51 protein-coding genes, 2 rRNA genes and 1 other annotated feature (1 of these 54 running past the window's edge) are annotated in these 57,671 nt (G+C 42.4%); of the genes, 49 read left to right on the plus strand and 4 right to left on the minus strand.

Features of this window, described 5'->3' with window-relative positions:
- From VIHSUH07_RS04275 to VIHSUH07_RS09675, 26 genes are all read left to right on the plus strand, one after another.
- Positions 1–2,870 (plus strand): 23S ribosomal RNA (locus tag VIHSUH07_RS04275); the annotation flags it as partial.
- Between the two features lie 73 nt (positions 2,871–2,943).
- Positions 2,944–3,060: ribosomal RNA gene (gene rrf / locus VIHSUH07_RS04280) — 5S ribosomal RNA — on the plus strand.
- 194 nt (positions 3,061–3,254) lie between these two features.
- Positions 3,255–4,145, plus strand: a complete 891-nt coding sequence (locus VIHSUH07_RS04285) for a pirin family protein (protein ID WP_105084005.1) — start codon at positions 3,255–3,257, stop codon at positions 4,143–4,145.
- 124 nt (positions 4,146–4,269) lie between these two features.
- Positions 4,270–4,632, plus strand: a complete 363-nt coding sequence (locus VIHSUH07_RS04290) for a CGGC domain-containing protein (RefSeq protein ID WP_105084006.1) — start codon at positions 4,270–4,272, stop codon at positions 4,630–4,632.
- Between the two features lie 183 nt (positions 4,633–4,815).
- On the plus strand, positions 4,816–5,949 hold the full coding sequence (locus VIHSUH07_RS04295; protein ID WP_105084007.1) for a M48 family metallopeptidase: 1,134 nt from the start codon (positions 4,816–4,818) through the stop codon (positions 5,947–5,949).
- A gap of 152 nt (positions 5,950–6,101) precedes the next feature.
- Positions 6,102–7,166, plus strand: coding sequence for an ABC transporter substrate-binding protein (locus tag VIHSUH07_RS04300; protein ID WP_105084008.1), 1,065 nt, complete (start codon positions 6,102–6,104; stop codon positions 7,164–7,166).
- 81 nt (positions 7,167–7,247) lie between these two features.
- The gene (locus VIHSUH07_RS04305) at positions 7,248–8,198 is read left to right on the plus strand and encodes an ABC transporter substrate-binding protein (RefSeq protein WP_105084009.1); all 951 of its coding nucleotides are present in this window, start codon (positions 7,248–7,250) and stop codon (positions 8,196–8,198) included.
- A gap of 547 nt (positions 8,199–8,745) precedes the next feature.
- Positions 8,746–9,357, plus strand: a complete 612-nt coding sequence (locus tag VIHSUH07_RS04310) for a MotA/TolQ/ExbB proton channel family protein (RefSeq protein ID WP_105084010.1) — start codon at positions 8,746–8,748, stop codon at positions 9,355–9,357.
- Positions 9,354–9,758 carry an ExbD/TolR family protein gene (locus tag VIHSUH07_RS04315; RefSeq protein WP_105084011.1) on the plus strand — a complete coding sequence of 135 codons (405 nt, stop codon included), beginning with the start codon at positions 9,354–9,356 and terminating at the stop codon, positions 9,756–9,758. Before VIHSUH07_RS04310 ends, VIHSUH07_RS04315 begins: the two co-directional genes overlap by 4 nt.
- A 4-nt stretch (positions 9,759–9,762) precedes the next feature.
- Complete coding sequence (locus VIHSUH07_RS04320) at positions 9,763–10,509, plus strand: TonB family protein (protein ID WP_105084012.1); 747 nt, start codon at positions 9,763–9,765, stop codon at positions 10,507–10,509.
- A 115-nt stretch (positions 10,510–10,624) separates the two neighbouring features.
- The gene (locus VIHSUH07_RS04325; protein ID WP_105084013.1) at positions 10,625–13,039 is read left to right on the plus strand and encodes a TonB-dependent receptor plug domain-containing protein; all 2,415 of its coding nucleotides are present in this window, start codon (positions 10,625–10,627) and stop codon (positions 13,037–13,039) included.
- A complete protein-coding gene (locus VIHSUH07_RS04330; RefSeq protein ID WP_105084014.1) occupies positions 13,039–14,061 on the plus strand; it encodes an ABC transporter substrate-binding protein in 1,023 nt (340 codons plus the stop codon). The genes VIHSUH07_RS04325 and VIHSUH07_RS04330 overlap by 1 nt, the downstream gene beginning before the upstream one ends.
- 12 nt (positions 14,062–14,073) lie before the next feature.
- The gene (locus VIHSUH07_RS04335; protein WP_105084015.1) at positions 14,074–15,120 is read left to right on the plus strand and encodes a FecCD family ABC transporter permease; all 1,047 of its coding nucleotides are present in this window, start codon (positions 14,074–14,076) and stop codon (positions 15,118–15,120) included.
- Positions 15,120–15,881: an ABC transporter ATP-binding protein gene (locus tag VIHSUH07_RS04340; protein WP_105084016.1), complete on the plus strand. Its 762-nt coding sequence runs from the start codon at positions 15,120–15,122 to the stop codon at positions 15,879–15,881. Before VIHSUH07_RS04335 ends, VIHSUH07_RS04340 begins: the two co-directional genes overlap by 1 nt.
- 100 nt (positions 15,882–15,981) lie before the next feature.
- A complete protein-coding gene (locus tag VIHSUH07_RS04345; protein ID WP_105084017.1) occupies positions 15,982–17,925 on the plus strand; it encodes a TonB-dependent receptor in 1,944 nt (647 codons plus the stop codon).
- 133 nt (positions 17,926–18,058) lie between these two features.
- A complete protein-coding gene (locus VIHSUH07_RS04350; protein WP_105084018.1) occupies positions 18,059–20,044 on the plus strand; it encodes a TonB-dependent receptor plug domain-containing protein in 1,986 nt (661 codons plus the stop codon).
- A gap of 42 nt (positions 20,045–20,086) precedes the next feature.
- A complete protein-coding gene (locus tag VIHSUH07_RS04355) occupies positions 20,087–21,040 on the plus strand; it encodes an ABC transporter substrate-binding protein (RefSeq protein ID WP_105084019.1) in 954 nt (317 codons plus the stop codon).
- Positions 21,033–22,070: a FecCD family ABC transporter permease gene (locus VIHSUH07_RS04360; protein ID WP_005380104.1), complete on the plus strand. Its 1,038-nt coding sequence runs from the start codon at positions 21,033–21,035 to the stop codon at positions 22,068–22,070. Before VIHSUH07_RS04355 ends, VIHSUH07_RS04360 begins: the two co-directional genes overlap by 8 nt.
- Positions 22,070–22,915 (plus strand): ABC transporter ATP-binding protein, encoded by an 846-nt coding sequence (locus VIHSUH07_RS04365; protein WP_105084020.1) that lies wholly within the window; start codon positions 22,070–22,072, stop codon positions 22,913–22,915. The genes VIHSUH07_RS04360 and VIHSUH07_RS04365 overlap by 1 nt, the downstream gene beginning before the upstream one ends.
- Before the next feature lie 93 nt (positions 22,916–23,008).
- Positions 23,009–23,938 carry an ATP-binding protein gene (locus tag VIHSUH07_RS04370; RefSeq protein ID WP_105084021.1) on the plus strand — a complete coding sequence of 310 codons (930 nt, stop codon included), beginning with the start codon at positions 23,009–23,011 and terminating at the stop codon, positions 23,936–23,938.
- A 2-nt stretch (positions 23,939–23,940) separates the two neighbouring features.
- A complete protein-coding gene (locus tag VIHSUH07_RS04375) occupies positions 23,941–25,992 on the plus strand; it encodes a VWA domain-containing protein (RefSeq protein WP_105084022.1) in 2,052 nt (683 codons plus the stop codon).
- 3 nt (positions 25,993–25,995) lie between these two features.
- Entirely contained in the window at positions 25,996–29,619 is a 3,624-nt protein-coding gene (gene cobN / locus VIHSUH07_RS04380) for a cobaltochelatase subunit CobN (RefSeq protein WP_105084023.1), read from the plus strand.
- Position 29,620: 1 nt separating this feature from the next.
- On the plus strand, positions 29,621–30,532 hold the full coding sequence (locus VIHSUH07_RS04385; protein WP_105084024.1) for an ABC transporter substrate-binding protein: 912 nt from the start codon (positions 29,621–29,623) through the stop codon (positions 30,530–30,532).
- 29 nt (positions 30,533–30,561) lie between these two features.
- Positions 30,562–32,421, plus strand: a complete 1,860-nt coding sequence (locus VIHSUH07_RS04390) for a TonB-dependent receptor plug domain-containing protein (RefSeq protein WP_105084025.1) — start codon at positions 30,562–30,564, stop codon at positions 32,419–32,421.
- Between the two features lie 166 nt (positions 32,422–32,587).
- Positions 32,588–33,904: a pyridoxal phosphate-dependent aminotransferase gene (locus VIHSUH07_RS04395; protein ID WP_009661752.1), complete on the plus strand. Its 1,317-nt coding sequence runs from the start codon at positions 32,588–32,590 to the stop codon at positions 33,902–33,904.
- Positions 33,905–33,909: 5 nt separating this feature from the next.
- Complete coding sequence (locus VIHSUH07_RS09675) at positions 33,910–34,059, plus strand: hypothetical protein (RefSeq protein WP_005376489.1); 150 nt, start codon at positions 33,910–33,912, stop codon at positions 34,057–34,059.
- Positions 34,060–34,146: 87 nt separating this feature from the next.
- Here VIHSUH07_RS09675 and VIHSUH07_RS04400 read toward each other — a convergent pair whose 3' ends face one another.
- Positions 34,147–34,608 carry an ArsR/SmtB family transcription factor gene (locus VIHSUH07_RS04400; RefSeq protein WP_105084026.1) on the minus strand — a complete coding sequence of 154 codons (462 nt, stop codon included), beginning with the start codon at positions 34,606–34,608 and terminating at the stop codon, positions 34,147–34,149.
- Between the two features lie 671 nt (positions 34,609–35,279).
- Between VIHSUH07_RS04400 and VIHSUH07_RS04405 the strand changes: the two genes are divergently transcribed.
- The 13 genes from VIHSUH07_RS04405 to VIHSUH07_RS04465 all read left to right on the plus strand — a co-directional run bounded on the left by VIHSUH07_RS04405 (position 35,280) and on the right by VIHSUH07_RS04465 (position 47,316).
- The gene (locus tag VIHSUH07_RS04405; RefSeq protein WP_105084027.1) at positions 35,280–36,587 is read left to right on the plus strand and encodes an FAD-dependent oxidoreductase; all 1,308 of its coding nucleotides are present in this window, start codon (positions 35,280–35,282) and stop codon (positions 36,585–36,587) included.
- Complete coding sequence (locus tag VIHSUH07_RS04410) at positions 36,584–36,862, plus strand: ferredoxin family protein (protein ID WP_009661744.1); 279 nt, start codon at positions 36,584–36,586, stop codon at positions 36,860–36,862. Before VIHSUH07_RS04405 ends, VIHSUH07_RS04410 begins: the two co-directional genes overlap by 4 nt.
- A 4-nt stretch (positions 36,863–36,866) precedes the next feature.
- Positions 36,867–37,871, plus strand: coding sequence for an electron transfer flavoprotein subunit beta/FixA family protein (locus tag VIHSUH07_RS04415; protein ID WP_105084028.1), 1,005 nt, complete (start codon positions 36,867–36,869; stop codon positions 37,869–37,871).
- A complete protein-coding gene (locus VIHSUH07_RS04420; protein ID WP_005380054.1) occupies positions 37,871–38,866 on the plus strand; it encodes an electron transfer flavoprotein subunit alpha/FixB family protein in 996 nt (331 codons plus the stop codon). The genes VIHSUH07_RS04415 and VIHSUH07_RS04420 overlap by 1 nt, the downstream gene beginning before the upstream one ends.
- A gap of 260 nt (positions 38,867–39,126) precedes the next feature.
- Complete coding sequence (locus VIHSUH07_RS04425) at positions 39,127–39,903, plus strand: Fic family protein (protein WP_105084029.1); 777 nt, start codon at positions 39,127–39,129, stop codon at positions 39,901–39,903.
- 199 nt (positions 39,904–40,102) lie between these two features.
- Entirely contained in the window at positions 40,103–40,861 is a 759-nt protein-coding gene (locus VIHSUH07_RS04430) for an SDR family NAD(P)-dependent oxidoreductase (protein ID WP_105084030.1), read from the plus strand.
- Between the two features lie 136 nt (positions 40,862–40,997).
- A complete protein-coding gene (locus VIHSUH07_RS04435) occupies positions 40,998–41,600 on the plus strand; it encodes a hypothetical protein (RefSeq protein ID WP_105084031.1) in 603 nt (200 codons plus the stop codon).
- A 46-nt stretch (positions 41,601–41,646) separates the two neighbouring features.
- Positions 41,647–42,240: a hypothetical protein gene (locus VIHSUH07_RS04440; protein WP_105084032.1), complete on the plus strand. Its 594-nt coding sequence runs from the start codon at positions 41,647–41,649 to the stop codon at positions 42,238–42,240.
- Positions 42,241–42,471: 231 nt separating this feature from the next.
- Entirely contained in the window at positions 42,472–43,422 is a 951-nt protein-coding gene (locus VIHSUH07_RS04445) for an ABC transporter permease (RefSeq protein ID WP_105084033.1), read from the plus strand.
- Complete coding sequence (locus tag VIHSUH07_RS04450) at positions 43,415–44,224, plus strand: ABC transporter permease (RefSeq protein WP_105084034.1); 810 nt, start codon at positions 43,415–43,417, stop codon at positions 44,222–44,224. The genes VIHSUH07_RS04445 and VIHSUH07_RS04450 overlap by 8 nt, the downstream gene beginning before the upstream one ends.
- A 66-nt stretch (positions 44,225–44,290) precedes the next feature.
- Positions 44,291–45,814, plus strand: a complete 1,524-nt coding sequence (locus VIHSUH07_RS04455; RefSeq protein WP_105084035.1) for an ABC transporter substrate-binding protein — start codon at positions 44,291–44,293, stop codon at positions 45,812–45,814.
- Complete coding sequence (locus VIHSUH07_RS04460) at positions 45,807–46,574, plus strand: ABC transporter ATP-binding protein (RefSeq protein WP_105084036.1); 768 nt, start codon at positions 45,807–45,809, stop codon at positions 46,572–46,574. The genes VIHSUH07_RS04455 and VIHSUH07_RS04460 overlap by 8 nt, the downstream gene beginning before the upstream one ends.
- A 1-nt stretch (position 46,575) precedes the next feature.
- On the plus strand, positions 46,576–47,316 hold the full coding sequence (locus tag VIHSUH07_RS04465) for an ABC transporter ATP-binding protein (RefSeq protein ID WP_105084037.1): 741 nt from the start codon (positions 46,576–46,578) through the stop codon (positions 47,314–47,316).
- 393 nt (positions 47,317–47,709) lie between these two features.
- On the opposite strand, the gene VIHSUH07_RS04475 is transcribed toward VIHSUH07_RS04465, so the two are convergent.
- Both VIHSUH07_RS04475 and VIHSUH07_RS04480 read right to left on the minus strand, forming a co-directional pair.
- Positions 47,710–48,057, minus strand: coding sequence for a hypothetical protein (locus VIHSUH07_RS04475; protein ID WP_105084038.1), 348 nt, complete (start codon positions 48,055–48,057; stop codon positions 47,710–47,712).
- 170 nt (positions 48,058–48,227) lie between these two features.
- Positions 48,228–48,509, minus strand: a complete 282-nt coding sequence (locus VIHSUH07_RS04480; protein ID WP_105084039.1) for a type II toxin-antitoxin system RelB/DinJ family antitoxin — start codon at positions 48,507–48,509, stop codon at positions 48,228–48,230.
- Between the two features lie 173 nt (positions 48,510–48,682).
- Here VIHSUH07_RS04480 and VIHSUH07_RS04485 point away from each other — a divergent pair, with 173 nt between their 5' ends.
- The 10 genes from VIHSUH07_RS04485 (at position 48,683) to VIHSUH07_RS04525 (ending at position 57,196) form a co-directional block, all read left to right on the plus strand.
- A complete protein-coding gene (locus VIHSUH07_RS04485; RefSeq protein ID WP_105084040.1) occupies positions 48,683–49,315 on the plus strand; it encodes a hypothetical protein in 633 nt (210 codons plus the stop codon).
- A 347-nt stretch (positions 49,316–49,662) separates the two neighbouring features.
- The gene (locus VIHSUH07_RS04490) at positions 49,663–50,070 is read left to right on the plus strand and encodes a hypothetical protein (protein ID WP_105084041.1); all 408 of its coding nucleotides are present in this window, start codon (positions 49,663–49,665) and stop codon (positions 50,068–50,070) included.
- A 132-nt stretch (positions 50,071–50,202) separates the two neighbouring features.
- Positions 50,203–50,406 (plus strand) — a binding site (T-box leader).
- Positions 50,407–50,647: 241 nt separating this feature from the next.
- Positions 50,648–52,189: a 2-isopropylmalate synthase gene (locus VIHSUH07_RS04495; RefSeq protein ID WP_105084042.1), complete on the plus strand. Its 1,542-nt coding sequence runs from the start codon at positions 50,648–50,650 to the stop codon at positions 52,187–52,189.
- Positions 52,190–52,193: 4 nt separating this feature from the next.
- Complete coding sequence (gene leuC, locus VIHSUH07_RS04500; RefSeq protein WP_105084043.1) at positions 52,194–53,453, plus strand: 3-isopropylmalate dehydratase large subunit; 1,260 nt, start codon at positions 52,194–52,196, stop codon at positions 53,451–53,453.
- Position 53,454: 1 nt separating this feature from the next.
- Positions 53,455–53,946 carry a 3-isopropylmalate dehydratase small subunit gene (locus tag VIHSUH07_RS04505; RefSeq protein ID WP_009661705.1) on the plus strand — a complete coding sequence of 164 codons (492 nt, stop codon included), beginning with the start codon at positions 53,455–53,457 and terminating at the stop codon, positions 53,944–53,946.
- A 273-nt stretch (positions 53,947–54,219) separates the two neighbouring features.
- Positions 54,220–55,290 (plus strand): 3-isopropylmalate dehydrogenase, encoded by a 1,071-nt coding sequence (gene leuB / locus VIHSUH07_RS04510; protein WP_005381431.1) that lies wholly within the window; start codon positions 54,220–54,222, stop codon positions 55,288–55,290.
- Between the two features lie 73 nt (positions 55,291–55,363).
- A complete protein-coding gene (locus tag VIHSUH07_RS04515; RefSeq protein ID WP_009661754.1) occupies positions 55,364–55,693 on the plus strand; it encodes a DMT family transporter in 330 nt (109 codons plus the stop codon).
- Between the two features lie 100 nt (positions 55,694–55,793).
- Positions 55,794–56,324 carry a hypothetical protein gene (locus tag VIHSUH07_RS04520; RefSeq protein ID WP_009661809.1) on the plus strand — a complete coding sequence of 177 codons (531 nt, stop codon included), beginning with the start codon at positions 55,794–55,796 and terminating at the stop codon, positions 56,322–56,324.
- Positions 56,325–56,474: 150 nt separating this feature from the next.
- A complete protein-coding gene (locus VIHSUH07_RS09680) occupies positions 56,475–56,651 on the plus strand; it encodes a hypothetical protein (RefSeq protein ID WP_005376470.1) in 177 nt (58 codons plus the stop codon).
- Complete coding sequence (locus VIHSUH07_RS04525; protein ID WP_232500736.1) at positions 56,648–57,196, plus strand: hypothetical protein; 549 nt, start codon at positions 56,648–56,650, stop codon at positions 57,194–57,196. Before VIHSUH07_RS09680 ends, VIHSUH07_RS04525 begins: the two co-directional genes overlap by 4 nt.
- 123 nt (positions 57,197–57,319) lie before the next feature.
- Here the strand turns inward: VIHSUH07_RS04525 and VIHSUH07_RS04530 are convergent, their stop codons facing one another.
- Positions 57,320–57,671, minus strand: the 3' portion of a protein-coding gene (locus VIHSUH07_RS04530; protein ID WP_105084044.1) for a hypothetical protein. 278 nt of this gene lie beyond the right edge of the window; the window shows 352 of its 630 coding nt (coding positions 279–630); its start codon lies off the right edge, out of view — the gene reads right to left on this strand; the stop codon is at positions 57,320–57,322.

The raw sequence follows: 57,671 nt of genomic DNA on the forward strand, positions 1-57,671 counted from the left end.
GGTAAGCTGCGATAAGCTACGGAGAGGTGCAAGCAACCTTTGACCCGTAGATTTCCGAATGGGGGAACCCGGCAGTGGTTATGCACTGTCACCCATACCTTTGAGTATGAGGAGGGCACCTGGGGAACTGAAACATCTAATTACCCAGAGGAAGAGTAATCAAACGAGATTTTCTTAGTAGCGGCGAGCGAACGGGAAAGAGGCCAAACCGGAGCGGGCAACCGCACCGGGGTTGAGGACAGTCATCAAGTGTAAATGAGGTAGAAGAATCGAGTTGGAAAGCTCAGCCGTAGAAGGTGAAAGCCCTGTAATCGAAACCTTGCATACATGGGACTGTATCCAGAGTACCACGAGACACGTGAAACCTTGTGGGAAGCAGGGGGGACCACCCTCCAAGCCAAAATACTGATATCGACCGATAGCGCATAGTACCGTGAGGGAAAGGTGAAAAGAACCCCTGGCGGGGAGTGAAAGAGAACCTGAAACCGTATGTCTACAAACAGTCGAAGTCTGTATATATATCAGGACGACGGCGTGCCTATTGAAGAATGAACCGACGAGTTACTGTTGCTAGCGAGGTTAAGTGGAAAACATGGAGCCGCAGCGAAAGCGAGTCTGAACAGGGCGTTCAGTTAGTGATAGTAGACCCGAAACCGTAGTGATCTATCCATGGCCAGGTTGAAGCACAGGTAAAATTGTGTGGAGGACCGAACTCGTGAGCGTTGAAAAGCTTTGGGATGAGTTGTGGATAGGGGTGAAATGCCAATCGAACACGGAGATAGCTGGTTCTCCCCGAAATAGCTTTAGGGCTAGCCTCGAGGTTGAGAGTATAGGCGGTAGAGCACTGATCGGGCTAGGGGCCATACCGGTTACCGAACCTAGTCAAACTACGAATGGCTATACTTATACTCGGGAGTCAGACAGTGAATGATAAGGTCCATTGTCAAGAGGGAAACAGCCCAGAACACCGACTAAGGTCCCCAATGTCATACTAAGTGGCGAAGGATGTGGAATTTCCAAAACAACCAGGATGTTGGCTTAGAAGCAGCCACCATTTAAAGAGTGCGTAATAGCTCACTGGTCGAGAGACTCTGCGCCGAAAATGTCCGGGGCTAAAGTATGAAACCGAAGTCGTGTCATATACAGCAATGTATATGGGTAGGGGAGCGTTCTCATCGGATTGAAGCAGTACCGTAAGGAGTTGTGGACTGGTGAGAAGTGAGAATGTCGGTATGAGTAGCGAAAAGAATGGTGAGAATCCATTCCACCGAAAGCCTAAGGGTTCCTGAGCAACGATCGTCGTCTCAGGGTAAGTCGGGACCTAAGCCGAGGCGGAAAAGCGTAGGCGATGGACAACAGGTTGAAATTCCTGTACCGGTGTGAATCGTTTGATCGAAGGAGTGACACAGTAAGGTAGGTCAGCACGCGATTGGAAGTGCGTGTTTAAGCATGTAGGTTGAGCTATAGGCAAATCCGTAGCTCTAAAAGCTGAGATGTGATGACGAGCTGTTTACAGCGAAGTGATTGATCCTACACTGTCGAGAAAAGCTTCTAGGTAGAGACACATCGCCCGTACCAAAACCGACACAGGTAGGCGGGGAGAGAATCCTAAGGTGCGCGGGAAAACCCTCGTTAAGGAACTCGGCAAAATGCCTCCGTAACTTCGGGAAAAGGAGGACTCATGTAGTGTGAAGGGCAGTAACGCGTGGAGCATGAATGAGTGGCACAAGAGAGGCGCAAGCGACTGTTTACCACAAACACAGGTGCCTGCTAAAGCGAAAGCTGATGTATAGGTGCTGACACCTGCCCGGTGCTGGAAGGTTAAGAGGAGGGGTTAGACTTCGGTCGAAGCTCTGAATTGAAGCCCCAGTAAACGGCGGCCGTAACTATAACGGTCCTAAGGTAGCGAAATTCCTTGTCGGGTAAGTTCCGACCCGCACGAAAGGTGTAACGACTTGCGCACTGTCTCAACGAGGGACCCGGTGAAATTGAAGTACCTGTGAAGATGCAGGTTACCCGCGACTGGACAGAAAGACCCCATGGAGCTTTACTGCAACCTAAGATTGAACTTAGTTAATGAATGTACAGGATAGGTGGGAGACTTAGAATCTAGGGCGCCAGTCTTAGAGGAGTCGTTGTTGGGATACCACCCTTTGATTAATTGATTTCTAACAGGCCGATTAACAACCGGCTGGACAGTCTTAGGCGGGCAGTTTGACTGGGGCGGTCGCCTCCTAAAGAGTAACGGAGGCGCCCAAAGGTTCCCTCAGAGCGGACGGAAATCGCTCGAAGAGTGTAAAGGCAGAAGGGAGCTTGACTGCGAGACGGACAGGTCGAGCAGGGACGAAAGTCGGGCTTAGTGATCCGGTGGTGCCGAGTGGAAGGGCCATCGCTCAACGGATAAAAGCTACCCTGGGGATAACAGGCTAATCTCTCCCAAGAGTCCATATCGACGGGGAGGTTTGGCACCTCGATGTCGGCTCATCACATCCTGGGGCTGAAGTAGGTCCCAAGGGTTCGGCTGTTCGCCGATTAAAGTGGTACGTGAGCTGGGTTCAGAACGTCGTGAGACAGTTCGGTCCCTATCCATCGCGGGCGCAAGAAACTTGAAGGGGGCTGCTCCTAGTACGAGAGGACCGGAGTGGACGAACCGCTGGTGTACCAATTATCCTGCCAAGGGTACAGTTGGGTAGCTACGTTCGGGACGGATAAACGCTGAAAGCATCTAAGCGTGAAACCAGCCTTGAGATGAGGTTTCTCATAGCATAAGCTAGTAAGATCCCATGTAGACGACATGGTTGATAGGCCAGGTGTGGAAGAGCCGTGAGGTTTGGAGCTGACTGGTACTAATAGATCGAGGGCTTTACTTAATAACAATAAGCGGAAATGTGCAACAAATATATATAACTTCTATGTGGTTTTCAGAGTACAAACTCTGACAGATTCAGTGGCGATAGCTACGAGGGTCCACCTGTTCCCATCTCGAACACAGTAGTTAAGCTCGTAAACGCCGAAAGTACTTGGCTGGAGACGGCCTGGGAGGATAGGAAGTCGCTGATTAAGCTAAAAGGCACACCTTAGGGTGTGTCTTTTTTTGTTGTATGGATTTCTATCCTCCTAGGCTGTCTTTACTAGTCTAATAGCCCACCCCTTGATTTATCGAAAAAATTAGATATAATAGTATTAAGATATATGAGCAACTGTTCATATATAATACAACTATTATGAATCCTGTTCGATTAAGAGGTGATAGAATGAATCCTGTAAGAACAATTGAAAGAATTATTAAAGCTCCTGATATTCATTGGGTAGGCAATGGATTTAGAGCACGTCAGTACTTCCCTGATGGCGATGAGTCACCTATGCTTGATCGTATGTCTCCATTTTTGTTACTCGACTATAACGAGCCATATTATTTTGAGGCTAGTCCTTTTGATACAGGTGTCACTCCACATCCCCATAAAGGCTTTGAAACGGTAACATTTTCTTTTTCCGGCTCCATTAGGCATAAAGATGCAGCTGGTAATAGTGGTGTTATTCACTCTGGTGATGTGCAATGGATGACTGCAGCTAGTGGTGTTTTGCACAAAGAATTTCATGAAAAAGAATATGCAAAGCGGGGACGTTTGTTCCATGCTTTACAATTATGGATAAATCTACCTGAACGTTATAAAAACGATACACCTGCATATCAATATATACCTGCTACCACAATGGGGCGGTATCAATCTCTTGATGAAACAATCGATGCTATCGTTTACACCGGTGCTTTCAGACATATAACAGGTCCTGCTAAATCCCATACACCGATGAATATTTACAAATTAAAACTTCAACCTAATTCATGGATCTCTATTTCTGAGAATATGACTTGGAATACAGGATTCCTTGTGATTAATGGTACAGGTAGTGCCAATGGTGAAAGCATAGAATCTGGAGACTTTGTACTTTTCAACAATGATGGAGAGCGCTTTGAGGTAGAGTCTGGTGATGAAGGTCTTGAAATCTTCGTTCTCGCTGGAGAACCACTCAATGAACCTGTGGTAAAACAAGGGTCATTTGTTATGACAAATAAAACAGAGCTTATCCTCGCTTATGGGGAATACAAAAACGGTAAATTTGGCCGCGAGGAAGATATTATGTAATATAACACCCTGATGTATAATGGCGTACATCAGGGTGTTTCTTGTAAGTAATGTATCTTGAGACACATTGTTTTATATTGATTATGGTATAATTATTGCGTACAATGTTTTGACAGGAGGTTTTATGACTAAGAAAATTGCAGTTCTGGTGAACGAAGACACGATGCAACGTTGTTCTTGCGGTGGTTGTCTTAAGGCATATATGAATAAAGTAGATTCTTTCGAGCGCTATACAGATGAGGATACTGAGCTAGTTGGTTTTACCCATAGCGGTGGCGATTTGGAAAAGAAATTGGCTTCTTTCAAGAAAAATGGTGTTACTACCATTCATCTTTCCACCTGTACGCGTGGTAAGAATGATAATTATGAAAGCATAGCTCGCCAATGCGCGGCAGCTAGGTTTGATGTTGTTGGGTACACTCATGGTGGTGCTGTATCTAAAGATGGTAAGGTAGCTATTGAGCTTGTTGGTGAATCCAATAATTAGGGATCTATTGTTTAAGATGATAAGGTGGCCATTGAACTCGCCGATGAATCGAATTATTAGAAATCTTTGTGTTCCTATGGCGCATTTATGTTGTGAGATAATGAGAGAATAGCACACGTTTATTTTGAGAGATAACGAGAGCATAGAACGCGTTTATTTTGAGAGACAATGAGAGGATCAAATATGAATAAGAAAATTAAATCTTTGATACTAGCCGCCGTGATGGGGCTTTCATTAACAACAGTTGCCGTAGTACCCGCAACGGTAGAGGCTGCTTCTGCGGGGGCTGCACAAACGTTAATTGGTGGTGCAGTGGCGTATGCATATGTATCCACGGCTTTCAATAAAATGGATAATTCTAAGGAAGGCCAAGAACAAAGCTTAGCTCGTGCAAAGAAACAAACTGGCTATTTAGAGGATAGTGCAGCCCAAGCACGGGTGCAACGTATCATGAAGACCTTAGAGGCTTCGCCTAGCGTCAAGCGTTCGTATGTGGTGTACGCAAATCCTAGTGATGATTTCAATGCGTTCGCTACGGTTGGTCGCGTGATGTCTGTTAACAAGGGCGCTTTGGATCTATTAGATGATGATGAACTCGCTTATGTTATGGCTCATGAAATTTCTCATGGCGAGCACAAGGACATTGTCAATGGTCTCAAGAAGCAAGTAGGTTTATCTACAGCGGTGAGCCTTGCTGCTGGCGGTGGCGGTAATGCGGCTATTTTGTCCAATATTGCTGGTAATTACATGGAGAACCAAGTATTCACGATGGGCCAAGAAAAGGCGGCTGACGAATTAGGCTTTAAAATTTTGAGCGAGTCTCCTTACAATGTGGGCGGTGCTGCTGCTTCTATGGCGGTACTTCGTAATAAATATGGTGATTTGTACCGTGAAGGTTTGAACCAAGTATTTAGCCCTAATAATCACCCTAAGACGAGCAGCCGTGTAAAGGACAATATTGATCGCATGTATACGTATTCTGGCAATCACGTTACGGTCGATAATGGCGCGGTATTTGTGAATGGCGTGAATATCTATAGCCCTGCCAATAGCGGCCGTTATACGGGCGAAGAACGAGCTTATTTCATGGCTGGTAAATTGGCGCGCTTGTACCATAATGGTCAAATTCAGCCAGGTGGTGCATCTTATGATGGCCCTACTGTGACCGTGGCAGGTCGTTCTATTGTCACAACTCCTAATGCTGATGTGGCCCTTATGGTAGCGACGAATTTGAATAATTCTTTTGTGAAAGCCGCAGGTCCAGCGAAGGGGAAACAAGTGGCGAAACCAAGTAAGAAGAAAGCTAATAAGAAATAGTTAAATAAGCAGCGAGACCAAGTAAAAAAAGTTAGTAAGAAATAGTTAAACAAGCATATAGTATGACAGCGAAATACCTTATGTTGTAGTAGTTTGTGCTTTTACCAAAGAAATCGTATGACTCGTAAGTGATATATGGAGAGAGACCGCTTATGAAGAAGATAAAATGGATTGTGCTACCGTATATAGTCATGGGCATTTGTATTGCCATAGGTTTAGTTATTGGGATGGCGCCAGAATTGTTAGGTGATGTTATACCGAGGCATGGCGTGATAGGTCGGATGTTAACGGCTGCGAATCACCGAAAGATTCAAGATAGTCAACATACAGAGATGGTCGTGCCGGATTATGTGCGCCGCGTCGTTACCTTGGGAATCGGAACGGTGGACTTGGTTGGTGCTGCTGGTGAGCCCTATGTTGTGGCCACCGATGGGTCTCCCTATGTCTCTGGTACAGAGATAAAGGGCCGTGTACAGCCTACGGTGGAGTCTATAAAAGCCTATGAACCGGATGTGGTTATCGCACCGGAGACGACGCCACCGGGATTAGTGGCATCGTTGCGTGCTGCCGGCATTCCTGTGTTTATTTATACGCTGAAAGATAGCTTAAAGGATGTAACCCTTAATACGAATCAAGTGGCTAAGTTGTTTGATACCAAAAACGCAGAATATTCGATTAACAATTCTCTTATGAAGGTACGAAAACAGGTGGAGCCTCATAAAAATGATGTAAAACCGGTGATTGCCTTGTATAATCCAACGCATGGGGTGTACCGGGCTGGCGTGCTTCGCGACATGATCGAAATGATTCATGGCGTTGATGGAGCAGGTAACTTAAAAATCAAAGATAGCGGTAAGGATCCTAATGTTCTATCTGATGTTTGGGACTATCGGGCGAACTATCCTACTTTCAACATGCAAGAAAACATGGGCACAAAAGCGGATTTGATTCGCATCAATCCTGATGTTATTTTTGTGCCTACCATATATTCGGTCAAACAACCTGAATATAAGCAGGATATAGATGCCATTATGCATGATCCGGAGCTACAGAATATAACAGCCGTGAAAAAGGGCTATGTGTATCCTATTAATGACATGCACATCATGAGCTATTCGTCGTGGATGTATTATGAAATGGAACAGATGTCGAAATGGTTGTATGGCGATTGGTCGTATAAGAATTATGTAAAATACCAAAGCGTGCCAGCTAATTAGCGATATATGTCTTATATTGTTGCTGCTAGTTTACAGTGTATTGCATGATGAGATTTTTTTGAAAGCATAGGAGGAGAGCTTATGCAATTACGTCGTTTGATGATTGTTTTGGCTATTTGTATTGTGGGCCTGGTGGTAGCAGCTCTTGGTATGTACCGTTCTTGGCAAAACTTTACAAGTGGGGGCCTATTCGGCATATTAAGCTCTCATGGGCACTATATGATGGTGGATGGAACCAGTACAACGGTTACATTAGATCATAAGGCAGAGCGTATCGTCGCCGTAGGGCCTAATGTGGCGGATTTGGTGAGCGAACTGGCCGGTGATTCCGTAGTGGCTACTACCGCAGCGCCATATCAAGTGACTAATACAGTTAAGCAACGGGTGGCGCCTGATGTGAATGCTATTGTGGCGTTAAAACCGGATATTGTTATCATTGAAGATGGCTCTGAATCTGTAGATCTCGTTAGTCCGTTGCGAGAAAAGGGTATTAAGGTAGCATTGCTTCGAGCACCTGCGACTGTGAAAGACGTAGAAGACCAAACGCGTAATGTAGGTAAATTACTAGGCCGTGAAAGCAAGGCGGACAGCCTCATAGCGACGATGATGAACTACATCCGCGATACAGAATCGCTTCGCTTTGCGCACCGCGATGATCCAAAGCAAACCGTTGCCGTGTATAATGAAAATGGATTATATGGTAACCCCAAAACCTTGATTGCTGATATGCTCACCTATGTAGGCGTAGACAATGCGACCGTTAAGAGTGGTGTAAAACAATCTTACTTTGGTACAAAGGCAGACCTTATCAAGGCTAACCCAGATGTTATTATCGTACCGATGGACATCCATTCACCGGATTATAATCGAGAAGCTATTTATGCCAATTACTATAACGACCCTGCATTGGCTAACCTGAAAGCCATCAAAAATAAGAAGGTGGCCATCGTGTCTACAGATGCCCTGTTGGCTAAGAGTTACCATATTGGACGAGGTATTTATACAATAGCTCAAGTGGTGTATGCACGATAGTGTATTGATAGGCAAGATATTGTTTATGTATCATTATTTCGTAGCGAGAGGATGCACATACATAAGTTTTATTATGATGATATAACGGTGTCATAGGATAGTTTAAACGAATGGTTATGCAGGTATGAATAATATTCATAAAATTGTATAGAATTAATAAATATGTACTTGATAGAGGTGTTATGTTCAGCCTCTTAGTATGCTAAGAATTTAGATAATATCTGTATAGGCAGTCTATAGAAAACATTTCTATAGACTGCTTTTTTTATATGTATTGAGCGCGATAAATAATTTTTAGCATGAGAATTATTAGTGTTTTTATATAATAGACAAATGTATGTATTCAATAGAGAAATTAGTAATTATAAAAATACATAGAGTAAAATAGCATACCTATACAGGGTATAGGTTTATTGTGCTACGCATTTGTTTATGAAATAATAAAATAACTTAGTGTTAATCGTAATATAACGATTAATACAGATTGCATTTGTGTTTTATACGCAGTAGAGTACAAATTTATAATTATAAGTTTGAGGAGGTTATTATGGAGTATGCAATTCATCTTTTTAATGCGGGTGGTGTAGTCATGTACCCGCTAGTTTTATTTATGTTGGCCGCATGTACGATTTTATTTGAACGGATTCGTATGTATCGCCGCATTGACACTGAAATTCAACAATTAGCAGATAGCATTGAAGCAGGTCGTAATGCAAATGATTGGGCTACATTAGAACAAGCGATTAAGAATAATGATGATGCGCTTAGTCAATTTGTAACACCGATTGTAGATTCCGTATATAACTTTGAAGGCTTGGAAAACCGCCTTCACGACGTAGTAGGTTATATGGACGAACGTTTAAAACGTGGCCTTAACTGGCTCAGCATGATGGTTACTATGGCGCCATTGCTTGGTCTATTGGGTACTGTAGTTGGTATGATTCGATCCTTCGCTGCCGTTGGTGGCGATATCGGTGCTCCTACTGTTATTACTGGTGGTGTATCCGAAGCGTTGATTGCCACTGCCACAGGGCTTTCAGTAGCCATCGTAGCATTAGCAATCCATAGCTGGTGCACAAGTAAAGTAAATTATGATATTGCAAAATTGGAACAACGCTTAGGGTCTATCTTGGATTTATATATTAGGAGTCAACGATGAAACGTAGTTCAGTAGGGATACAAAAAGAACCTACCATCATGATTATACCTATGATCGATATCGTGTTTTTCTTGCTCGTATTTTTCATGATGAGTACGCTATATATGCATACTGAGGAACAAATTCCTCTTAACTTACCGAAGGCGTCTGCATCGACGGCAAAAACGATTGAGCCGATTACGATTTCGTTAACAGCCACTCATAAGATGTATTTGAACGAACGTGAAATTAAACCTGATGATTTGGGTAACGAAATTCAAGGCATCGTTGCAAAGGAACCACAACAAGCCTTTATCGTACGCGCATCTGAGGATATTGCGTACAAGGATGTTATCAGTATTTTGGATAATCTTAAGATGAGTGGTGCTAGATTTGTCAGCGTAGCGACAGAACGGAAGTGATCATATGGTGAGTAAACGATATGGCATTCCTTTCATCGCTGCATTGGTGGTCAATCTAGCATACTGGGGTGTTGTAGGCGATTGGTTCGGCCATTTGAAGCCGCCGGAGACACCGAAAAAAGACTTGGTTATCAATCTGGATATGGGGCAACAGGAACCTCCTGAAGCGAAGAAGCCCGAGGAACTAAAGACTCAGCCTGACGACAAGCCTGTTGCAGGCGGTGGCAAGGCCGGCAGTGTGTTACCTGATTTATCAGGGAAACCTACAGAGGGGTTAAAAAATCTAAATCCTTACTTAGGTGGAAATGAAACTGCATCGGTAAACCTAAATGGCAATAACAATGATCCTTTGGGACATCCTGGTAGTAGTAATGTACCAGGCCTTAATAATGGACCAACTGGTCATAATGGGGATTCTACAGATGGTCTTGGGTCTAATGATGGTCCACCAGGTCCAGGAGTGAATAACAGCCCTGGCGGCTCCTATGATAGCTCCGGTTATATTAGCCGTGTTAATGCTAACAAAGTAATGCCTCAGCAAGCGGTACGCCGAGGACTTAGTGGTACGGTTTCCTTTAATGTTACCTTTGATAGTGAAGGTAATTTTGCTGGTGCTGATATGATTAGCAGTAGTGGTTCTAGCATTCTTGATAATGCTGCTGCTAGCCTTGTGGCGAGTTCTGGTGGTATTGAAAATACAACAGGTGGCCCAGTTGTGATTACGATTAATGTAGATTATGGTTATAACTAATCTTCGAGGCCAATAGTGTATGAATTATGTATATGTGTAGGCATAATTCTTGAGAGTACATAAGTGGCTTATATAGAGATTAACATTATTATATTTTATTGTGTGTGGAGGGAATATGAAACGTCGTCGTCTTTTATCTGCTGCTATCGCAGCAACGTTAGTACTTGGAACGTATCAAGCGTATGCGTATGATGAAAACTTTAAGGGTTATGAGGTTCATAACATTAGTGTTAAAGCTGATGCGGCAAAGGATGAATATGGTAATACCATTACTGAACAATCCTATTATCGTACTGGTGGTGATGTAAAGGTTATTACTCGTGAAGAAATCGAAAAGCGCCATTACCGTGATGTAACAGAAGCGATTAAACGCGTACCAGGCGTTACATTCCAAAACCCTGGGTACCGTGGTGGCGAGTATGGATACCAAATGTACAATAATGGGGTATCCATCAACGGTGATTCCCGCGTTGTAGTACTCGTCGATGGTCGTCGCGTCGATAATATTACATCTGGCCGTTTGGGAACAGGTTCTAAAAAAGGTTCTAAGTCTACAGGTGTTAATATTGATGAAGTAACGAATATGGATGCTATTGATAAAATCGAAGTTATCAAAGGTCCTGGTGCTTCTCAATACGGATCTGATGCGACAGGCGGTGTTATCAATATCATTACACGCCGTGGTAAAGGGGACTTTAAAGGGTCTGTTGATTTAGCGACTGGCAGTTGGAATAAACATAGCTATAACTTAACGGTTCAAGGGACTGCTGGTAATAATGGATCTACTGGTTATTTTGTGACAGCTACACGCACTATGTCTCAAGATACAAAATATAAAGATGGCGATACTGGTGAATTAGCTACCCTCACTGGTTCTAAATGGCGTGAAGAAGGCTTCAATGCTCGTGTGGATCATGACTTTAACAAAAAACAAAACTTACAGTTCTCTGTAAATTATAAAAAAGGTCATGATGGGTATCCTATTTCTACACCAAGCCGTAAATATTGGAACCAAGATGATTGGCGTCGTATTATTTCTAATGCTACTATTGGTCAATTTGATGCTAATCACAAGGTAATACCTGGCGCGCCTAATTTATATGGGGATGCCAAAAATCCTGGTTACCATAATTTATTTGCTTTAGATGGTAATTATGGTTCCTATAGTAAGTTTAAAAACTTAGATACAGATTTAAAATATACCTTTGATCGTCAAGGTCAATTGGAAAGCTTTGTAAGATTATATCGTTTAGACCATCGTTATGAAGGCCGCGATAAATATTCTTGGTACCGTAATGGAAACACAGCTGCAGCTCGAGCTGCCTATGAAGCAGCATTCCCTAATGGCACGACGGTTGAGCAATTTAATGCTTGGGTTGATGCTAACTTAGCTCCGTTCCCTGATAATAAGGATGCACTTCGTCAATGGATTGCTGATACAGGTGGCATGGCTGGCAGCCCAACAAGTTGGTATAAAGAAACCAAGAATGGCGTAGAAGTTCAATGGTCTCGTCAATTAGATAAGCATGACATCATTGCTAATATTGACTATAGTCGCGCTCAAACAAATAGTAAATCTTTACGTAATGGAGTTCTCAACTCTTCTGATGTTCGTCGAAACACATTGTATGCTTATGTACAAGATAAGATTTATATTGGCAACAATGTAGAGTTAACACCAGCATTACGATATACTCACTATAGTAGCTTTGAAGGAGCGGGTAGTGGTGCTTCTCAAGGCAAGGGTAGTACTAGTGCGTTGACACCTAGCTTGCATGGACAAGTTAAATTCAATAAAAATACAAGTATGTATGCTGGCTGGACTCGCATCATGAGACCATTAAAGCAAGGGGATTATACATCTGTTGATGGTATATTTAATACTCCATTACAAGATGAAAAAGGTGATGCTTTTACATTCGGCGTACAACATTCCTTTGGTGCCCATAACAATACAACAGTAGCACTTCATTATGACTATACGCGTATGAAAAATGCGATTGCTACACTTCCTATTTGGGATACTGCTAGTTCAGATTATAAGAGCACTGCTGTTAATGCGAAGGAAGATAAGAAATCCTTTAATATCACTGTGGACCACAAGTTAAATAAATATATTACAATGAGTGCGTCTTATTCTCATATGAAGGACAAATGGTTATCCAAAGGTGGTTGGGTTCTCGATCCAAACTGGGGCTATCGTAATAGTGATGATATTAACGTGGCTATTAATAGCTTGCGTCCACAAAATCATTATTCCTTAAATATTTCCTATGATAATAAACGACTTTACTCCGGTTTGTTGTTTAACTGGTACACAGGCAATAGTGATTATGCGTTCACGCATAGACAATTCCTCATTGTTGACTGGAATCTAAACTATGATGTAACAAAGGATTTAACAGCGTACATCGTAGTAAATAATGTTCTTAACCGCGCTTATGAAACTAGTTATAGTGCATATAATGGTCGTGGTAGTGCGGCTATGCCAGCGCGTTCCTTTATGATTGGGGCGAAATATAAATTCTAATGATTAGATTTAGCGTATTAATACTATGTCTATTATTGTGCGTAGGCTGTGGCCCTCAGCAGGTAACTGTTGAGCGGGGGCAGTCTACGCCTCCTCATATCGAGTTGCAGCCACCCGTGACGATTGAGTCCTATGTTCAGCATGGTCAACCTTTTGAAAGCACGTATACGGAGGTACCAGATCGTGTTGTGGCTATGTGGCAGAATTCGATTGAAACCATCATTGCTCTTGGCGAAGGTGATCGGATTGTAGCCGGCATGGGGATTCCAAATCGCAAGTATGTGCGTCCAGAATATCGTGAAGCGTATGATAAAATTCCGTACAAGGATATGCAATATTTTAACTTGGAATCTGTATTGATGATGAAACCTGACTTGCTTGTAGGTTGGCGCTCAACCTTTACTAATAAAGGATTGAGACCACCTTCATTTTGGCAGCCTCGCCAAGCTAATGTGTATATTGCAGAATCCTCATTAGGGGCACAATCTGCACTAACTATGGATATGGAGTACCAGTATATACGCGATTTAGGGCGTATCTTTCACCGAGATGTAGAGGCAGAACGACTCATTAGTGATATGCAACAATCGGTAAACTATACGGTAGCACAAACGGCGCATGAAAAACCGCCAAAGGCTTTGTTTGTTGAATTGGAAGGCAAACATTTCCGTTTATATGGCCATAAAACATTAGCTGGTAATATTGGTGATACTTTGCATGCGGATGTTATCGATACGGATACACCATCTATTAGCATGGAGGATGTGGTAGAGCAGAATCCAGATGTTATATTCTTAATTGTATCCGATGGTGAATATAGTCAAGCAGATACGTTGATGAACTATGTATTAGAGCAACCAGCATTACAAGGCGTTAATGCATTGCGCAATAAACGAGTTCATTTCCTGCCTCTACTTGCCGTATATAGTCCGGGTATTCGTTTATCTGATGGTATCGATATCGTATCCCATGGATTGTATCCAAACCTATATCCAGAAGGGGTACCTGATTTAATTCATTAATAAAGGAGCAGTATGTTAAAACGTATAGGATATACTGCTGGCGGATTTGTCCTCATAGGAGTGCTAGCATTAGCCATTCTATGGGGACTTTCTGTTGGTACAGTACATTTTTCATTTTCTCAAATTTTTAATATTGTTATAGATCAATGGTCTAGTCCATTAGCTATTGATGATCCTATGAATAGTCCAGAACAGACTATTATATGGTTACTTAGAATGCCGCGTTTATTGATGGCCGCCATTATCGGTGCGGGCCTTGCTGTATCGGGTGTTATCATGCAAGCCATCGTAAAAAACCCATTAGCAGATCCTTATATCTTGGGGATTTCCTCTGGTGCATCCCTCGGTGCAACGGTAGCTATTTTATTCGGTGTTGGTGTTATGTTTGGGGAAAACTTTGTCGGTGTCATGGCATTTATTGGGGCCATGGCGATTTCCTTTGGCGTATTGTTTATCTCTAATTTAGGAGGACGGCCAAACTCCGTTAAGTTGATTCTAGGCGGGCTTGCATTAAGTGCTGTATGTAGTTCCTTCTCTAGTTTTGTGGTATATCTTGCAAACGATAAGGAAGGCATCCAAACGATTACTTATTGGTTGATGGGTAGCTTTGCAGGTGCTAAATGGGATATGTTACCAATCATCGCTATAGTCGTAGTTTTAAGTGTTCTATTTTTTTGGTCTCAGAGTAGAATTCTCAACATGATGCTTCTTGGTGATGAAGTAGCTATTACCTTAGGACGGGACTTACATACGTATCGCCAAGTGTATTTGATTATTAGTTCTCTTATCATCGGTTTTGTGGTGTATGCAGCGGGCATGATAGGCTTTGTAGGTCTTTTGATTCCTCATCTTGTGCGCATGACAATCGGTACTAATCACTGGACGTTAATTCCATTTAGTGCACTTTGTGGTAGTATTTTCCTCGTTATTGCTGATGGTCTTTGTCGCTGCATCATTCCTCATGCAGAGCTACCAATCGGCATTCTCATTTCTCTCATTGGTGCGCCAACCTTTGTGTATATGTTAGTGCGTAAGAATTATGGATTTGGAGGGGAATAATGAATATTCAAACAAATACTATCCAAGTCTCATTTGGTTCGAAAACAATTTTGCATGATATTTCACTAGCTATACACGATAAGGAATTCGTTGGTATCATCGGACCGAATGGCAGTGGTAAAAGTACATTTTTAAAGTGTTTGTACCGCGTGTTACAACCTAGTGGGGGCAAGATTTTTTTTGATGGTTCAGAACTAAATTCATTAAGCCATCGGGAAACAGCTTTAAAGATGGCCGTTGTGGCACAACATAGTACCGTCAATTTTGATTTTTCCGTTCTTGAAATGGTCCTTATGGGACGTTCCCCTTATAAAGGCTTGCTTGATAGGGATAAAATTGATGACTATGAAATTGCAAGGCAGGCGTTGGAACAAGTTGGGCTTAGCGATTTTGAAAGCCGAAATTTTAATACATTGTCGGGTGGTGAGCAGCAACGTGTTATCTTGGCTCGTGCGCTTGCTCAACGTACAGAATGTTTAGTGTTAGATGAACCTACGAACCACTTAGATATTAAGTATCAGCTTGAATTGATGACTATTGTCAAACGATTAGATGCGACAGTTGTGTCTGCCATTCATGATTTAAATTTAGCAGCTATTTATTGTGACCGCATTATTGCATTAAAAGATGGGCATATTGTATGTAGTGGTACACCTCAAGAGGTATTGACGGCAGAAACTATACGCCATATTTATGGGGTATCCGCCATGGTACAGACCTTACCGGATGGACGACTAAACATTATCTATAACATGGAATAACATACGTATAGGGGGTATGGGTTATTGCGTACCCCTTATATGTATGCAACAATTAAAATAGTTTACAGTTATATAGTTAGTGTTTAGATAGAGGTATAGTATGATGAAAAAAGTTAATAAACGTGTGTATGCGGCCACTTTGATGGCTTTGCTTAGTATAGCCGTCAATGGTTATGCAGCGAATGTAACAACCAATAACAATGAAGAAGATATTACGATTAATGTTACCGCTAATCGCACAGCTCTTCTAGATTTAGATACACCTGTAGCGATGAATGTAATCACGCCAGAGGATTTGAAAAATAGTGGTGCTACCACTGCTTTTGATGCGGTGGCGACCGTACCAGGGGTAACAATAAATTCTTATGGTGCCGGCGGTGCCGATTTTGGTGGCATGGATAGCCGTACGAATATTCGAGGCCTTGACCGTGGTGCCCTTGTTCTTGTAAATGGCGTGCCTATGAACCTCAATGGCAAAGGTGGACTCGGCTCTATTCCTACGAGTGCCATAAAACGTATCGAAGTAGTGAAAGGAGCTGCTTCTACATTGTATGGTGCAGAGGCATTAGGTGGTGTTATTAACGTTATTACCAAGACTCCATCTACAGAGGGTGGCTCTGCTACAGTTGCTGTAGGTAATCGTGGGTCTAAACGTTTTGATGTGTCTTATGGTACAGATAAATTCATCGTTGGTATTGATAGAAAATATTGGGGCACACAGGACCCATCTACACCGATTCGCTACGATTATGCAGGTACTAAACACTACGATTACTATAGTACTCGCAATAAGGGCAATTCGTTGGGGCTATTTATGAGCGGCAAGCTTTCAGATAAGGTAACTTTGAATTTTAACCGCGCTGAAAGCAGATCTTCCTTTGGCTTAATCAGTACAGAAACGAATCCGGTTAACCAAGCAAGACATTCTACAACGTATCATTACAAGGATGATCGCAATAATGCATCCTTGATTTATAAGGACAAAGGGACTACAGGTACATTGTTCTACAATGACCGCACCATGCGCGGTACGAGCCGTGTGCACAATACGTCCCAAGCTAAGGCGACCGAAACGAGCTATCAAGCACGTCAATATGGGTTCGATGTTCAACATGAATGGGATTTTAGAGATGGTAAGGACTATCTAATCGCTGGTGTTACAGGTAAGCAAGAAACATACCATGCAACGGCGGTGCCTGTGTATATTCATCCTAAACGCAATAGCTATGCCGTATATGGTAGCTATTCTTATGAAATTAACCCTAAATGGACATCCATTTTGGGCTTGCGTTACACCGTAATCGATGACCCAGTCAAGGATCAACATGTATTGACGCCTCAATTCCAATTATTGCACTCCATCAATAAACAATCCTCCATGTATGTGAACGTAGGGAAAGCTTTCACAATGCCTAGCTTGAGCGATACATTCCGCAGCGTTAGCCGCCAGTATACAGCGGTAAGCAGCAAAAACCTTAAACCAGAAGAGGGCTGGAACTACGAAATCGGGTACAAGCGCATCAACAAGAAGGATGACTGGAAGGTTGACGTGTTCTATATGGACTTCAAAAACTTCTTCCAATGGCAACCGGATGCGAATGGTCGACCTTTGGTGCGCGTAAATGGCGGTAAATTCCGCAACGTGGGCATCGAAGCTGAATACGGTAGACGCTTATCTGACCGCCTCAAATGGAATGTAAGCGGTTCCTATTCGAATCCTAGACAAAAGGAAATGAATGAAAGTTATTGGAAACAAGCGGCTCCTAAATTGCAATTCGCTACAGGCATTCGCTATGAAAGCCCAACGTGGGAAGCCGGTACATCCTTTAGCTTTGTTACAAAACGCTTGCGCAACCGCGATGGTGGCTTAAACCCTAACATCGCCCTTTGGAATGCGTACGTAGGTTACCATTTCAACAAGGACGCTACCCTTCGTCTCGACGCTCGCAACTTGTTAGACCGTCATAATGTTATTACAAATGGTGATTATGAATACTGGGGCGATCCATTCACCTATGAATTGAGTTATACACAAAAATTCTAATATTTATTTGTAGAGATTTATATAAAATCCAGTACTGTTAGGGGGTATGGGTTTTGTGCAGTCCTTTTAAATGTGTAATAATACAATTATGTAGTTTTTATGAATAATTAGTGTGTATTACGAGGGATTTGTTATGAACACTCTTAAGAAACGACGGACTTCTATACTTATAGGCTTGGCTTTGATGGGATTATCTGTGCATGCATATGCAGCGGATGTAACGGCTACGGCAGATACTCCTACTACGGCAACATCTACTGAAGTAAATGGCGCACCTGAAAGCCATGTCATTAATGTAACAGCTAATCGGATGGTATTGTTAAACCTAGACACGCCGGCAGCGATGGATGTTATTACGGACAAAGATATCATGAATAGCGGTGCTAAAAATGCCTTTGATGCGGTGAACATGGTGCCTGGTATTACATCTTTCTCCTATGGTGCATCTGGCCTTGAATATGGTGCCATGGATAGTCGGGTCAATATTCGTGGACTAGAACGAGGTTCACTCATTCTCGTCAATGGCGTACCGATGAACCTTAATGGTAAGGGTGGTCTTAGCTCTATTCCAACAGGTTCTATCGCCCGTATCGAAGTGTTGAAAGGCGCTGCTTCTGCTTTATATGGTTCTGATGCGATGAGCGGCGTTGTTAATGTCATTACTAAAACACCTACTAAAGAAGGTGGCTCTGCTACTATTGGAGTAGGCAATATGGGTAGTCAAACCTATAAAATCAACTACGGCACGCCGCGTTTCTTGATTGGTATAGAACGGGGATTCTTTGGTAAACAAGATCCGTCTACACCAGTTCGTACAGATTCGGTGAGTCACCCTCGTGGGTATGAATACTATACAGCACGGGATAAGGGGAATTCCTTAGGTATATTTATGAGCGGCAAATTGAGCGACAAGGTAACATTGAACTTTAGCCGCTTTGAAGGTAAGTCGGCCTATGCTCAGTTGAGTACTGAAAGCAATGCGACGAATCGCAATCGCCATTCTACAACATATGCATATGATGATTCTAAGAACAATGCGTCCTTGATTTATAAGGATGGAAATACGACGGGCACACTCTTCTATAATGATCGAGATTTGAAGGGAAAAAATCGTAAACATAGTCTTCCATCCTATACATCTAATGATAGTAACTATATTGCTCGTCAATATGGTTTTGATGTACAACACGAATGGGATTTTAGAGGTGGCAAGGATTATTTAATCGGCGGTGTACTTGGTAAGCGTGAAACATATCGAACTACATCAGGCCCAGTCTATGCGAGTCCTCATCGCCACAGTTTAGCTCTTTATGGTAGCTACTCTTATCAAATTAATCCTACATGGACTACCGTTGTAGGGTTGCGTTATACGGATATTAAGGATCCTGTAAAGAATCAACATGTGTTGACACCACAGTTCCAATTGAATTACCGGATTAATAAAGAATCTTCGGTGTATATGAATGTAGGCAAAGCTTTCACCATGCCTAATCTAAGCGATACATTTAAAACGGTAAATCGACAATATCAATCGGTTAGCGGGCGCAATCTAAAACCTGAAGAAGGTTGGAACTATGAATTGGGCTACAAGCATATTACCAATAAAGATAGTTGGAAGGTAGCTGCATTCTACATGGATTTCAAGAATTTCTTCTCCTGGAAACCAGATAGCAATGGCCGTAATACAATCCGTGTTAACGGCGGTCGCTATAGAAATGTGGGCATCGAAGCCGAATATGGTCGTAAGTTGACAGACCGATTAAAAATGTCTGTTGGTGCATCGTATTCGAATCCAAAACAAATGGAAATCGATACAAACTACTGGAAACAAGCGAATCCAAAATTACAATTTACAGGGGGTATTCATTACAATAGTTCCACGTGGACAGCTGGATCTAGCATCAACTTTGTAACAAAACGGATGAAGAACCGCGATGGCGGCATCAATCCAAATCTGGTAGCGTGGAATGCGTATGTCGGGTATCAGTTCAACGAAAATGCGTCTGTACGACTCGATGCGCGTAACTTGTTGAATCGTCACAATGTTATTTCCAACGGTGATTGGGAATATTGGGATGAGCCATTCAACTATCAACTTAGCTACACTCAAAAATTCTAGATTACTATAATTCTGTATTAGAACTATACAAGGAGTATCATCATGAACAAGAGCATTGTGTATCTTATATGTTTGATGGTACTCCTTTTTGTAGGTATAACCGGATGTGGTCCACAAGATGAAACGCAGGCCTTGCCATACACCCGTTATGTTGAAAGTTATGATGGGGTTCGCGTAGCGGTGCCTGATCATCCGAAACGTATTTTGGCATTGTCCTCGGCATCGGATACGATCTTATTAGGCCTTGTAGAATCAGACCGCTTGGTAGGTATTAATACATTATCTACCTATGAAGAGTATTCTTTAGAGGCGAAGCGTGCTAAGCTGGTTAAACCTGCTATGAGTTCTTATCCATTAGAAAAAATCATTGCCTTGGAGCCAGATCTTGTCATAGCACCTGATTATACGAGCGCAGACGTCATTGCAGGTTTACGCCACATGGGTATACCTACTGTTGTAGTGCCAACCGGTACTACGGTAGAATCTGTCATTAAGAATGTGACGGACATAGCTCATATTGTAGGGGAAGATGAAAAGGGGCAATTTTACGAGCAGAAAATCCGTCGTGAACTAGAAAAGATGAAACGGCTTGGTACATCTATTCCGTTGAATCAACGCAAAAGCGTACTCTTCGTATCATCCATGGATGGGTACACCGGAACAGGCAGTCTGTTTGATGATATGTGCAAGTATATGAGCATCTACAATGCACCTGATCTTCTCGGTTTACCGCCACGGACTCCTTTTGGAGATGAGCGTGTATTGGCTATGGACCCAGATTATATTTTTATTCCATCCTATAAAGGCATGGATAAGAATTTAGCTAGTCGGTATCTTGATAATCCAGCCTTTCAAAATCTGCCAGCTATAAAAGAACATCGCGTTAAGCCTTTACCGGCTGCGTACTTATATACTATGAATCAGCATATTGGTGAAGCTATGCTTGCTATTATGCATACTGTGTATCCTCAGTTAGAAAGGAATCCTCATGACTAAACAGAAACAAAAAATCATGGCAATTGCCATAATTGGGGGATTGCTATGTATTGTAAGCCTATTGGCGCTACATGTAGGAACGATTATGATTCCTATCGGTGGTGGCATACAAAGTATTTTAAATGGCATGGGGATACCGGTTCATTTTACAGCTCCGATTACAGCTGAACAGGAGGCGGTATTGTGGTTTATCCGTATGCCACGTCTCATCATTGGTCTCCTTGTAGGTGGTGCATTAGCCTTGGCTGGTGCCGTTATGCAAGGCGTTTTCTCCAACCCATTAGCGGATCCTGGCATTATGGGTGTATCCGCAGGGGCATCCCTTGGCGCAGTGATCGCCATTGCTCTTGGCGTAACATCTCTTGGTATGTTTTATATGCCTGCCTTTGCCTTTGTTGGCGCCTTTGTATCCGTTGGTATTACTATTATTTTAACCTTGCGCAATAATAAGCTCGATACGACGACCTTATTGCTCGCTGGTGTAGCTGTGAGCATGTTACTTGGTGCTTTTACATCGGGTATTTTGACGATGATTAACGAATACCGGTTGCGTGAATTCTTATTCTGGATGGTCGGTGGCCTTGATTTCCGTCGTTGGGATCATGTGGCACTAGCTGTAGGGCCTATCGTGACAGGCAGCGTTATTTTGATGATGCTCGGTCGTCATCTTAATGTACTTGTTCTTGGTGACACAGAGGCACGGGCATTGGGCTTACCTGTTATGGTGTACCGTATGCTATTCTTATTCCTTGCATCCGTTGTTACAGCTACTGCTGTATGTGTCAGTGGTTCTATTGGCTTTGTAGGCCTTGTGGTTCCTCACATTGTCCGCCTCTTGGTAGGACCGGATCATCGCATATTACTGCCTATGGCAGCTGTTGGAGGGGCATTATTCCTCGTATTCTGTGATACATTGGGCCGAGTTATAGCACAACCTATAGAAATTCGTGTTGGTATCATGACAGCTCTCTTAGGGGCACCATATTTCTTATATTTACTACATCGTTTGCGCAGCAAAGGAGGGGCCTAATGAAACTAGATGTTCAATCCTTATCTGTCACATTAGGGGAAACAGCTATTCTCAAAGATGCGTCCTTTTCTATTGATAGTGGTGAATTCGTAGGTATTATTGGACCTAATGGTTCTGGTAAAACGACGTTACTAAAAACTTTACGTGGCCTCTATCCTGCATCTGGTGGTCAGGTTTTATGGGATGGTAAAAGCATTGCCTCCATGAGCGATAAGGATATCGCTCATCATGTGGCATACATGCAGCAATCTGTAAATGTTTCCTTTGATTATGAAGCCATTGATATCGTGATGACAGCGCGTTATCCTTATTTGAAATGGTGGCAACAAGAGGGCCCCGGAGATAAAGCTATCGTAGAAAAGGCGATGAAAGAGGTGGGCGTATATCACCTGAGACATCGCTCCGTACAAAACCTTAGCGGTGGTGAGCGACAACGGGTATTTTTAGCCAAGGCACTGGCACAACAAACAGAGGTGCTATTACTAGACGAACCGACGGCTGCTCTTGATTTGGTGTACGCTGATGATATCTTTCACGAAGGACGTAGATTATGTGACGAAGGCAAGACAATTTTAATCGTCGTTCATGACTTAGAATTGGCTGCAAAATATTGCACCAAGCTCGTCTTGGTAAGCGATGGTCACATTGTCGATGTAGGTACGCCGCGGGATGTATTGACTGCTGAAAATTTACGGAAAGCATTCCGTTTATCAGCAGCGGTCTACGATGATCCGTACTTTAAACAACAACGAATATTTGTATTCCCGAAAGGGACTACGGATATTGAAGTGTATAAACAGACTAATGCTAGTACTGACATGTCTATCGATCCAGACCTGCAATAAGTATCTTGGGTTAGATAGTTAGTTATTTTTATATATTACTAATTTTATTTTTGGCTACATCCTTGTATTGCGATTCCGAATGAGGTCAGACTTATGTTATATCCATTTACTGCTATTGTTGGTCAAGATGAAATGAAGTTGGCCCTGTTACTTAATGCCATAAATCCATCTGTCGGTGGTGTGTTAATCGAGGGGGAAAAGGGCACTGCCAAATCTACGGCTGTCCGTGCTTTGGCGAACCTATTACCCCCTATGGAGACAGGGGCTACGGCCATGACTGTTGTGGAACTTCCTATTAATGCTACAGAGGACCGTGTTGTAGGGTCTATCAATTTAGAAAAAGCACTACAGGACGGTGTGAAAGCTTTTGAGCCAGGTATTTTGCACGCAGCACATCAAAACATTCTCTATGTAGATGAGGTTAATCTATTAGATGACCATATTGTAGATATTTTACTAGACGTAGCAGCTATGGGTATCAATACGGTAGAGCGTGAAGGGGTGAGCCACTCTCATCCATCTCGCTTTATCCTCGTAGGAACAATGAATCCCGAAGAGGGTGACCTTAGACCTCAGCTGCTAGATCGTTTTGGTTTATCCGTCATGGTCTATGGTGAGCATGATCCAGCACAACGGATGGAGGTTATCAAGCGCCGCCTCGCCTTTGGTGACAATCCTGACGGCTTTGTAGCGTCTTATGAGGAATCGGAACAAGCATTACACGAACGCTTATTACAAGCTCGTGAATTATTGCCAAGCATCATTCCCACCGATGAGGTATTGTTGAAAATTGCAAGCATTAGTATTGGTGTTGGCGTTGATGGTCATCGTCCAGATATTATGATGATGCACACTGCTCGTGCACACGCAGCCTTTCACGGTCGCCATCAAATCACAGAGTGCGACCTCAAGATAGCAGCACGATTAGCATTGAAACACCGTTTACGTCGTTTGCCATTTGAGGAGCAAGGTCACGATGAAGACCGCATTGATACAGTGGTAACGGCTGTACTTGAGGGCTAGCTATGGAAACATCTGTACAAGAGGCTCTCAAAATAGGCCTTGTAAATAATCAGATTCATACTCTCGTTATTTCTGGTGGTACTGGTGTGGGTAAAAGTTATATCCTTCGCCAGTGCCTCGATGCGTGGCATATTCCCTATCGTTTGATACCCATTTATGTAGAAAATTCACAATTACAAGAGACTATCGATTTTGAAGCGTCCCTAGAGCAGGGCAAGATGATTATGTCCGCAGGTCTTTTAGATGATACTAGCACTCGATGTTGGGTTGTCGATGATGGGCACGTTCTGGCACCTGAGGTTCGTCATGCCTTATTAGTAGAGGCGAAGCGACGTCAAATACTGCTCATCATGACTATCAATCATGAAGATAGAACACTAGATGATGCGGAGTGGGAACTCGTCGATGTGCATGTATCTATGGCTGCACCTACACTAGAATCTCGTATAGCTGTGTTGCAACAAAATCGAGAAGAAATCCTATGTGGTGATGCATCTATAGCAGGGGGTAATCAATCAGACTTGGACGATGCCTTATGTGAGGAGGAAACTAGCTCAATAGATGTTATTTCAGCTGAGGATATGTTATCTCTCATAGCTACTAAACGAGTTCAGAATATTGCTGTTTCGGATGCTATACTTTCACTAGCCATATCCTATGCACTACAAGCACGCACTGTAGGGCATGGTGCAGAATACGTATTGCTGCAAGTTATGAAATCTCTTGCAGTTCTTGATGGCAGCTCGTACTGCAAGCCCATCCTTGCAGACCGAGCCGCTTTATATGTTTTGCCCCATCGTATGAAGCGAGATGAAGCATCAGAATCTCAATCATCACAAGGGGATAATGGAAGTAGTACAAACGACCAAAATCAGTTGCAGAAGAATACTGAAATAGCAGAGGACTCTGATGTAGATAACTCGAGTGATTCGGGTGGAGAAGATTCTAATGGTGATGAATCCAACCCCAATGAATCAGATAATTCCAATAATGATATAAGTGGTACCGAAGATGGAGCGTCTAATCAAGACGTATTCGGCAACGCTAATCAAGAAGAAACTAGCGGCACTAATGACGCTAACCCTAAGGAACCTGATAGTTCTGATTCAAGAAGCACTAATGCTGATGTATCTAACGGGCTATCTTCTGTATCTTTGCCTGATACTGTTGCCCGTATAGCTAACCAGATGTTTCATTGGAAATTGCAGTCTTATAAGACGGTAGACCGCCAGTATCGCAAGGGCTCTGGTCGTCGCCTCATGACTAAGACAAAGGATACTCGAGGGCGCATGATTCGAGCCTATCAGGATGAACATGCTCTTGAGGACTTGGCCTTAGTCGATACATTGCGAGCGGCAGCACCCTACCAACGGTTGCGAGCTGCTGTTAAGGTGGAACAAGAAACACAATCTACGCAGTCTCTGCCATTAGAACAACAAGAAGCTAAGGGATTATCTATAGTGATAAAACCACAGGACTATCGCCGTAAAGCTCGAGAAAAACGTATTGGTGCATACCAGCTCTTTGTGGTGGATGCGAGTGGTTCTATGGCGGCACGGCATCGCATGGAGGCCACGAAATCCGCTATTTTGAGTCTCTTGCGTGATTCCTATATCCATCGTGATTCAGTAGGACTCATTGCCTTTCGCAAGGAATCGGCAGAGGTGTTATTGCCGTTCACCCGTAGCGTAGAGCGCGCAGAGCGACTATTAGCCTCTATGCCTACAGGTGGTAAAACGCCATTAGCTCACGGTTTACGCATGGCCTACACCATGTGCGATAGATTGTTGCGTGCCCATCGGGCAGAACGCATTCAGATTATATGTATCACCGATGGACGTGCTACGTCGGGGGACTTAGAGGATCCCGTAGCAGAGGCTAAACAATGGGCTCGTATTCTTGGAACCTTGCCTGTAGATTGTATCGTTATTGATACGGAAACGAGCTTTATCAAGCTAGGCCTTGCTAAGGAATTATGTAAATTAATGAATGGCAGTTATTACGCCATGGATACTATTACGGCGGATGGTATATTACGAGTATCACGGAGGTAGATCATGAGTCGTCTCATGTATATTTCTAATTTAGGAAAACAAATCCAATATATAGAACAGGCTGTTGCCACCTATCCTGAATTGATACAGGGTGAGGTGGACATCTGTAATATGAAAAAACAGCCCCTTTGGGATGAGGATTTTGAAAGCCGCCTACGCGCTGCAGATGTCGTTCTCGTAACGAATATGGGGGTTGGCTTAGATTCGCCATTTTTAGAACGTCTAGAGCGTTGGCTGTATGCGCATCATCCTAAGTATTGGATTGATGTGGTAGAGCCTAAGAAAACAGATATTCTCTATCGCAATATAGACGAAAATCAACGGAGATTTCTTGAAAGCTATCGCCGCACCAGTGGCGTCATGAACTATGTGCGCCTTATTAACGGTGCTTTCAGTACAAAACCAATCTCCGAATGGGAGGAACCTGACCACATTCCGTGGCAAGCCATCATGGGCCGCGATGGAAATATCTACGTAACCTATGATGAGTTCATGGAGGCCGAAGGAAATCCAGATTGGCCGTCCATCGCGGTGTATTTCTATCGCGACGAATGGATTATGGGGGATATTGAGTATCAACAGGCCTTATTCGAAGAGATTTATAAACATCAGTACAATCCGATTATCTTTTATGGACAGTATGGCTCGAATCCTCGTGTAGGTATTCCTAATATGAAACTGTCCATGAATCATCTCTTTGGTAAGGATGTATTCCCCTTTGATGTGCTCATAAATACTTGTAAATTCTCCTATCAGTCCTTAGGGGCGCAAACTTTGGAAGAATTAAAGTTACAGGATGTGCCTATCATTCAGGGCTATACCATATACATGGATGAGAAAACCTGGGCTGCAGACCCGCAAGGCGTGACGCCTTTGGACGTGAATTTATCTATATCACAACCGGAACTAGATGGCGTCATTCAGGGTGGCGTCGTGGCGTGTCAAACCTTTGATGAGCGTGGTCACTATGTGTATCTACCTGTAAAAGAACGCATTGCTGCTATTGTAGAGCGGGCCATTAAATGGTCTAAATTACGACACATTCCAGTATCGGAGCGAAAGGTAGCTATTATCCTGCATAACTATCCGCCGAAAAATTCCAATATTGGTTCCGCTGCAGGACTTGATACACCTGAATCGGTACGACGACTATTACAGGTCATGCAAGACGAGGGCTATACCGTAGATACTGTGCCAGAAACGAGTGCAGAGTTGATGGATATAGTCACATCTCATATGACGAATGATAGGTCTATGCTCACTGATGAGCTCTTAGCTTCTGCAGAAGGGCGTTTGAGTAGTGCTGATTACAAAGCATATTTTGAAACGCTGCCAGCAGATACGCAAAAGTCTATGATTGAGTCTTGGGGCGCGGCGCCTGGAGATGTATTCGTCTACGATGATGAGGTTATTATCCCTGGTTTCTCCAATGGGAATCTATGGATTACGGTGCAGCCACCGCGTGGATTTGGAGAAAATGTATCTGCCATTTATCACGACCCCTGTTTGCCACCACCTCATCAATACTTGGCGTTCTACCACTGGGTTCGAAACGTCTTTGAAGCGGATGCAGTCATCCATGTAGGAACTCATGGCTCCTTAGAATGGCTCCCAGGTAAGGGAGCAGGCCTCAGTGCTAGTTGCTATCCTGAAATTGGTATATCCTCGTTACCTAATATTTACCCGTACTGGACGACTATTATTGGTGAAGGTATCCAAGCTAAGCGGCGTAGCTCCGCTTGTTTAGTGGGGCATCTGTCGCCACCGATGACGACGGCTGGTCTATATGATGAGTTTGAAGAACTAGAAGCCTTACTCGATGAACATAGTCATTTTGAGCAAGAGCATCCTGAGAGTGTATCGGATATAGAGAACGTGATTCGAGAGAAAGCCATGGCGTGTCATCTCATCGATGAAGAACAAGGCGCTACGATGGAGATGGACGATCTTATTACAGCTGTCCATGAAAAGTTAAGCGACCTAAAGCATATGCAGATGAGAAATGGCTTGCACATTTTAGGGCAGGGACCTGAAGGTGTAGATCTAGAGGAATTTATTACCGCCATTGTACGGACGTCACAAGGGGATATTGCATCGGGTCTTGAAATCTTAGCCGAAGAATTAGGTTATGATTGGTCCTATATAGAGCGACATGCAGGGGACGTAAATAACGAGGGGATTCGTTATAGTCACATCATTGATCAAATTTGGAATGAACTGCGTGCGTTTGTAAGGTATGTGGTGAATACACCAAATTATACAGTACCAGAACGGCTAGCGCCTTTGGCCGCAGTCATTGTGCGCGAGTACATACCTAAATTAGGGCAAACAAAGAATGAGATTATATCCATTTCGCAGGGCTTGCAGGGAAAATATGTTGAACCAGGCCCTGGTGGGGCTCCTTCCAGCGGTCAAGTTGATGTATTGCCTACGGGGCGGAACTTCTATGGCCTCGATGAACGGGCACTACCCACAAAGATTGCTTATCAGCTAGGGATAGACTTGGCAGACCAAGTCATTGCTGACTATATCTTAAATGAACAACGGTACCCTGAAACGGTAGGCATCATTCTCTGGGCTAGTAGCAACTCTAGAAGTCACGGCCAGTGTTTAGGGGAATTTCTTTATTTATTAGGCGTTCGCCCTAAATGGCAGTCCAATGGTCGCATTTCAGGCCTAGAGGTGATTCCTTTAGAAGAATTACAACGACCTCGTATCGACGTAATGGGGCGCATCAGTGGCCTCATTCGAGATATGATGCCTACTGCCATTAGTTGGCTTGATAAGGCCGTGGAAATGGTGTCAGAACTAGATGAGTCCCCAGATGATAACTATGTGAAAAAGCATATTCACGATGATGTAGATTGGCTCGTGGAGCAAGGTGAGGATCCTTTGTTGGCGACTAAAAAGGCGCGACTTCGCATCTTTGGGGACCCGCCACAGGCCTATGGTACAGGTGTGGGCGTTTTGATAGAAGGCAAAAACTGGCAGTCCGTAGAAGATATTGCGCAAGTGTATAGCAAGTGGAGTAGCTTTCACATACACAAGGATATTCCTCAGGATATGAGGCTATTCCAACGTCGATTAACGACCATGGATGTGACCATTAAAAATGAAGATAATCGAGAAACGCATATATTAAGTGCTGACGATTATTATAGCTATCATGGTGGTCTCATTGCAGCAGTGCGGACTGCAAAGGGCAGTGCGCCTCGTGCCTATGTGGGGGATAGCACCGACCGTAGCCGCGTTGTGATGCGGTCCTTGTCGGATGAGCTGCGCCGCGTTGTGCAAGGAGAAACACAAAACCCGAAATTCATTCAAGCTATGATGAATCATGGTTACAAAGGTGCATCGGATATGTCCAATGTGGTATCCCATAGCTTTGGCTGGGATGCGACGAGCGATATAGTGCCCGACTGGGTCTATGAAGGTTATGCTAATAAGTATGCCTTAGATACAACGGTGCAAGACTGGATGCGTGATGTAAATCCGTGGGCCTTGCAGCGCATTGCGGAAATTTTGTTAGAAGCCGCTCAACGTGGCTACTGGGATGCATCTCCAACGATGCTAGAGAATTTGCAGTCCTTATATATTTCCATAGAAGGTGTTATAGAAGGTCGTTAATATGAAACAAAGAATATCGATTATATGCGCCATACTGATGATGGTATTGTTTGTGGTCGGTTGTGGTCCTGCACAAACGGGAACTACGGGCGCCACACATCAGGTGACGGATGGTACTGGCACTGTTGTTACGGTGCCGACTGAACCTAAGCGCATCGTTCCTATCGCTGCTAGCACAGAGGATATAGTCCTATCCTTGGTTGATCCAAGCCGCGTAGCCGCTGTTGGTACGGTACCTAATAATGTACCCGACGCGTCGGCTAAGGTAGAGAAACATGTGAAAGCATCTGCTGAGTCCATGCTCTCTGTACAGCCAGATTTAGTATTAGTACCCAATTGGATGTCTCCCGATGCGATTGGGGAAATGCGCAATATGCAGATTCCTGTTTATGTATATAAAACGCCTACTACGGTAAAAGAAGCAAAAGCTACTATTCATGAGATTGCCGGGCTATTACATGCATCTGATGCATCCATGATAGCTAGCATGGATGCAGATTTGAAAACTGTAGAAGAATTGGTCAATAAGCATAGTGGTGAACGTCTTTTGGTGGCGTTTTACTCCCAATTTGGTTTGACAGGCGGCAAGGGTTCAATCTTTGATGATATGTGTACCTATTTGAAGGTAAATAATGCAGCCGCTCAAATAGGGTTAGGCCCTTTTGATAATGGGACGAGAGAGGATTTAATAAAATCTAACCCAGATATTATTTTTATTCCTTCTGTGGCCTATACATCAGATGGCACTACGCCAGCAACGGCAGAACAGCTTTACTCTGATCCTGCTTTGCAGGGCGTTAAGGCCATCGCCAATCGTCGTGTGTACCTTGTAGATTCCTCGCAGGTCATGAGTTATTCCCAATTTATGACCCGTGCAATGGTATCTATGGCACAAAATATTTATAGTATGTAATTTATAGTTTGATGTGTGTGGAGGTTTTTATGAAAGTATCAAAGAAACAGCGTTTATCTCTATATGTGGGATTAGCTCTTGTATTTGGTAGCACGATTAGTGCACCTAGCGTATTAGCTGTTGATGCACAAGATTCTCATACCATTGTCGTTACTGCAACGCGTAGTGAACAACAGCTTTCACAAGTACCAGCTAGCGTAGGTGTAATCACAGGCGATGATATCCGCGAACGTCACGCAACTAACATGAATGAAGCGATGCGTATTGTACCAGGTGTAGATATCAATACGTACGGTGGTGGTGTAGGTTACACGAATTCTAATGCGTTTCGTATCAATGGTTCCGACCAAGTATTATATTTGGTAGACGGCATCAATATGGGGGCCGCTGGTGTGAATCCACCGATGACAATTTTGAAAGATATGTCTAGCATCGACCGTATTGAAGTACAACGCGGTGCCGGTTCTACATTATATGGTTCTGGTGCCATCGGTGGTGTGGTCAACGTAATCACAGCGAAACCTGAAGAAGGCGTTCAAACTAAGCTTCGTGTTATGGGAGGCAGCAATAATCTTGAACAATACGCGATTACCAATGAAGGTAGCAAAAACGATTGGTACTGGCGCGTAGGCTTGCAAAAGGACATCATTGGTTCTTACAAGGATGGTCATGGGGTGCGCATTCCACAACATGCTAATGGCCATACTGGGTCCTTCATGGTAGGCAATAAGATTAATGATAAAAATGATGTGAAGGTATTCTATGATACATATCGTGGCGATGTGATGTACTCTGACCACTTGGGTGCTCTCAATCACATTCGTTATGGTACAGAAGCAAGTGATTCCTTCCGTGCAGTTTGGAATAACAAGATTAGCAATCGCTGGAGCCATCAATTATACTTGATGAATAATCACTATAAAACAGTATACGATCATTATCCAATCGACGTGAAAACACGGGGTATCGGTGATCAAGTAACATATAAAGCCAAAGACCATACCGTAGTTGGCGGTTTTGATTGGCGCCAAGATAAGGTTGTTAACATGGGTGGTATTAAGCTTACGAATACGTCTTATTTCCTTCAAGATGAGTGGAAAGTGGCTCCAAAATGGACTGTCATACCAGGGGTTCGCATTGACCATCACTCCGCATTTGGTACGCATACATCCCCATCCATCAGCGTTGGCTACGATGTAAATGCTAAAACGAATGTATATGCAGCGTATAAAGAATATTTCTTGGCCCCTACACCATATCAACTCTTTGATGGCACAAATGGCAATCGCAATTTGAAACCTGAAACAGGTCATGAATGGAGCGTAGGTGTTCATCATAAATTCGGTAAAACTTGGAACAGCAATCTCAGCTTCTTTAATCGCAGTACAAAAGATAAAATTGGTTGGGTAATGACAAACCCTGTACCATTGTCAGGTGAATACCGTAATTTTGATACAGAAAAAGCATATGGCATTAATGCAGATGTGCGTAAACAATTGACAAAACATTTGGCTGCGCGTCTTGGCTACACCTATACTCATATCGATGCAACACCTACGCGCAAAGCTAATCGCGATGGGTATGTTCCTAAACATGCGGTTAATGTAGGTCTCGATTACAACGATGCTAAATGGGATGCTCATTTGGATATTCGCGGCATTATCGATCGTCCTGGTACAGCTGCTAATGTATTCCCTCGAAAAACATACTGGTTGGCTGACATTAGCACTAACTACCGCGTACGTGAAAATGTGACTGTATTTGGCCGTATCAACAATATCTTTGATACATACTATGCGGAACAATCTAGCGTTCGCTATGGTAACCCAGGTGATTGGTGGCCAGGTCAAGGTCGCAACTTCCGCTTAGGTGTTGAAGTTACCATATAATTTATTGCATAAGTAAAAAAACTGATAAGGCTGTAAGCTACAATGATAAAACTATAGATTTTCTCTTGTAAAAGCACTATAATAGAATGTATCTATATATATCAATGTATGCGTATTACAGCCTTATTTTTGTGTAAGGCGTTTATTTAGAGGAGTTGGATTCTGTATGGAACTACCGGTTTTATCCCCGTATATGATGGCTCGCAAGCCGTCGGGGATCCGCATGGGGCAAATTAAATTTTTAGAGCGAAAGAACCCACCTATTTTGGTTAACGGTTCTATTGGTAATGTTATGCGTCCTATGCATCCCGCCATGCAGCGCCGACTATTTACTCTAGGTGGACCAAATAGTCCTTTCAGTACAGGCATCGTACCCTATGTACCAACAACGGGGACCGATGAATGCCGTGAAGCATTCTTGCATATTTTGCGTAGCCAAGGTTTTGATACAACAGGCCTTAATGTACTCGTTACAGATGGTGCGTCCATGGCGATGGAAATCATTATGCTTGGCGTTTGTGGCGGTGCAGGTGAAGAAGAACGTCCTCTATTGATGTTCAATCCGTCCTACACGAACTACGATGCGGTAGGTCATCGCATTGGTCGTAAAACGGTAACCGTAGAACGACGCCTGAACGAGAATGGCGAATTTGAATTACCATCTATTGAAACCGTGGAAAAACGCATTATAGAAACAAAACCAGGGGCATTGTTGATTATTCCTTACGACAATCCAACTGGTCAACTATTCAGCAAGGAAACTTTGATTGAATATGCATCTTTGTGCGTAAAATATAATTTATGGATTATTTCCGATGAAGCCTATCGTGAATTGGCCTACGAAAAAGGCAAGGAAACATCTAGTATTTGGACATTGACGAATAAGGATGTACCAGGTATCGAAGGCCGTCGTATTAGTCTTGAAACGGCCTCTAAGGTTTGGAATGCTTGTGGCCTTCGCATTGGCGCCATCATTACAGATAATGCGTTGTGCTATGAAAAATCTGTTGCTGAATATACGGCGAATCTCAGTGCTAATACGCTTGGTCAATATATTTTTGGTGCCTTGGCTCATGAAAGCCACGCTGATCTTCATAACTGGTATGAGCAACAACGTGATTACTATCGCGAAATGATTTATGAACTTCACAAGGGATTCAAAGAGGTAGAACCAGATTTCATTATCTCTAATCCAGAAGCGTCCATCTATTTCGTTATCGATGTACGCAATGTAGCAAAACCTGGCTTTGACGGCGTAGAATTTGCTGCTTGGTGTGCTGAACACGGCCGTGTGACCTTGGATGATGGCAATGACTATACATTGCTCATGGCTCCACTTAACGGATTCTACAGTGGTGCCGATAGCGAACACAATCCTGGTAAAACACAACTTCGCATATCCTTCTGCGAAAACCCAGATCTTTTAAAACTAGCGCCTGTATTGCTATCTAAACTATTTAGGGCATACGAAGCGCAACGATAAATAAAATGGATATAGAACTATATGCTGCATTAACAGACTCTATTGAGTATGCATTAGATGAGGCTGATTCTGCGGCAAAAGAAAGTAAAGTTAGATTCTCTGGCACCGATGTTTTTCGTCGCGTAAGGGAGAGAATCGATGGAGCAGAAAAATAAATTTAAAAGGAGCTATATTGCTGAGGATACCCTCTAGCAGTATAGCTCCTTTATTGTTCCCTATAAAGCAATGATAGGGAGTTGTGTTTAGGTATTATCTTTTTCATAGTCTAGTCCCTTAGTAGATATGCCTATGTTTTGTTGTTGATTTAGCATAGAACTATCCTCTGTTGATGGATAGGATGTGTCGTCTAAGGTTACTGTTTCCAATAATTTGTCGATATTATCGGCTTGGATGGATACTTCTTTGTTATACCATTCGCCAAACTCGCGGATAACTGTTTCATTGCGCCTATAATAGGTGTATTGGTCAATTTTTCGCGATTCTACAAGGCCTGCACGCTCTAACATAGTCATAAATGTAGATACAGACGATTGTGATACACCACAGCGTTTTTGAATACTCTTAACGCTAACGCTGTTTGGAAAATCGATGAGAGTTTTAGAGTGTACTTGAACACCGAATTCTTGCTCTGGGTGCTTTAGCCACAATATAATATCTAACCGATGTGGATTGGATAATGCTTTCAGAATTCTTTGCGGATCCATATGGCCTCCTTGAGGTAAATACCAAAATGTTGAGTGCCTTACTTTGACCGTGGTCTTGCATTATGCGGTCGTATTATATACGCGTCTTGCTCCGTATAGAGAATATTACTTACATTTATCATACGCTAATTTTTATGTGAAAGCTAGGAAAATTTATAAATTTTTATGAGGGTGGCAATGGGGACTTCCAAAAGCTTCCACCGGCCGGGTCTGACTTCGCCCTACGGGCTACGCAGGGCCAAAGTCAGCTTTTGAAAGTCCCCATTGCCTCTCCAAAAACTTTATGTGCTAGAAGAGAAAGGCCTGGGTTCCACGCAGGCCGTAAAGAGTCGTTTTTAGAAACCCCTACAGCCTCTCTTAAAAACTTTATGTGTAGAGGGGAAAGGGCTTCGCAGGGCCAAAGTCAGCTTTTGGCAGTCCCCATTGCCTCTCCAAAAACTTTAGGTGTGAGAGAGGAAAGGCCTGCGTTTCACGCAGGCTTTCAAATTGATTTTATAAGCAACTTCGGAAATAGTATACTTAATGGGCTGGTCTCGACCAGCCCATTTTTTATTTTCTTATACAATTTTCATGTACCTATGGTATGTTAAAAAGGTATTTTCAATCTGTATCGTGAATATATAATATATAGACTTATGTAAGTTAGGCTTTCATAAAAAGGAGCTGAGTATATGGCAATAGATCGAAATGAGAGATTTGACGTTATCGTCGTGGGGGCAGGGCCGGCCGGTGCTGCAGCGGCGTTACGTTTGGCGGAGCAGCGTGTGAAGGTGTTGGTCATTGAGCGCGGGATGGCGCCAGGTGCTAAGAATATGATGGGCGGCCGTATTTATACGCATTCCCTAGAGAAATTGGTACCGGATTTTAGGGATCGTGCGCCTCTTGAAAGAAAGGTGACAAAGGAACGCATTTCTATCGGTGCTGGCAATGAGATGACGACCATCGAATATAGTTACCAAGATGTGAAAGAAAATGAAGAATCCTACGTTGTGTTGCGTGCTAAATTCGATAAATGGCTTGCTGAAGAGGCTGAGAAGAAAGGGGCTTTGCTCGTTTCTAATGTGCAGGTAACGGAACTCATCACCGAAGGGGAAGGCAAAAAACGTCGCGTTGTCGGTGTACGTTGTCACGATGATGAGGTGTATGCAAAGCTTGTTATTATTGCAGAAGGTGCTAACACAGTGCTTTTAGAAGAGGCTGGTTTGACTGACCCTACAGATCCTAAGACGATGGCTGTCGGTGTAAAAGAGGTATATAAATTCAAAAAAGAGGACCTCGAGAATCGCCTTATGTTATCTAGTGATGAAGGCATGGCATGGCTCACGTTGGGCGATATGACAGATGGTCTACTAGGCGGCGGCTTTATATATACGAATAAGGACAGCCTTTCCGTAGGCATGGTAGTAGGCCTTGAGGACATCGGCTTGGCAGATAAATCAGTTGACGAAATGCTGGAGGCTTTCACCAGTCATCCAAGAATTGCGCCACTTTTGAAAAATGGTCAATTAAAGGAACACAGCGCGCATCTTGTGCCTGAAGGCGGTTATAAAGCGATGCCAAAATTGGGCGGCAAGGGTTACATCGTCGTTGGTGATGCGGCGCGGATGTGCATGAATCTTGGATACACGATTCGTGGTATGGATCTGGCTATCGAGTCCGGCATGTGCGCGGCTGAGGCGGTCAATGTGGCGCTACGCGACGAAAATATGGATCGCGTTACTAAATTGTACGAAAAACAAATCAAGGCGTCTTGGTTGTGTCGCGATATGAAATTGTATAAAAATATGCCGAAATTCTTGGCCTCTAATCCGCGTATTTTTAATGAGTATCCTGCATTTGTAAACAATCTTATGCATGATGTATTCACCGTAAATGGCGACGGTGCGGTGCCATTGATGAAAAAATTGTTGCGCCGTGTCAAGGATGTAGGCCTATTCAGATTGATTCGTGATGCATGGAAAGGGGTGCGTTCCCTATGAAATTAGAAGAGCGTTTGGGCGCGAATAAATATTATGTAGATGAAACGTGTCCTCACATCATTATTGATGGTGAAAGCGTAAGCCGCGAAGAGGCGATGAAGCTCGTGAATGGTTGTCCTGCAGGTTTATACACATTGCAAGAGGACGGCACGCTTGCTTTTGATTTTGCTGGTTGCCTTGAATGTGGCACATGTCGTGTGTTGTGCGGACATACGATTGTTAAATCTTGGAAATATCCTCGTAATGCCAAGGGCATAGAGTTTAGACAGGGGTGAGTGCATGGAATTATTAGTCTGTATAAAACAAGTACCGGATACGTCGGAAATTAAACTAGATCCGGAAACAAATAATCTCATCCGCACAGGTCTGCCTAGTATTGTAAACCCTTACGACATGCACGCGCTTGAGGCGGCTTTGACTGTGAAAGACCAAATTGAAGGCAGTCGCGTTACGGTTGTGACCATGGGCCCACCACAAGCCGAAGAGGCATTGCGTCAATGCTTGGCGTTAGGCGCTGATGATGCGGTGCTCGTAACAGATCGTGCCTTTGGTGGTGCCGATACATTGGCTACGAGTTATACCATTGCATCCGCTATTCGTCATATTCAACGAACCATGAACCGTCAATTCCAACTCATTTTCTGCGGTAAACAAGCTATCGATGGCGATACAGCACAGGTGGGCCCTCAAATCGCAGAGGAACTCGGTATGGCGCAAGCTACCTATGCTTGTGAATTTTCCGTAGACCAAGCCTCTCAAAAGGCGATTGTAAAGCGGGAGCACGAGAACGGTTATGAAGTGATTGAAGCTCCGTTGCCATTGCTGGTGACGACGACAGCCGAACTTAACGAGCCACGTCAACCTGGCCTTTGGAGCTCCATTTACGCGAAACGATATACTATTAATCATATTACCTTACGTGATATGCCTCATATTGATGAAAGCCGCATTGGCCTTACAGGTTCTCCAACACGGGTACGCAAGGTATATCAACCACCGCTTCGTGGCAAGGTAGAAATGCTTTCATCCGTCGACGAAGGCGCCAAAAAGGTGCTTGAATTGGCGTACCATATCAAGCCTGAAAAGTTCGCACACCTTTTGGTACCAAATGACACACCGGTTGTAGAGGTGCAAGACGATGAGGGCATTGACGTAAATGACCCAGTACAGCGAGCTGCATCTGTTGAAAGCGTGGTGCCTAGCGAACCTAAGGCGGTAGATCCAAATACATTTGCAGCAGAGGCCGCTAAATCTGATGCTGTTTCCGAAGGAGGTGACCGATAATGACAAATTTTGATGAATACAGAGACGTTTTTGTCGTAGCTGATACCATCGATGACGTAGTGCATCCAGTTACGTATGAACTTATCGGTCAAGCCCGCCGCATTGCCAAGGAACTGGGCCAGCTCGTGCAAGTGATGCTTCTCGGTGAAAACGTACAAGCTGAGGCGGAGGAACTTGTGGCTCATGGTGCCGATATTGTTCACGTTTTTGAAAGTCCCCTTTTGAAATACTATACAACGGATGGCTATACAAAGGTATTGACGGATTTCTTTGAAGACCATAAACCGAATATCCTTTTAATTGGTGCTACCAACAATGGCCGCGACCTAGCACCGCGCATGTCTGGTCGCATGCAAAATGGCGTTGTAGCAGATTGCACTATCCTAACTGTAGATACAGAAGAAGGCCTTGTAGAATGGACCCGTCCTGCTTTAGGTGGCAATATCTTGGCTGAAATTATTTCGCCAAACCATCGTCCACAAATGGGCTCTGTTCGTCCTAATGTATTCAAAAAACCTGAGCGCATTGCGGACAGTTGGGGCCGTATCCAACTTGAACAATTTGACCTTAAGTCCGAAGACATTCGCACCAAACGACTAGATTTTATTCCATTCAGCAAGTCTGGTTATAATATCCAAGAAGCGGATATCATCGTAGCTGGTGGTCGTGGTATGGGTTCAAAGGAAAACTTTGATAAACTCTACGAACTCGCTGATGCTATCGGCGGCGTTGTAGGTGCTACACGTCCACTCGTTGAAAAAGGCTGGATTGAATTGCCATACCAAGTAGGCCAAACAGGTAAAACCGTAAGCCCTAAACTATACTTGGCATTTGGTATCTCTGGCGCAATCCAACACGTAAGTGGCATCTCTGGGGCCGACACAATCGTCGCCATTAACAATGATCCGAAGGCGGAAATATTCCAACACGCGAACTATGGGATTGTTGGGGATTGTATGGAAGTTCTCAACGATATGTTGGCGCATTTAAAATAGAACATAAAAAGATTGGGCCCTTTCTTTCTTCTACAGTCGATATAGCCATAGGCCCAATCTTTTTATGTGTCCATTAAATTGGCGCCGACACATTCGTTGGTAGGAACAGGGCCAAAGTCGTTTTCAGAACTCTATCGGTTCTTTGCTATCTACATTAGTTTATTTTTAGCGCCAATATAATCGTTGAAATAATACAAGTAGAAATATGGTAAAATGGTGTTATACATATTATAGTTGAATGGACGTAGGGAGGTGATGTTGTGACCTCTGATAGTAATGGTTATGTAGGTTTTGATTTAGCACTGTTTATCGCTGAGAAGTTGCGTGCTCAGTTTGTGTTTGATATGGCACAGATGGAGGGAAACACGGCGACGTATCCGCAGGTTGAGACGATTGTGTGTGGTACTTCTGTGGCGGGGCTCAGTGTGAGTGAAACTCGACAAATAGATAATATTAATCGTGGCTGGCAAGCCTTGATAGAAGATTTGCGCTTAAAACGATTTCAGATTAATAAGTTAGTGGCTATCGAATATAATAAGTTGGTTTCTGAAAGTGAGAACCGCCTAGGATTTGCTGGATTTCGCAATGCACCAGTAGCTATAGGTGGTACAAGTTACACACCGCCTAATCCTTTGGATTTAAATTTCTGTTGGGATGAATTAGTAGCTAGGTGCCAAGAGCTAGAGGATAATCCGTTGGAACAATCGCTTCTATTATATGCCGAGATGGCTCGTAATCAGTTCTTTGGCGATGGTAATAAACGAACTGCTCTTCTCATGATGAATGGCAACCTAATTCAGAATGGATTGTGTCCGATTACGATTACAAAATCGCACGAAGTAGAATATCGGACTGCTTTAATTGGATATTATGAAAGTCCTGAGCAACATCGCATTCAATTCTTCGATTTCCTAGAACAAGAACAACAAACCATGCTAAAACGCTGGGGCTATGAAATCCAAGATGTAAGTAAATCCGAACTTGGTAAAACTATAGACACAAATCTAAAAGAAGGATCCACAAAACATAAATTATAATTGAGGTCCTGAATTACTATTTTTTCTTTATTCCTGTAACGAAAATCTTTGCGGGAAATAAGGATAACGTATTTAAAGTAAGGTCCTGATGGGTTTCCAAAACCGACTTTGGCCCTGCGAAGCCCGTAGGGCGTAGTCAGACCCGGCCGGTGGAGGTTTTGGGAGCCCATCAGGACCGGCTTTTGAAGGAGGAATACATATGAACCGCAAAATTTTCGTTACAGGTGCTACTTCTGGTATCGGCCTTGAGTGTGCCCGTGCATTCGCCAAGGATGGCGATAATTTATTACTTGCTGGTCGTCGTGCAGATCGATTGGCGGCGATTAAGGAAGATTTTGAACAACAATATGGCGTTCGTGTGGATACGCTTGTTCTCGATGTGAGCAAACGTGAAGATGTAGAGTCAAAGGTGAAACCAGCTATTGAGGCATTCGGTGGTATCGATGTATTAGTCAATAATGCTGGCCTTGCACAGGGACTCGATTCATTCCAAGATAGTGCTGTAGAAGATGCAGTCACAATGATTAATACGAATGTATTAGGACTTCTTTATGTAACAAAGGCAGTATTACCTTTCATGATAGATAAAAACGAAGGTCATATCGTGAATATGGGCTCTACAGCTGGGATTTACGCATACCCAGGCGGTGCCGTTTACTGTGCAACAAAGGCGGCTGTTAAGATGTTAGCTGACGGTATTCGTATGGATACTATTGCTACTGATATTAAGGTTACAACGATTCAACCAGGCATCGTAGAAACTCCATTTAGTGAAGTACGATTCCACGGTGATGCAGAACGCGCAAAATCTGTATATGCTGGCATTGAGGCAGTTCAACCAGAGGATGTAGCAGATGTTGTATTGTATGTAACAAACCAACCTAAACGCATGCAAATTTCAGATGTAACAATTATGGCGAACCAACAAGCGGCAGGCTTTATGGTTCATAAGAAATAATAGGCTATTATTCTAAGCTTGATAACATGATATAGGTAGTATTTATTACTTGAAATCCTATATCACTTAGGATATACTTGTTAAGCGTATTTTGATAAATATAATTTTACAAAATATATTTTCGGAGATTGTTGTTATGGCAACTAAGTTAAAGACATTACTAGTGGCTTCTTTAGCATGTGCAGCTATTGGTACCTATGGAGTCGTTGAAGCTCAAGGTGCAACGGATGCACAAACTAAAGTTTCTGAACCCATAGAAATGTCTGTTGAGGCGGCTGTTCCTGGCGTTATTATGCCAAGTCCCGTACATGTGTTTACCACTGTAGAAGAAGCGTCTGAATATATAGGGTTTCGACCTCAGATGCCGAAGCTATTGCCTGTAGGTTTTAATATTCAATCTATCATTACTATTGAGAAAGATATTTTACAGGTTGTGTACGTGTATGAACCCGGTATAGATCCGTATGTAAATAAAGCCGGTGGTGCTCTTATTTTTTATCGTACATCTACTAAATTAAAGGGTGATATCAGCGATGACCATAAGATTCATAAGGTTATAGAAACTGAAAGTGTAGATGGTACACAGGTTACTTTCAAAGGTGGTAAGAAAATGGTTTATCTTGCATCGTGGATAAAAGATGGACAAAATCATTCTTTAGATTTTTATCGCCCCGTTACACGAGATATGGCGAAGGCTATTATCCATAATATTGTTGAGGAAAAATCACATACAAAATAAATGTGTTTTTAATATTTTTTTTATTGACCGAAGGGAGATTATACTCATGGTTAAAAAATTTGTATTAATGGCAGTTGCGTGTGCTTGTGTAGGTTCTTACACTGTTGCTGGTGCGCAAGGTACTTTTGATGTACCACCTGATCCAGCTAAGCCTATGGTAGCAGAACAGGCGGCGCCTATGGTTGGCATGCCAAATCCTATACATGAGTTTAGCACTATTGATGAAGCCGCTAAATACATGAATATTATGCCTCATCTACCTAAAGTATTACCTGTAGGCTATAATGTTGAGTCTGTAAGCACAATCAATAAAGATGTTTTGCAAGTTGTGTATGTTTACCAAGCTGGTGAAGATACAACGCGGAACCAAGCAGCAGGCAAACGTATTGTGTATCGCGTAGGTACTACAAAAGGTGATATCAGTGGTGATCATAAGAATTATCGCGTTACAGCTACAGAAAAAGTAAACGGTACAAAGGTTACTTTCAAAGGTGGTAATTATATGGTGTACCTCGTTGGTTGGACAAAAGATGGTCAAAACCATGCGATGTACTTTGAACGCCCTGTAACTCGCGACATGGCGAAGGCTATTATTGCTAACACTGTAGCATCTACAGCACATACAGCATATACAAAATAATATAACAGTCAAGCCTAGTGGGATAGGCATGCGAGCTGTGGTGAAGCACTCGCATGGACACTGTAAGGGTTATATAAGAAGCGGCTCCTCTTATGAGGGGCCGTTTTAGCATATATGCTAAAATTTCATAATGAAAATCATTCTAATATACCCATAGGGGTATATTAGAAAATTAGAATCATTGTTAAAATAAAATATAGTTATTTTTTGATAAAGAAGGCAGGTGATGTATTGTATCGATTAATACTACAACGTTTGGCAGGTATTGTAGGTATTTTATTGGTTGTTACCATCGGTACATTTGTATTGATAAAATTATCTCCTATTGATCCCGTGTCGATGAAGTTTAATCTTCTAGGAGCTACACCAGATCCAGTTGTAGTTGCACAGATACGAGAGCAGTTGGGTCTCAATGATCCTTGGTGGCAGCAATACTTACGTTGGTTAGGTCAAATTGTACAAGGGGACTTTGGTGAGTCCATTCTGTACGCTTTACCAGTAGCGACCATTCTTGGTGGCGCCTTGCCTAATACCTTAGGGCTCGTATCCTTATCTCTTGTTATGGGGATAGTGGTGACCATACCTCTCGGTATGCTATCTGCAAAGTATCAAGACTCATGGATTGATCATGGGGTTCGTCTCCTTACATTCCTAGCATTAGCAATTCCTAGCTTCTGGGTCGGTTTATTATTACTGTATTTATTTGGTGTTAAACTACAGTTAGTGTCAGTAACGAATACCACTGGATTTTCTGCCTATGTTTTGCCCGCGGTAACCCTTGCTTTATGGATATGTGGTCTCTACATTCGTCGATTGCGCAATGCTATTTTAGAAGTGTCGCGACAACCCTTTGTACAGGGAGCGCGAGCATTAGGCTTGCCAGAATGGATGGTTTACACCCGTTACATATTCCCTCATGTAGGTCTTATGTTGTTGCCTATGATGGGGGTAACGATGGGCGCTATGCTAGGTGGCTCTGCCGTTATTGAAACGGTATTCGCCATAAAAGGTATTGGTTACATGATGGTGCAAGGTATTATGGCTCGCGATTATGTATTGATGCAAGGTTACATTATTTGGATTACTATGGTGTTCATCGTGATTAATATTATCATTGATGTATTGAGTGTTTGGCTGAATCCGAAGCGAAGAGCCGCTATAAAAGGAGGCTCCTATGAGTAGACGAAAGCCTTATACTTTATACGCAATGTTGGTATTATCCGCTTTGTGGATTGTATTTTTCCTGTGTGCTCCGTATATAGCTCCCTTTGATCCTGAAACGACGAGTGTTGCGGACCGCTTACAAGACATTAGTAGTACCCATCTATTAGGGACTGACCAACTCGGTCGTGATGTGTGGTCTCGTATTCTGTACGGTGGTAAAGCCTCTTTAGGGATTGCTTTCACCATCATTGGCATTAGTGGGGCCATCGGTATCGTTATTGGTGGATTAGCAGGATTCTCTACACCTCGCGTTGACCGTTGGTTATCTCGTTTAATCGATTTAGTACTTGGATTCCCGAACATGGTCATTGCCATTGCTTTCATTGGTATCATGGGGCCGAGCATTACGAATGTCATCATTTCCCTGTGCATTACGAAATGGGCGGAATATGCCCGTATCACGAGAGGTCTCGTACTGATTGAACGCCACGCAGAGTATATTACCTTTGCTCGCATGTCGGGCGCTTCAAACCTACGAATTTTATGGCGCTATATTCTGCCGAATGTATTGCCACCGTTGGTGATTGTCATTATTCAACATCTAGGGGATGCCATCATTTTGGTAGCCAGTTTCTCGCTCATTGGCATCGGTGTGCAACCGCCGGATCCGGAGTGGGGCGCTATCTTGTTGAGCTCCCGAGATTTTCTACAAACGGCACCGTGGCTGTTAATTTACCCGGGGCTTGCTATTTTTATTACTGTTGTTTTATTTAACTATATTGGCGATGCGTTGCGCGATGCTCTCGATGTATCTCGTTAACCGTGCTGTGTATAGATTTTTTATGGTGAAAGCCTCAACGAGGCGATGTATTTTAAAGGAGATACTATGAAACGTTGGTTGTTAGCATGTTTGTCCATGCTATGCATGGTAGCTCTCTTGGCCGGCTGTGGCAATGATACTGCTAAAGACAGCAAACAAGGGAAGCATATGAATGTTGGTTTGTATTGGTTTGGTGAAACATTAGATCCAACTCACGAATGGGATGCGTGGACATTGACTCGTATCGGTGCAGGTGAAAACTTAGCCGTTGTAACACCGGATATGAAATTTGCCCCACAATTGGCAGATTCTTGGGAAAATGTGGACCCTACAACATGGAAATTCCATATCCGTGAAAACGTTAAATTCCACAATGGTACACCGATGACACCTCAAAAGGTAAAAGAGTCCATCGAGTATACGATGAAACAAAGTGCTCGTTCCGCTAAAGCAGTTAAAATCGAGTCCATCACAGTAGATGGTCAAAACTTGATCATTAAAACTACAGAGCCTAATGGTTCCTTGTTATCCAGCTTGACTGAACCTGCTTTCGTTATTATGGATACTGCAGACCTTAAAGATGTAGCATCTAAACCAGTTCTTACAGGCCCTTACAAAATCACTAATTTCAAAAAAGGTGAAACAATTGAACTCGTTGCCTTCGCAGATTACTGGGGCGGTAAACCAGGTCTTGATTCTGTAACTGTAAAAGACATCGAAGACAACAATAAACGCGCTATGGCGTTACAATCTAAAGACGTAGACGTGATTCAAAAAGTGGACTCTGCTAACCGTAGCTTATTCAAAGACGGTTTCAATATTCAAGATATCGCAGGCGTTCGTGTACTTATGTTGAAAGTAAATCACACAGAATCTTCTCCGTTGCATGATAAAGCTGTACGTAATGCGATTGCTCATATTATTAATTATGATTCTATGGCAAAAATTATTGGCAATGGCTCCACACCAGGTGCGGCACCATTCCCGCCATCTGCCAACTTAGGCTATGACGCGATTGCTAATAAAGCGATGACAGATGTGGCGAAAGCTGACCAAATCTTGACTCAAGCTGGCTATGCTAAAAATGCAAACGGCATGTACGCAAAAGACGGTAAAGAATTAGCGATTACTCTTGCTGTTTGGGGTAAAGACACAAGCTTATATGAAGAAATTCAACAAGAATTGAAAAAAGCAGGTATTGCTGTAACTCTTAAGAAATTACAAAGCCCTGATGAAGTAGATACACTTGGTACAGATGGTTTTGACTTAGTAGAACGTAATGTTATTACTATGTCTACAAACGATCCTTATTGGTTCCTCAGCTTGTTCTACAAAACTGGTGCGAAAGCAAATGTTGGTGGCTACTCTAACCCTCAAGTAGATGCGTTAATCGACCAATTATCTGTAACATTTGATCAAAACGAACGCTCTAATATTGCTAAACAAGCACAACAAATCTTAGTTGATGACGTAGCAGATATTTATTTGTTGTATCCAAGTGCAACGGTTGTATCTACTACAAAAGTTAAAAATGTTCCAGTACATCCAATCGATTACTACTTATTAACAAAGGATTCTACTATTGAATAAATCTGACTGTATAGTATTTGATAAGGTTACAATTTCATACGGTGCGGAGCAAGCGGTGCGCGATGTATCCTTCTCCGTGCCCAATGGGGAGGTCTTTGCCATCGTTGGTGAAAGCGGCTCTGGTAAATCTACGTTAGTTCGTGCCGCCTTTGGCATGTTGAAACAAGCTAACATTAGGGGCCAAATTTTGCTAAATGGCACCGATGTTTCCACCTTAAGTGATGGTGATTGGCGACAATTGCGGGGTACGAAGATTTCCATGATCTTTCAAAATCCCAGCGCCTATCTAAACCCAAATCGAACCGTAGAAAATCACTTCAAAGATTTATTCCGTGCTCATGGTGAAAGCTATGATGTAAGCCGCGTTATAGATATGCTTAATCTCGTTCACTTAACCGATGGAGAACGTATTTTGCAGTCCTATCCGTTTCAGTTGAGCGGTGGTATGCAACAACGGTTAGCAATAGCCTTAAGCCTCATCTTAAAGCCTAGCATCGTGTTTGCTGACGAACCGACTAGTGCCTTAGACATGCTAATACAAGCTTCCGTACTAGACCTTATGAAAGAGGTTACACAGGCTCTTGGGGCAACGGTGATTATTGTAACCCATAATATCAAGGCGGCTGCTCGCATTGCCAATAGCATTGGGGTTATGAATAAGGGGCAACTCGTTGAAGTGGGATCATCCGAAGAGGTCATGGCCCATCCAAAGGATGAGTATACTCGCATCTTGTTAGATTCCGTAATGAAAGTGGTGTAGTATGATTCAACTCGAGAAAATCTGTAAACAATATACGAACCACAATCATACGGTCCATGCCGTTGATAACGTATCCTTTTCCGTGGCTCCCAATGAACGAGTAGGCATTGCAGGTGGCAGTGGTTCTGGTAAAAGTACTCTCCTTAGACTGATTGCTATGTTAGAAAAACCTACCTCTGGGAGTCTGCGACTCTTTGGTGAAGACGTAACATCCATTCAAAACCATACAGAAATATATCGTTCCATGCAGATGATGTTTCAAAATCCCTTGGCGGTGATTCCTCCAAGGATGAACTTAGAAGCATTTCTCTTAGAGCCGTATATTAACTATGGTCTCATGGATATAGAGGCAGCAAAGGGCGATATCTGCAAATGGATACAACGGGTCGACTTACCGGAGAATACGGTTCATAAATACCCTCACGAAGTCAGCGGTGGTCAACTGCAACGTGTTGTATTAGCACGGATCATGCTGATGAATCCTAAATTAGTACTCTTTGATGAACCTACATCAGCCCTTGATGCGGTGAATCAAAAGTTGGTGCTAGACCTCCTACAAAAACTATATACGGAACAACCCTTCGGCTACGTATTTGTCAGCCATGACATCGGACTATTACAAGCCGTAACAGACCGAATCATTGTCATGAAAGACGGACAAATCGTAGAAACCATCGAATCAAAACGACTTAAAGAAGCGGTACACCCATATACACAAGCACTTGTGGAAGCGAGTGAGTAATAGGAATAGATAATTTAATGGATATGCAGTTTTAAAAATTTAATAGTTGATAAAGTCTTGAGCCTTCTGTATTACAATGATAGTAATATAGAAGGCTTCTTTTAATTTAACGTATACTAATTGTCTGAAGAGGAAACTGTCAACTATAAGTTGACAGTTCAAAATGAAGGTACTCGGACCGTTGAAAGAAAGTTAGCTTATTACAATCTAGATATGATTTTAGTCATAGGATATCATGTTTGATCGCCGCGAGGAATTTTATAAACGTGTAGATAGCAAAAAAGAGTTTATGGATTAGACTCGCAACTGCAACGACGGCTTTTATCGGGGGCGTTTTGAATATAAAAAGGCCATCAACAGTGTGTCGATGACCTCTTAATAGGTAATAGATTATTAAGCAATTTCCGCTTTCAAATCGATAACATTTTTACATGCTATGCAGCCAGGGCAGTCACAGAATTCTGCGCCTTGTGCTTTGATGTCTTTAGCGTGTTGTAATAGGTTAGCAGCACCCTCTTTGCCAAGGATTTGTACAGCGAGTTCAGAACCTGCAAAGCCGATAGTTTCGTCGATAAGTGCAATATTTTGCTCTGCTATGGATACGAGTTGTTTCGTAAGATCTGCTTGTTTTTCTGTACCCTCTGCATCGAGCCAAGATTGAGCGAATTCTTTTACTGAAGGATTGCTTGTTGGTGCATCTAATAAGGCTTGTACGAGTTGTGTTAATTGTATATGTGTCATGATTATTTCCTCCATATAACTACTAACTATAGTTTTGGAATAGTGCATTTAGTATCATATGAGCATCTGTTCCTTTTGTTGAGTTCATTATAACATTTACAGTTATTTTGAATAGTAGAATGATTTGAGATAGATACTATCAAATGAGATAGATTTGTGATATTTATTGGTTAAATTTTTCCTAAATCCTCAACCATTTCTTTTACATTAGCATATGATTTTGCTTTTATTTTTCCTGCTAATATGTCTTTTGTTTCTTGAATAGCCGCTTCTGTTTCCGCGTTATAACGAGGTTGTTTAGGTTGAAATGGAAATCCACCTTCCATTAGTGATGTGTGGAGAAAAATATTAATCGCATCAGTTACGGATATGCCAAAGCTAGCATATAATGCTTCTAATTGTGCTTTTACCGCTGGCTCGATACGCAAACTGATAGAGGCTGTTTTAGCCATAGTATCACCTCCTGTTATTTATATTGTAATGCTAATACTATAAATTCGCAATCAATTGCTTGCTATTTGCAAGCAAAATGTTTTTTGGAGGGAAAATCCTTATATATAAATATTAGGGTTTTAGGTGATATAATTAACTTACTATATGTAGTTTGTTTACAGGGGATTGTATCATGAAAAAGGTTTTATGTGCACTGGCTATATTAGCTTTTATAGGTTCTATTTGTGTTGTTTCTGCCGATGATTCGACTCGTTTTAGAATCAATGGTAATTCTATTTATGACCAACCCTATGGTGACCGAAATGAGTTTCCTTGTCCACATAGACTTGGAAGTTGCAATATGACTGATGAGGATTATAGAAGCACTCGTAAAGGTCAATCGCTAGAGGTGTTTGATACTCTATATGAGGCTAAGCAACATTTGAACTTTAAACCTCAGTTGCCAAGTGGAGTAGAAGGGTTACATGCTATACATGTGACTGTTGTAGATCACGATGTACTACAAGTGGTATATTCCTATCATGAGCTTTTAAAAGGGAGATATTTTGACAGAGTCGACGATATGCCGCAGTATATCAAATACCGAGTATCTATAGTATCAGGTAATATCGCAGGCGATTATAAGGATTACTTACCTCAGAAGACGGATATTGTGAATGGCATGACAGTAACCTATCGAATGGTGGATGACTCCGTTTATTTAGCATCATGGGAACATGAGGGACAGAACCATGTGTTCTTATTTAATGAGCCGATTTCTGTTAAACGGGCTAGAGAAATGATTAAATGCGTAGGGATAAATTGAGTTACTTATTGTACTATCTTTTTAAATATGATTAGTTTATAATATAAATATAAAGAGAGCCAATTAACGTGATTAGGGCGTTAGGCTCATCTAAAACTTGATAAAACTATGATGGCGCCTAACGTGTTAGAGGAATGCACTCCTTTATACGTTAGGCGTTTATCATTGTACTATTTGACTAGTGCAATGATAGTGACTACTGATAACAGAATTATGATAATTACATAGGTAACTTCATGATTTGTCATAGTATCACCTCCTCGCGGAGATGAACCTAACTCACGTCAATTGACTCTCTTCGTAATTAGTATAGCAAAAATTAATACTAAAAATAATGGAGTTTTTTTATGCAAGTAGATAATTATAAGATTTCAACGTTGCCATATATAGAAAATGCTAGCAATGAGATAATGGAAAAGTACAATATAAAAGCACAATATGAAACGGAACCGCCTCATGGAGATGCTATATATTCTATTTCTATAAAGGGGAAATCATTGCCGTTTTGGATTTATGGTAGGGATGTTACTTTCATAGGTAGTAGTATGGTTATGGTGGAGTCTGTAAGATGTAAAACTTGGGATCCCATTGAGACCATGATTATTGATTTAGAGAATGAAGTGTATGCTAGTTTAAAGGAATGGTATACAGATATTTCGTTTATTAATCATCGAATAGAGCTTACTAATCAAGTTGTAAAAATGGATAAGCGAATTCTGAATAATTTTGAGGCTTTAGACTGGATAAGCTTTTAAGATTGATTGCGTAGAGGCCACCCTGCTATTTTTATTGTGCTTGTTAGTAAAAAGAATGTGTGATGTATCATATTCATCTTATTTTAATTGACATTACTCTATAGAATAAAGTACAATGTCCTTATATTTTAAATACAAGCTATGAATGGGTATAAAGGTTTACAGATCCTGCTTTCAGAGAGTTGTCGGTTGGTGCGAGGCAATAGAGGTTGTACGCTGACACTCTCCCGTGAGCTTTGGTGGCGAATGCAGCAGTAGTCATCGACGGTGGTTCCGTTATACCCGCAACGAGTCCCAATTAGGGTGGTACCGTGTTATGAATATAACGCCCCTTTGAGCAACGATAGTTGTTCTGAGGGGCTTTTTTTTATAAAAGTTTAGTCAACCATACTACGTGACCGAATTAAAGTGGTGCTCTGACGCTCCAGCTAGCTTAACGGTCTTCGGCCTAGGGCCTCGACCTACTAAAGTCGCTTGCGAGCACGCACTTTAATTCTACGTTTTGTTTGACTAAACTTTCACAATTGATAGATATAATAAAGTGTTATGTTTTATTAGTACAGAAAAGGTGAAGATTATGGATCAAAATCGCGTATATTTCTTTGATACAACCCTTCGTGATGGGGAACAAACACCGGGCGTTGCACTTCGTACGCCGGAAAAAATTGAGATTGCAAAAGGTCTCGTACGCCTTGGTATTGATGTTATTGAAGCGGGGTTCCCTGCAGCATCTCCTGGGGATTTTGAAGCGGTTCAAACTATTGCACGTGAGGTAAAGGGCACAACGATTTGTGCATTGGCCCGTTGTAATGAGAAGGACGTTATCAAGGCTATAGATGCGTTGAAGGATGCGGAGCGCAGCCGTTTACATGTGTTTATCGCTATTTCCGAAATCCACATGCAATATAAATTAAAGATGACTCGTGAACAAGTACTAGATAAGGTCAAAGCTATTCTAGAATTGGCTAAGGGTAAGGTTGATGAAATCGAATTCTCTGGCGAAGATGCATCTCGTGCAGACTTAGATTTTGCTTGCCAAGTATATGGCACAGCTATTGCTGGTGGTGCGACAATCATCAACGTACCAGATACAGTTGGTTACATGATGCCACAAGAATTCGCGTCTAAAATCCGTTACATCAAAGAACATACACCAGGTGTTGAAAAGGTCATCATTTCCGTTCATTGCCATGATGACCTTGGCCTGGCAAATGCTAACTCCTTGGCAGCTATCGAAGCCGGTGCTCGTCAAGTAGAATGTACGATAAACGGCCTTGGCGAACGTGCTGGTAACGTAGGCATCGAAGAGGTTGTGATGTCTCTTAAAACACGTCATGACTATTTCCATGATTTACAAGTAAACATCGATACAAAACAATTCACAAAATTGTCTAAATTGGTAAGCCGATTAACAGGTGTAGCAGTACCTCCCAATAAAGCAATCGTTGGTTCTAACGCATTCGCTCATGAATCTGGTATCCATCAACATGGCATGCTTAGTAACCCTGAAACTTATGAAATCATGACGCCTGAGTCTGTAGGTGCTGAAAAGACAAACATCGTTCTTGGCAAACATTCCGGCCGTCATGCCTTCGAAGACCATTTGAAAAACTTGGGATTCCATCAAACTTTCACAGAAGAAAAAATCAACGACCTATTTGCTAAATTTAAAGATTTGGCAGATAAGAAAAAACAAGTATACGACGATGATATCATCGCCCTTGTTGTGGAACACATGGATCACAAAAAAGCATTCGAGCTTGTTTCTCAACATTATCAATTGGGCGAAAAAGGCTATGCATATGCAGACGTTCGCCTCAATACGCCGGATGGTGAAAGAGCGGATGCTGCGGTTGGTGACGGCCCAGTTGACGCATCTCTTAAAGCGGTTGAACGTGTGGTTGGTATGCCAATTAGTTTGAAAGATTATCAAATCCGCGCTATCACAGCTGGTAAGGATGCCCTTGGGGAAGCAACCCTTAAGGTTGAATATAATGGTCGCATTTTCCACGGTCGTGGTATCAGCACCGATATCGTTAAATCAAGTGTGAACGCATATATTAATGCAGTTAATTCTATTTTCCTAGCTATGGAGCTAGAACAACAGGAGGAAGAATAATATTATGGGTATGACCATTACTGAAAAGAACATGGCTCGCCACGCAGGTCTTGATGTGGTAAAACCAGGCCAAATCATCGAGTGTCATTTGGACGCTGTGTTGATGAACGACATCACATTCCCACCAGCGCTTCGTGAATTTAAAAAGATTGAAAAACCAGTATTTGACCGTCATAAAATCTACTTGGTGCCTGACCATTTCACACCAAATAAAGATATTCAATCCGCTACACAAGCGAAAGTCATGCGTGATTTCGTACGCGAACATGGTATTACCAACTACTTTGAAGTAGGTCGCATGGGTATTGAGCACGTTATCTTGCCAGAAAAAGGTCTTATCGGTCCTGGCGAAATGATGATTGGTGCTGACTCTCATACTTGTACATATGGTGCAGTAAATGCATTCTCCACAGGCGTTGGCTCTACAGATGCAGGCGTTGCTATGGCTGAAGGTAAAACTTGGTTCAAAGTACCTGAAACTATTAAGGTTGAACTTATCGGCAAACCTAACAAATGGGTAACTGGTAAGGACGTAATCCTTGATTTGATTGGTAAAATCGGTGTAGATGGCGCTCGTTACATGGCCCTTGAATTCGCTGGCGAAGGCGTGAAACATATGACTATGGCTGACCGTCTCACAATCTGTAACATGGCTATCGAAGCGGGCGGCAAATGTGGCGTGTTCCCATATGATGAAATTACCGAAGAATATATTAAAGGTCGTGTCAACCGTCCTGTAGAACCTATCAATGCTGATCCTGATGCGGTATATGCACAAACTGTGACAATTGATTTAGCTAAATTGCAACCAGTTGTGGCATTCCCTCATTTGCCATCCAATACGCATTACATCAACGAAATCGACAAAGATATCAAAATCGACCAAGTTATCATCGGATCTTGTACAAATGGCCGTTACGAAGACTTGGTGGCAGCTGCTGAAATCTTCAAAGGTCGCAAGGTGGCTCCATTCGTTCGTTGTATCGTAATCCCTGGTTCTCAAGATGTATACGATCAAGCGATGAAAGATGGCTTGTTGGACATCTTCATCCAAGCTGACTGTGCGGTGTCCACGCCAACATGTGGTCCTTGCCTCGGCGGTTACATGGGTATCATGGCAGCTGGTGAAAGAACCGTTTCCACTACTAACCGTAACTTCCGTGGTCGTATGGGTCACGTTGATTCTGAAGTATATTTGGCAAGCCCTTACGTGGCGGCAGCAAGTGCTGTATTAGGCCGCATTGCAGGTCCTGAGGAGGTTTAATATGGATTTTGAAAGCAAAAAAATCTGGCGCTACGGCGACGATGTAGATACAGACGTAATCATTCCAGCTCGTTACTTGGCAATTGCTGATTGGAACGAATTGGCAGAACATGCGATGGAAGATATTGATACAACTTTTGCTCCTAATGTGAAAGCTGGCGAAATCATGGTAGCTGGCAAAAACTTTGGTTGTGGGTCCTCTCGTGAACACGCACCAGGCGTTATTAAAGCAAAAGGCGTGCCTGTTATCGTAGCACACTCCTTTGCGCGTATCTTCTTCCGTAATGCCATCAATATCGGTTTACCTGTGATTGAAATCGGTGAACAAGTAGACCGTATCGATGCAGGCGATGCTATCGGCGTAGACTTGTCTAAAGGCATCGTGTACAACTTGACTAAAAATGAACAATACCAAGGCACTGAATTGCCACAATTCATTCAAGACATTGCGGCAGCAGGAGGTCTTGTGAACTTTGCGAAACATCGCAAATAAGCACGTAGCCGAGCCTCTGTGATGCTCTGACGCTCCAGCTAGCTTAACGGTCATCGGCCGAGGGCCTTGACCTACTAAAGTCGCGTCAGAGCATGCACCTCGGCTCTACGTAGCTTATCATTGCGATTTTTTTCGCAATGATGTACATATGGATACATGTAGACGATGAAGCCCCGTCGCAAACGACTTTTGCTAGGGCGAGGCCTATGGCCTCGGCCCGTTAAGGCAATGGAGGCTTGCAACGGGGCTTCATCGTCGGAGAGGAATATATAGATGAGCGAAAAAAATATCGTATTGATTCCTGGTGATGGTATTGGTACTGAGATTATTGCTGCAGCGAAGGCTGTGTGTGATGTGGCTTTTGAGAAAGCCAATGTAAAGGTTAATTGGATTGATAAAAAAGCGGGCGGTGCGTCTATTGATGCATACGGCGTTCCTTTGACTGAGGATACGATTGAGGCTTGTAAAGCTGCTGATGCTGTATTGCTTGGTGCTGTAGGCGGTCCTAAATGGGATAATGTAGATCCTGCTATCCGTCCTGAGAAAGCAATCCTCGGTCTTCGTAAGGAGCTTGGTTTGTTCTGTAACTTGCGTCCTGTAAAAATCTATCCTTCTTTGCAAGAGTATTCCCCTCTTAAAAAGGAACTCGTACAAGATGTAGATTTTGTTATCGTTCGTGAGTTGACTGGTGGTATTTATTTTGGTGAACGCGAAGAGGCACAAGGTGAAGGTGCTAATGAGTTTGCTTGGGATAAAGAAACATATAGCCGTTACGAAGTAGAGCGCATTATGGACATCGCTATGGAAACAGCTCGTAAACGCAACAAAAAGGTTGTGTCCGTAGATAAAGCAAACGTATTGGCTTCTTCTCGTTTGTGGCGTAAAATCGCGCAAGAGAAAGCGGCTGCTAATCCAGACATCGCAACAGATTACTTCTATGTAGATAACACAGCAATGCAACTTGTTGTAAATCCTGCACAATTCGACGTTATCGTGACGACAAACTTATTCGGCGATATCTTGTCTGACGAAGGCGCTGTTATCTCTGGTTCCATCGGGCTTTTACCATCTGCATCTATGGGGACTGGTACAGCATTGTACGAGCCAATCCATGGTTCCGCACCAGATATCATGGGCCAAAACTTGGCAAACCCATTGGGCACAATCTTGTCCGCAGCTATGATGTGCCGTCATTCCCTTGATTTACCTCAAGTGGCTGACGCTATTGAAAAGGCTGTTGAACAAGTTCTCGTTGATGGTTATCGCACAGGCGATATCTATCGCGAAGGTTTGAAACGTGTAGGTACCACAGAAATGGCGCAAGCTGTAATCGAACGTTTATAATAGGTGCGATTGAGTGCGTACTTATGTATTGAAGAGAGGGTAGTAAGGCCCTCTCTTTTTTGTGGGAGGCGTTATGTTACCATATTTTTTACTAGCTTTATCTATAGGGCTTGAATTATTTGCTACGACCATGTTGAAAGCATCTGATGGCTTTACGCGGCCGTTACAGACTATTGCCTGCGTATGTGGCTATGTAGGATCTTTCTATACATTGACGCATGTACTGAAATATATTCCACTCAGTGTTACCTATGCTACCTGGTCTGGCGTAGGCCTCGTGGTGACAGCACTCATTTCGGTCTTTATCTTTAGTGAGGGCTATAATATGTACACCATTTTGGGGATAGGTCTTATTGTAGTTGGTGTTGTCATCCTTAACTTGTGGGGGAACGTAGGTCACTAATCTATAAGACTGTTAATATAGCCATTAATTAGATTGGTCTTATATCATAATTACCATAATCATATTGTTAGATGAGAGAAGAGCTAATAAGGAGGGCTTTATGAATTCTTCCATGTATCGAAATTTAACCATTACTGCGTTATTGATGGCTTTAGCAATTATGATCCCTATCGTAATGCCATTGAAAGTCGTCATACCACCGGCTTCTTATACACTGGCCAGTCATGTGCCAATCTTTTTGGCTATGTTTTTATCACGTAAATCGGCGGCTTGTGTAGTTATTGGATCCACGTTAGGATTCTTTGTAGCAGGATTCCCTCTCGTTATTGTTATGCGTGCAGCATCACATATCTTTTTTGCGTTGCTTGGTGCTTGGTATCTTAAAAATCACATGGAAGTATTATCAAATGCTCTTTCTTTTGTGACTTTTAACTTTGTGTGCGCTATCATTCATGCTATTGGTGAAGTTGTTGCCTGTTTACTATTCTATACAACTACTACATTACCGAATATCGACTTAATGTACGTTGTATTTGTCCTCGTTGGAGGTGGCACTATTGTGCATAGTATGGTTGATGGATATATTTCCTTGTATATTTACAAGGCCATACCTAAATCCATCATTGAATAAATGATAGTAACCTAATATGGAATGAAATAGGGGGTGACCATTGGTCACCCCCTTAATCTATCTTTTTAGTGATTATAATTGTTATAATAGATTTGTAGAATATTGAGGCAGAATATCTTATAACTAATTCTAGTAATGGAGGTGAAGATAGTGGCTACATCAAGCTTTTTTAAACCCTTAGTTGTGCGGCAACAAGATGAAGCAGCATGGGTTAAAGCCTTTGATACGACGGAGAAAATTAAGCGAAATAAAAATTATACAATCAATAAGTTGAATAAAGAAGCTGGCCGTAAAGTTTTAGAACAAGTTGTGAGGAATAGACCATGAGATATATGACTGTTTCTATCCGCGACTATTTAGATGATGAAAATTTATTATGTGGGATTTTTGAAACGTTTTCATGTCCTAAAAATAAAGATATTGAAGATTTTTTAAAAGAAAAATCCATTGATTTTGAGAAGAAACACTTTGGTCGAACGTACTTAGTCATTGATGAACATCGAAATTTGGCGGGATATTTTACTCTTGCCCTTAAAGCGATGAATTTGGATAAGAGTGTATCTAATCGTCTCCGGAAGCTGGTTTCTGGGTACTCTAATAAACCAGATTCTGCTATATATCTTATCGGTCAGTTAGGTAAAAATTATGCAAATCCCTATGTTAAACAATTTTCTGGGGACTCCTTAATTAATATTGCTGTAGATTATATAAATGAAGCACAAGATATTGTTGGAGGAAGAGCGATTTTAGTTGAATGTGAAAATCGTAAATTACTTATGGAGTTTTATGAGCGTTGTGGATTTCAGCAATTATCTAAGCAAACTGGTGATGCGTTGTTAACATATGTAATAAGCTTAGATAAATTACATTGATATGAATAAGTCGATAGATAGCTGATATTTTTGGGTGTAAAAACGGGTTTATTAGACATTTATAGTAGGGTTACATAAAAAAAAGGTGTACCAACACATTGATTTGTGTTGGTACACCTTTTATCATTTATTTTCTGTTAAAGTACTATCGTCAAATGTAATATTGCCAAGTATAACTTTATTATGATTAGAGCCGATAGCTCGTTCACCATATTTATGGTATTTTAGTTCTAATTCACGACGCATAGCTGCTTGCATTTGTTGTAGAAAGCTATTGGTGAGATCAGAAGTTTCCTTTTGATATCGAATATTATTGAGAAGGAGGGTTTTATCTTTTTCTATGTAACGAAGCATAGTGCGTCCTTCGTCATAGCTAAGCTGGTTTTTATATTGGTCCTCGTCCGCTTTCCCGTTTGCAGGTTGGACTGTTTTTGCAGTCGTTACCCTAGAGTCTTTATGCAAAATATATTTAATA

Origin of the sequence: Veillonella sp. T34266-5 (assembly GCF_002959815.1) — a bacterium.
Lineage (GTDB): Bacteria > Bacillota > Negativicutes > Veillonellales > Veillonellaceae > Veillonella > Veillonella atypica.

Coding starts and splice junctions, on each gene's coding strand:
- VIHSUH07_RS04285 (WP_105084005.1), top strand. CDS start 3,255: ATGAATCCTGTAAGAACAATTGAAAGAATTATTAAAGCTCCTGATATT.
- VIHSUH07_RS04290 (WP_105084006.1), top strand. CDS start 4,270: ATGACTAAGAAAATTGCAGTTCTGGTGAACGAAGACACGATGCAACGT.
- VIHSUH07_RS04295 (WP_105084007.1), top strand. CDS start 4,816: ATGAATAAGAAAATTAAATCTTTGATACTAGCCGCCGTGATGGGGCTT.
- VIHSUH07_RS04300 (WP_105084008.1), top strand. CDS start 6,102: ATGAAGAAGATAAAATGGATTGTGCTACCGTATATAGTCATGGGCATT.
- VIHSUH07_RS04305 (WP_105084009.1), top strand. CDS start 7,248: ATGCAATTACGTCGTTTGATGATTGTTTTGGCTATTTGTATTGTGGGC.
- VIHSUH07_RS04310 (WP_105084010.1), top strand. CDS start 8,746: ATGGAGTATGCAATTCATCTTTTTAATGCGGGTGGTGTAGTCATGTAC.
- VIHSUH07_RS04315 (WP_105084011.1), top strand. CDS start 9,354: ATGAAACGTAGTTCAGTAGGGATACAAAAAGAACCTACCATCATGATT.
- VIHSUH07_RS04320 (WP_105084012.1), top strand. CDS start 9,763: ATGGTGAGTAAACGATATGGCATTCCTTTCATCGCTGCATTGGTGGTC.
- VIHSUH07_RS04325 (WP_105084013.1), top strand. CDS start 10,625: ATGAAACGTCGTCGTCTTTTATCTGCTGCTATCGCAGCAACGTTAGTA.
- VIHSUH07_RS04330 (WP_105084014.1), top strand. CDS start 13,039: ATGATTAGATTTAGCGTATTAATACTATGTCTATTATTGTGCGTAGGC.
- VIHSUH07_RS04335 (WP_105084015.1), top strand. CDS start 14,074: ATGTTAAAACGTATAGGATATACTGCTGGCGGATTTGTCCTCATAGGA.
- VIHSUH07_RS04340 (WP_105084016.1), top strand. CDS start 15,120: ATGAATATTCAAACAAATACTATCCAAGTCTCATTTGGTTCGAAAACA.
- VIHSUH07_RS04345 (WP_105084017.1), top strand. CDS start 15,982: ATGATGAAAAAAGTTAATAAACGTGTGTATGCGGCCACTTTGATGGCT.
- VIHSUH07_RS04350 (WP_105084018.1), top strand. CDS start 18,059: ATGAACACTCTTAAGAAACGACGGACTTCTATACTTATAGGCTTGGCT.
- VIHSUH07_RS04355 (WP_105084019.1), top strand. CDS start 20,087: ATGAACAAGAGCATTGTGTATCTTATATGTTTGATGGTACTCCTTTTT.
- VIHSUH07_RS04360 (WP_005380104.1), top strand. CDS start 21,033: ATGACTAAACAGAAACAAAAAATCATGGCAATTGCCATAATTGGGGGA.
- VIHSUH07_RS04365 (WP_105084020.1), top strand. CDS start 22,070: ATGAAACTAGATGTTCAATCCTTATCTGTCACATTAGGGGAAACAGCT.
- VIHSUH07_RS04370 (WP_105084021.1), top strand. CDS start 23,009: ATGTTATATCCATTTACTGCTATTGTTGGTCAAGATGAAATGAAGTTG.
- VIHSUH07_RS04375 (WP_105084022.1), top strand. CDS start 23,941: ATGGAAACATCTGTACAAGAGGCTCTCAAAATAGGCCTTGTAAATAAT.
- cobN (WP_105084023.1), top strand. CDS start 25,996: ATGAGTCGTCTCATGTATATTTCTAATTTAGGAAAACAAATCCAATAT.
- VIHSUH07_RS04385 (WP_105084024.1), top strand. CDS start 29,621: ATGAAACAAAGAATATCGATTATATGCGCCATACTGATGATGGTATTG.
- VIHSUH07_RS04390 (WP_105084025.1), top strand. CDS start 30,562: ATGAAAGTATCAAAGAAACAGCGTTTATCTCTATATGTGGGATTAGCT.
- VIHSUH07_RS04395 (WP_009661752.1), top strand. CDS start 32,588: ATGGAACTACCGGTTTTATCCCCGTATATGATGGCTCGCAAGCCGTCG.
- VIHSUH07_RS09675 (WP_005376489.1), top strand. CDS start 33,910: ATGGATATAGAACTATATGCTGCATTAACAGACTCTATTGAGTATGCA.
- VIHSUH07_RS04400 (WP_105084026.1), bottom strand. CDS start 34,608: ATGGATCCGCAAAGAATTCTGAAAGCATTATCCAATCCACATCGGTTA.
- VIHSUH07_RS04405 (WP_105084027.1), top strand. CDS start 35,280: ATGGCAATAGATCGAAATGAGAGATTTGACGTTATCGTCGTGGGGGCA.
- VIHSUH07_RS04410 (WP_009661744.1), top strand. CDS start 36,584: ATGAAATTAGAAGAGCGTTTGGGCGCGAATAAATATTATGTAGATGAA.
- VIHSUH07_RS04415 (WP_105084028.1), top strand. CDS start 36,867: ATGGAATTATTAGTCTGTATAAAACAAGTACCGGATACGTCGGAAATT.
- VIHSUH07_RS04420 (WP_005380054.1), top strand. CDS start 37,871: ATGACAAATTTTGATGAATACAGAGACGTTTTTGTCGTAGCTGATACC.
- VIHSUH07_RS04430 (WP_105084030.1), top strand. CDS start 40,103: ATGAACCGCAAAATTTTCGTTACAGGTGCTACTTCTGGTATCGGCCTT.
- VIHSUH07_RS04435 (WP_105084031.1), top strand. CDS start 40,998: ATGGCAACTAAGTTAAAGACATTACTAGTGGCTTCTTTAGCATGTGCA.
- VIHSUH07_RS04440 (WP_105084032.1), top strand. CDS start 41,647: ATGGTTAAAAAATTTGTATTAATGGCAGTTGCGTGTGCTTGTGTAGGT.
- VIHSUH07_RS04450 (WP_105084034.1), top strand. CDS start 43,415: ATGAGTAGACGAAAGCCTTATACTTTATACGCAATGTTGGTATTATCC.
- VIHSUH07_RS04455 (WP_105084035.1), top strand. CDS start 44,291: ATGAAACGTTGGTTGTTAGCATGTTTGTCCATGCTATGCATGGTAGCT.
- VIHSUH07_RS04465 (WP_105084037.1), top strand. CDS start 46,576: ATGATTCAACTCGAGAAAATCTGTAAACAATATACGAACCACAATCAT.
- VIHSUH07_RS04475 (WP_105084038.1), bottom strand. CDS start 48,057: ATGACACATATACAATTAACACAACTCGTACAAGCCTTATTAGATGCA.
- VIHSUH07_RS04480 (WP_105084039.1), bottom strand. CDS start 48,509: ATGGCTAAAACAGCCTCTATCAGTTTGCGTATCGAGCCAGCGGTAAAA.
- VIHSUH07_RS04485 (WP_105084040.1), top strand. CDS start 48,683: ATGAAAAAGGTTTTATGTGCACTGGCTATATTAGCTTTTATAGGTTCT.
- VIHSUH07_RS04490 (WP_105084041.1), top strand. CDS start 49,663: ATGCAAGTAGATAATTATAAGATTTCAACGTTGCCATATATAGAAAAT.
- VIHSUH07_RS04495 (WP_105084042.1), top strand. CDS start 50,648: ATGGATCAAAATCGCGTATATTTCTTTGATACAACCCTTCGTGATGGG.
- leuC (WP_105084043.1), top strand. CDS start 52,194: ATGGGTATGACCATTACTGAAAAGAACATGGCTCGCCACGCAGGTCTT.
- VIHSUH07_RS04505 (WP_009661705.1), top strand. CDS start 53,455: ATGGATTTTGAAAGCAAAAAAATCTGGCGCTACGGCGACGATGTAGAT.
- leuB (WP_005381431.1), top strand. CDS start 54,220: ATGAGCGAAAAAAATATCGTATTGATTCCTGGTGATGGTATTGGTACT.
- VIHSUH07_RS04515 (WP_009661754.1), top strand. CDS start 55,364: ATGTTACCATATTTTTTACTAGCTTTATCTATAGGGCTTGAATTATTT.
- VIHSUH07_RS04520 (WP_009661809.1), top strand. CDS start 55,794: ATGAATTCTTCCATGTATCGAAATTTAACCATTACTGCGTTATTGATG.
- VIHSUH07_RS04525 (WP_232500736.1), top strand. CDS start 56,648: ATGAGATATATGACTGTTTCTATCCGCGACTATTTAGATGATGAAAAT.